Source organism: Nocardia sp. NPDC102475 (assembly GCF_055584605.1).
In genome coordinates this window covers 167,224-223,758 of sequence record NZ_JBVJLS010000009.1, presented here as the reverse complement: position 1 = coordinate 223,758, position 56,535 = coordinate 167,224, and the positions used below count along the sequence as shown (strand labels likewise).

At 65.2% G+C, this 56,535-nt stretch carries 57 protein-coding genes and 1 pseudogene (2 of these 58 cut by a window edge); 21 read left to right on the top strand and 37 right to left on the bottom strand.

Translation table 11 applies throughout. From position 1 onward, the window contains the following. The 5 genes from ACZ60G_RS18875 to mftA all read right to left on the bottom strand — a co-directional run. Positions 1 to 1,349: the 5' portion of a GAF domain-containing protein gene (locus ACZ60G_RS18875; protein WP_465811340.1), read on the bottom strand. 7 nt of this gene lie to the left of the window's left edge; only the first 1,349 of its 1,356 coding nucleotides appear in the window; its start codon is at positions 1,347 to 1,349; its stop codon lies off the left edge, out of view. An 87-nt stretch (positions 1,350 to 1,436) separates the two neighbouring features. After that, positions 1,437 to 2,906: a mycofactocin dehydrogenase MftG gene (gene mftG / locus ACZ60G_RS18870; protein WP_465811339.1), complete on the bottom strand. Its 1,470-nt coding sequence runs from the start codon at positions 2,904 to 2,906 to the stop codon at positions 1,437 to 1,439. Between the two features lie 41 nt (positions 2,907 to 2,947). After that, positions 2,948 to 4,348 carry a mycofactocin biosynthesis glycosyltransferase MftF gene (gene mftF / locus ACZ60G_RS18865; RefSeq protein ID WP_465811338.1) on the bottom strand — a complete coding sequence of 467 codons (1,401 nt, stop codon included), beginning with the start codon at positions 4,346 to 4,348 and terminating at the stop codon, positions 2,948 to 2,950. A gap of 231 nt (positions 4,349 to 4,579) precedes the next feature. Beyond that, a complete protein-coding gene (mftC, locus tag ACZ60G_RS18860) occupies positions 4,580 to 6,127 on the bottom strand; it encodes a mycofactocin radical SAM maturase (protein ID WP_465811337.1) in 1,548 nt (515 codons plus the stop codon). Positions 6,128 to 6,141: 14 nt separating this feature from the next. Next, positions 6,142 to 6,216: a mycofactocin precursor MftA gene (gene mftA / locus ACZ60G_RS18855; protein ID WP_245720762.1), complete on the bottom strand. Its 75-nt coding sequence runs from the start codon at positions 6,214 to 6,216 to the stop codon at positions 6,142 to 6,144. A gap of 374 nt (positions 6,217 to 6,590) precedes the next feature. Here mftA and mftR2 point away from each other — a divergent pair, with 374 nt between their 5' ends. Both mftR2 and ACZ60G_RS18845 read left to right on the top strand, forming a co-directional pair. Further along, a complete protein-coding gene (gene mftR2 / locus ACZ60G_RS18850) occupies positions 6,591 to 7,229 on the top strand; it encodes a mycofactocin system transcriptional regulator MftR2 (protein ID WP_465811336.1) in 639 nt (212 codons plus the stop codon). A gap of 52 nt (positions 7,230 to 7,281) precedes the next feature. Beyond that, a complete protein-coding gene (locus ACZ60G_RS18845) occupies positions 7,282 to 8,337 on the top strand; it encodes a 2Fe-2S iron-sulfur cluster-binding protein (protein WP_465811335.1) in 1,056 nt (351 codons plus the stop codon). A 14-nt stretch (positions 8,338 to 8,351) separates the two neighbouring features. On the opposite strand, the gene ACZ60G_RS18840 is transcribed toward ACZ60G_RS18845, so the two are convergent. The 3 genes from ACZ60G_RS18840 to ACZ60G_RS18830 are packed head-to-tail and all read right to left on the bottom strand — an operon-like array spanning position 8,352 to position 11,078. Next, positions 8,352 to 9,101: a DNA alkylation repair protein gene (locus ACZ60G_RS18840; RefSeq protein WP_465811334.1), complete on the bottom strand. Its 750-nt coding sequence runs from the start codon at positions 9,099 to 9,101 to the stop codon at positions 8,352 to 8,354. Then, a complete protein-coding gene (locus ACZ60G_RS18835) occupies positions 9,088 to 9,849 on the bottom strand; it encodes a glutamate racemase (RefSeq protein WP_465811333.1) in 762 nt (253 codons plus the stop codon). The genes ACZ60G_RS18840 and ACZ60G_RS18835 overlap by 14 nt, the downstream gene beginning before the upstream one ends. Positions 9,850 to 9,878: 29 nt before the next feature. Further along, positions 9,879 to 11,078 (bottom strand): NAD(P)/FAD-dependent oxidoreductase, encoded by a 1,200-nt coding sequence (locus ACZ60G_RS18830; protein WP_465811332.1) that lies wholly within the window; start codon positions 11,076 to 11,078, stop codon positions 9,879 to 9,881. 474 nt (positions 11,079 to 11,552) lie between these two features. Here ACZ60G_RS18830 and ACZ60G_RS18825 point away from each other — a divergent pair, with 474 nt between their 5' ends. The 3 genes from ACZ60G_RS18825 (at position 11,553) to ACZ60G_RS18815 (ending at position 13,842) form a co-directional block, all read left to right on the top strand. Next, positions 11,553 to 11,909: an SPW repeat domain-containing protein gene (locus tag ACZ60G_RS18825; RefSeq protein WP_465811331.1), complete on the top strand. Its 357-nt coding sequence runs from the start codon at positions 11,553 to 11,555 to the stop codon at positions 11,907 to 11,909. A 5-nt stretch (positions 11,910 to 11,914) separates the two neighbouring features. Next, the gene (locus ACZ60G_RS18820) at positions 11,915 to 12,538 is read left to right on the top strand and encodes a TetR/AcrR family transcriptional regulator (RefSeq protein WP_465811330.1); all 624 of its coding nucleotides are present in this window, start codon (positions 11,915 to 11,917) and stop codon (positions 12,536 to 12,538) included. Between the two features lie 71 nt (positions 12,539 to 12,609). Further along, positions 12,610 to 13,842, top strand: a complete 1,233-nt coding sequence (locus tag ACZ60G_RS18815) for a lipase family protein (RefSeq protein WP_465811388.1) — start codon at positions 12,610 to 12,612, stop codon at positions 13,840 to 13,842. Here ACZ60G_RS18815 and ACZ60G_RS18810 read toward each other — a convergent pair. From ACZ60G_RS18810 to hppD, 8 genes are all read right to left on the bottom strand, one after another. After that, positions 13,839 to 14,648, bottom strand: coding sequence for an alpha/beta fold hydrolase (locus ACZ60G_RS18810; protein ID WP_465811329.1), 810 nt, complete (start codon positions 14,646 to 14,648; stop codon positions 13,839 to 13,841). The genes ACZ60G_RS18815 and ACZ60G_RS18810 overlap by 4 nt on opposite strands. A 214-nt stretch (positions 14,649 to 14,862) precedes the next feature. After that, positions 14,863 to 16,053 (bottom strand): elongation factor Tu, encoded by a 1,191-nt coding sequence (gene tuf / locus ACZ60G_RS18805; protein ID WP_433524677.1) that lies wholly within the window; start codon positions 16,051 to 16,053, stop codon positions 14,863 to 14,865. A gap of 117 nt (positions 16,054 to 16,170) precedes the next feature. Continuing rightward, on the bottom strand, positions 16,171 to 18,273 hold the full coding sequence (fusA, locus tag ACZ60G_RS18800; protein ID WP_465811328.1) for an elongation factor G: 2,103 nt from the start codon (positions 18,271 to 18,273) through the stop codon (positions 16,171 to 16,173). A 140-nt stretch (positions 18,274 to 18,413) separates the two neighbouring features. Continuing rightward, positions 18,414 to 18,884, bottom strand: a complete 471-nt coding sequence (gene rpsG, locus ACZ60G_RS18795; RefSeq protein WP_040739280.1) for a 30S ribosomal protein S7 — start codon at positions 18,882 to 18,884, stop codon at positions 18,414 to 18,416. Position 18,885: 1 nt separating this feature from the next. Continuing rightward, a complete protein-coding gene (gene rpsL, locus ACZ60G_RS18790) occupies positions 18,886 to 19,260 on the bottom strand; it encodes a 30S ribosomal protein S12 (RefSeq protein WP_019049359.1) in 375 nt (124 codons plus the stop codon). 295 nt (positions 19,261 to 19,555) lie between these two features. After that, positions 19,556 to 20,113: a DUF3558 domain-containing protein gene (locus ACZ60G_RS18785; protein WP_465811327.1), complete on the bottom strand. Its 558-nt coding sequence runs from the start codon at positions 20,111 to 20,113 to the stop codon at positions 19,556 to 19,558. Positions 20,114 to 20,124: 11 nt separating this feature from the next. After that, positions 20,125 to 20,652: a DUF3558 domain-containing protein gene (locus ACZ60G_RS18780; RefSeq protein ID WP_040695838.1), complete on the bottom strand. Its 528-nt coding sequence runs from the start codon at positions 20,650 to 20,652 to the stop codon at positions 20,125 to 20,127. Between the two features lie 302 nt (positions 20,653 to 20,954). Then, positions 20,955 to 22,163: a 4-hydroxyphenylpyruvate dioxygenase gene (hppD, locus tag ACZ60G_RS18775; protein WP_465811326.1), complete on the bottom strand. Its 1,209-nt coding sequence runs from the start codon at positions 22,161 to 22,163 to the stop codon at positions 20,955 to 20,957. A gap of 159 nt (positions 22,164 to 22,322) precedes the next feature. On the opposite strand from hppD, the gene ACZ60G_RS18770 reads away from it, so the two are divergent. Then, positions 22,323 to 22,847, top strand: coding sequence for an Lrp/AsnC family transcriptional regulator (locus ACZ60G_RS18770; RefSeq protein ID WP_063047414.1), 525 nt, complete (start codon positions 22,323 to 22,325; stop codon positions 22,845 to 22,847). A 46-nt stretch (positions 22,848 to 22,893) separates the two neighbouring features. Next, positions 22,894 to 24,057: a low temperature requirement protein A gene (locus ACZ60G_RS18765; protein WP_465811325.1), complete on the top strand. Its 1,164-nt coding sequence runs from the start codon at positions 22,894 to 22,896 to the stop codon at positions 24,055 to 24,057. A gap of 10 nt (positions 24,058 to 24,067) precedes the next feature. Here the strand turns inward: ACZ60G_RS18765 and ACZ60G_RS18760 are convergent, their stop codons facing one another. Together ACZ60G_RS18760 and ACZ60G_RS18755 are read right to left on the bottom strand one after the other, a co-directional pair. After that, on the bottom strand, positions 24,068 to 25,225 hold the full coding sequence (locus ACZ60G_RS18760; RefSeq protein WP_465811324.1) for a winged helix DNA-binding domain-containing protein: 1,158 nt from the start codon (positions 25,223 to 25,225) through the stop codon (positions 24,068 to 24,070). A 36-nt stretch (positions 25,226 to 25,261) separates the two neighbouring features. Beyond that, positions 25,262 to 26,236, bottom strand: a complete 975-nt coding sequence (locus ACZ60G_RS18755; protein WP_465811323.1) for an NADPH:quinone oxidoreductase family protein — start codon at positions 26,234 to 26,236, stop codon at positions 25,262 to 25,264. Positions 26,237 to 26,383: 147 nt separating this feature from the next. Between ACZ60G_RS18755 and ACZ60G_RS18750 the strand changes: the two genes are divergently transcribed. Together ACZ60G_RS18750 and ACZ60G_RS18745 are read left to right on the top strand one after the other, a co-directional pair. Then, positions 26,384 to 26,707, top strand: a complete 324-nt coding sequence (locus ACZ60G_RS18750; RefSeq protein WP_465811322.1) for a type VII secretion target — start codon at positions 26,384 to 26,386, stop codon at positions 26,705 to 26,707. Continuing rightward, positions 26,704 to 27,804, top strand: a complete 1,101-nt coding sequence (locus tag ACZ60G_RS18745) for a transglycosylase SLT domain-containing protein (RefSeq protein ID WP_465811321.1) — start codon at positions 26,704 to 26,706, stop codon at positions 27,802 to 27,804. Before ACZ60G_RS18750 ends, ACZ60G_RS18745 begins: the two co-directional genes overlap by 4 nt. On the opposite strand, the gene ACZ60G_RS18740 is transcribed toward ACZ60G_RS18745, so the two are convergent. After that, on the bottom strand, positions 27,798 to 28,082 hold the full coding sequence (locus tag ACZ60G_RS18740; RefSeq protein ID WP_465811320.1) for a DUF7373 family lipoprotein: 285 nt from the start codon (positions 28,080 to 28,082) through the stop codon (positions 27,798 to 27,800). The genes ACZ60G_RS18745 and ACZ60G_RS18740 overlap by 7 nt on opposite strands. Before the next feature lie 262 nt (positions 28,083 to 28,344). Then, a complete protein-coding gene (locus tag ACZ60G_RS18735) occupies positions 28,345 to 28,536 on the bottom strand; it encodes a helix-hairpin-helix domain-containing protein (protein ID WP_465811319.1) in 192 nt (63 codons plus the stop codon). A 137-nt stretch (positions 28,537 to 28,673) separates the two neighbouring features. Here ACZ60G_RS18735 and ACZ60G_RS18730 point away from each other — a divergent pair, with 137 nt between their 5' ends. Next, entirely contained in the window at positions 28,674 to 29,441 is a 768-nt protein-coding gene (locus ACZ60G_RS18730) for an acyl-[acyl-carrier-protein] thioesterase (protein ID WP_465811318.1), read from the top strand. Between the two features lie 43 nt (positions 29,442 to 29,484). On the opposite strand, the gene ACZ60G_RS18725 is transcribed toward ACZ60G_RS18730, so the two are convergent. Further along, a complete protein-coding gene (locus ACZ60G_RS18725) occupies positions 29,485 to 31,155 on the bottom strand; it encodes an FAD-dependent oxidoreductase (RefSeq protein WP_465811317.1) in 1,671 nt (556 codons plus the stop codon). Positions 31,156 to 31,338: 183 nt separating this feature from the next. On the opposite strand from ACZ60G_RS18725, the gene ACZ60G_RS18720 reads away from it, so the two are divergent. Further along, entirely contained in the window at positions 31,339 to 31,830 is a 492-nt protein-coding gene (locus ACZ60G_RS18720) for a SixA phosphatase family protein (protein ID WP_063047403.1), read from the top strand. Between the two features lie 12 nt (positions 31,831 to 31,842). Here ACZ60G_RS18720 and ACZ60G_RS18715 read toward each other — a convergent pair whose 3' ends face one another. After that, positions 31,843 to 32,046 carry a hypothetical protein gene (locus tag ACZ60G_RS18715; protein WP_062983850.1) on the bottom strand — a complete coding sequence of 68 codons (204 nt, stop codon included), beginning with the start codon at positions 32,044 to 32,046 and terminating at the stop codon, positions 31,843 to 31,845. Between the two features lie 59 nt (positions 32,047 to 32,105). Here ACZ60G_RS18715 and ACZ60G_RS18710 point away from each other — a divergent pair, with 59 nt between their 5' ends. Beyond that, positions 32,106 to 32,474: a glyoxalase superfamily protein gene (locus ACZ60G_RS18710; RefSeq protein WP_063047402.1), complete on the top strand. Its 369-nt coding sequence runs from the start codon at positions 32,106 to 32,108 to the stop codon at positions 32,472 to 32,474. 63 nt (positions 32,475 to 32,537) lie between these two features. On the opposite strand, the gene ACZ60G_RS18705 is transcribed toward ACZ60G_RS18710, so the two are convergent. Beyond that, complete coding sequence (locus tag ACZ60G_RS18705; protein WP_465811316.1) at positions 32,538 to 33,113, bottom strand: Uma2 family endonuclease; 576 nt, start codon at positions 33,111 to 33,113, stop codon at positions 32,538 to 32,540. A gap of 157 nt (positions 33,114 to 33,270) precedes the next feature. Here ACZ60G_RS18705 and ACZ60G_RS18700 point away from each other — a divergent pair, with 157 nt between their 5' ends. From ACZ60G_RS18700 to ACZ60G_RS18670, 7 genes and pseudogenes are all read left to right on the top strand, one after another. Continuing rightward, positions 33,271 to 33,741 (top strand): MerR family transcriptional regulator, encoded by a 471-nt coding sequence (locus ACZ60G_RS18700; protein ID WP_465811315.1) that lies wholly within the window; start codon positions 33,271 to 33,273, stop codon positions 33,739 to 33,741. After that, complete coding sequence (locus ACZ60G_RS18695; protein WP_465811314.1) at positions 33,738 to 34,748, top strand: aldo/keto reductase; 1,011 nt, start codon at positions 33,738 to 33,740, stop codon at positions 34,746 to 34,748. Before ACZ60G_RS18700 ends, ACZ60G_RS18695 begins: the two co-directional genes overlap by 4 nt. A 29-nt stretch (positions 34,749 to 34,777) precedes the next feature. After that, positions 34,778 to 35,071: a putative quinol monooxygenase gene (locus ACZ60G_RS18690; protein WP_465811313.1), complete on the top strand. Its 294-nt coding sequence runs from the start codon at positions 34,778 to 34,780 to the stop codon at positions 35,069 to 35,071. 64 nt (positions 35,072 to 35,135) lie between these two features. Further along, positions 35,136 to 35,594: pseudogene (locus ACZ60G_RS18685) on the top strand (carboxymuconolactone decarboxylase family protein); the annotation flags it as partial. Positions 35,595 to 35,612: 18 nt separating this feature from the next. Then, positions 35,613 to 35,924, top strand: coding sequence for a GNAT family N-acetyltransferase (locus tag ACZ60G_RS18680; RefSeq protein WP_465811387.1), 312 nt, complete (start codon positions 35,613 to 35,615; stop codon positions 35,922 to 35,924). Next, positions 35,921 to 36,910 (top strand): pirin family protein, encoded by a 990-nt coding sequence (locus tag ACZ60G_RS18675; RefSeq protein WP_465811312.1) that lies wholly within the window; start codon positions 35,921 to 35,923, stop codon positions 36,908 to 36,910. The genes ACZ60G_RS18680 and ACZ60G_RS18675 overlap by 4 nt, the downstream gene beginning before the upstream one ends. A gap of 143 nt (positions 36,911 to 37,053) precedes the next feature. Further along, entirely contained in the window at positions 37,054 to 37,698 is a 645-nt protein-coding gene (locus tag ACZ60G_RS18670) for a DUF8020 domain-containing protein (protein ID WP_465811311.1), read from the top strand. Here ACZ60G_RS18670 and ACZ60G_RS18665 read toward each other — a convergent pair. After that, on the bottom strand, positions 37,688 to 38,554 hold the full coding sequence (locus ACZ60G_RS18665) for a helix-turn-helix transcriptional regulator (RefSeq protein ID WP_465811310.1): 867 nt from the start codon (positions 38,552 to 38,554) through the stop codon (positions 37,688 to 37,690). The genes ACZ60G_RS18670 and ACZ60G_RS18665 overlap by 11 nt on opposite strands. A gap of 100 nt (positions 38,555 to 38,654) precedes the next feature. Between ACZ60G_RS18665 and ACZ60G_RS18660 the strand changes: the two genes are divergently transcribed. Then, positions 38,655 to 39,662, top strand: a complete 1,008-nt coding sequence (locus tag ACZ60G_RS18660; protein ID WP_465811309.1) for an aldo/keto reductase — start codon at positions 38,655 to 38,657, stop codon at positions 39,660 to 39,662. A 55-nt stretch (positions 39,663 to 39,717) separates the two neighbouring features. On the opposite strand, the gene ACZ60G_RS18655 is transcribed toward ACZ60G_RS18660, so the two are convergent. Together ACZ60G_RS18655 and ACZ60G_RS18650 are read right to left on the bottom strand one after the other, a co-directional pair. Next, positions 39,718 to 40,188 (bottom strand): PaaI family thioesterase, encoded by a 471-nt coding sequence (locus ACZ60G_RS18655; RefSeq protein ID WP_465811308.1) that lies wholly within the window; start codon positions 40,186 to 40,188, stop codon positions 39,718 to 39,720. Between the two features lie 70 nt (positions 40,189 to 40,258). Continuing rightward, complete coding sequence (locus tag ACZ60G_RS18650; RefSeq protein ID WP_465811307.1) at positions 40,259 to 40,576, bottom strand: CD225/dispanin family protein; 318 nt, start codon at positions 40,574 to 40,576, stop codon at positions 40,259 to 40,261. 224 nt (positions 40,577 to 40,800) lie between these two features. On the opposite strand from ACZ60G_RS18650, the gene ACZ60G_RS18645 reads away from it, so the two are divergent. Beyond that, positions 40,801 to 41,478 carry a hypothetical protein gene (locus ACZ60G_RS18645; RefSeq protein ID WP_465811306.1) on the top strand — a complete coding sequence of 226 codons (678 nt, stop codon included), beginning with the start codon at positions 40,801 to 40,803 and terminating at the stop codon, positions 41,476 to 41,478. Here ACZ60G_RS18645 and ACZ60G_RS18640 read toward each other — a convergent pair. The 11 genes from ACZ60G_RS18640 to ACZ60G_RS18590 all read right to left on the bottom strand — a co-directional run. Beyond that, on the bottom strand, positions 41,469 to 41,993 hold the full coding sequence (locus ACZ60G_RS18640) for a glycerophosphodiester phosphodiesterase (protein WP_465811305.1): 525 nt from the start codon (positions 41,991 to 41,993) through the stop codon (positions 41,469 to 41,471). The two genes, ACZ60G_RS18645 and ACZ60G_RS18640, sit on opposite strands and share 10 nt — an antisense overlap. Further along, complete coding sequence (locus ACZ60G_RS18635; RefSeq protein WP_465811304.1) at positions 41,983 to 42,177, bottom strand: hypothetical protein; 195 nt, start codon at positions 42,175 to 42,177, stop codon at positions 41,983 to 41,985. Before ACZ60G_RS18635 ends, ACZ60G_RS18640 begins: the two co-directional genes overlap by 11 nt. A 76-nt stretch (positions 42,178 to 42,253) precedes the next feature. Continuing rightward, entirely contained in the window at positions 42,254 to 42,523 is a 270-nt protein-coding gene (locus tag ACZ60G_RS18630) for a hypothetical protein (protein ID WP_465811303.1), read from the bottom strand. Between the two features lie 116 nt (positions 42,524 to 42,639). Next, positions 42,640 to 46,593, bottom strand: a complete 3,954-nt coding sequence (locus tag ACZ60G_RS18625) for a DNA-directed RNA polymerase subunit beta' (RefSeq protein ID WP_465811302.1) — start codon at positions 46,591 to 46,593, stop codon at positions 42,640 to 42,642. A gap of 105 nt (positions 46,594 to 46,698) precedes the next feature. Further along, positions 46,699 to 50,208 carry a DNA-directed RNA polymerase subunit beta gene (gene rpoB, locus ACZ60G_RS18620; RefSeq protein ID WP_465811301.1) on the bottom strand — a complete coding sequence of 1,170 codons (3,510 nt, stop codon included), beginning with the start codon at positions 50,206 to 50,208 and terminating at the stop codon, positions 46,699 to 46,701. Between the two features lie 421 nt (positions 50,209 to 50,629). Next, a complete protein-coding gene (locus ACZ60G_RS18615; protein WP_465811300.1) occupies positions 50,630 to 51,337 on the bottom strand; it encodes a hypothetical protein in 708 nt (235 codons plus the stop codon). An 11-nt stretch (positions 51,338 to 51,348) separates the two neighbouring features. Continuing rightward, on the bottom strand, positions 51,349 to 52,044 hold the full coding sequence (locus ACZ60G_RS18610) for a hypothetical protein (RefSeq protein ID WP_465811299.1): 696 nt from the start codon (positions 52,042 to 52,044) through the stop codon (positions 51,349 to 51,351). Between the two features lie 50 nt (positions 52,045 to 52,094). Next, entirely contained in the window at positions 52,095 to 53,336 is a 1,242-nt protein-coding gene (locus ACZ60G_RS18605; protein WP_465811298.1) for an MCE family protein, read from the bottom strand. Continuing rightward, positions 53,333 to 54,568, bottom strand: a complete 1,236-nt coding sequence (locus ACZ60G_RS18600) for an MCE family protein (protein ID WP_465811297.1) — start codon at positions 54,566 to 54,568, stop codon at positions 53,333 to 53,335. Before ACZ60G_RS18600 ends, ACZ60G_RS18605 begins: the two co-directional genes overlap by 4 nt. Next, complete coding sequence (locus ACZ60G_RS18595) at positions 54,565 to 55,839, bottom strand: MCE family protein (RefSeq protein WP_465811296.1); 1,275 nt, start codon at positions 55,837 to 55,839, stop codon at positions 54,565 to 54,567. The genes ACZ60G_RS18600 and ACZ60G_RS18595 overlap by 4 nt, the downstream gene beginning before the upstream one ends. A 1-nt stretch (position 55,840) precedes the next feature. Then, a protein-coding gene (locus tag ACZ60G_RS18590) for an MCE family protein (protein WP_433524645.1) crosses the window boundary here: on the bottom strand, positions 55,841 to 56,535 show its 3' portion. 316 nt of this gene lie beyond the right edge of the window; the window shows 695 of its 1,011 coding nt (coding positions 317-1,011); its start codon lies off the right edge, out of view; its stop codon occupies positions 55,841 to 55,843.

Here is a 56,535-nt window from a genome sequence, read left to right as displayed (position 1 = left end):
CGGGAACGTTGCATCCGCGTTGCATCGGCGCCGAGCCGCCTATCGAGTACCCGAATTTTGGCCTCGATCTGCGCGTACATCGGTGAATCGCGATCTATGGTCGCTCGGTATGCGACCCAGGCCGCGGCGTCGTCGCGCCCTTCCGCACATGCGGTCCACCGGCGCAGCACCGCGGCGTCACCGGAACCGAGCACCGCGGCGCGCAGCCGGACCCGAAGTTCATCGCGGATATCGATAATTCCCGGCGCGGTCGAGCGCGGCAGGACCGGACCCGCGTACAGGCGTAATGCGGTATCGACATCACCAGAATCGAGCGCCGCTCGCAGCGCCTCGATATCGGTTGCGATATGCACCCGCAACCGATAAGGGCGCGAACCGAATACGGTCGGGCCGACCACCGCGCGCAACCGCGACATGGCGGCGCGGATGGTGCCGTTATCCAGATCCGTGTCGTCGAGCAGCAGTGCGAGATGATCCGCGCCCAGCCCTTCCGGATGTTCGGCGAGCAGCAGCAGAATCTCGGCGTGCCGCTGCGACAACGGAACTCGATCACCCGCGACGGTCAGCAGCGGCTGGCCGAGCCCGAGCACATCCAGACCCAATCGCGCCGCCGCGATTTCACCGGTCGAACTCACCGCGCCGCGCTGACCAGCACGCATCACGGTCAGCAGCAGATCCATTTCGGCCGCGGTCGAGGTCGCCTTCACCAAGGCCAGAATCTCCGGCTTCGCCACCCGCACGCCCCCGGCGATCATCAGCACCCCGACCAGCCTGCCGTCGGGATCGTGCACCGGCGCCGCGGCGCCGGTGATCTGATGCATCCGGTGCAGAAAGTGTTCGGGCCCATGGATCCACGCGGCCCGTCCGGTGCGTACCACCAGCCCGACGGCATTCGTGCCGATGCGGCGTTCGCTCAGATCATCACCCGCGCGCAGACCGATTTCGGCGGCGGCATCGACCTGATCGGGATTGCCGTGCACCCACAGCACGCGGCCGAACTGATCGGCGACCGCGACGATCAAACCCGTTCTGGCCGTGTCCTGTACGAGCAATTTGTCGATCAGCGGCATCAATGCGGCAATCGGATGCGCGTCGCGGTAGCGCTGTAGATCCGCGCCGCGCAGACCGCGCCCGTCGAGCGTATCCATCGGGTCGACACCGCCGCGAACACTGCGCAACCAGGATTCGAGCACGACGGGACGCAGCAGACCGGCAAGCTGCGACAGCTGCTCGCCACCCGCGCTAAGATATCCGTGTGCTTGTGCGGCATAGGCTTCCAGTGCGCCGAGCTGAGTGCCGGGTTCGACGCCGTGCCGTGGGGGCCGCCCACCTGCAAGATTGCTGACCATTTGCCTTTCTTTCCGCCCCAAACTGTACCGGCGCGCATAACTCGGACAAGGGCGGTTGCCTTCGTTTGTCCGCCAGGTCACACACATTCAGACCTCGCGCAAATGTGACCTACCCATCTTCCAGACCCCCTGGGTGAGGTATTCGGCGACGCGTTCGGCGATCAGTACCGTCGTCGCCTGCGGACCGCGACTCAGCGGCACCGGAACAACGGAAAGATCCACCACGGATAAACCGGTCGTGCCGTGCACCCGGCACTGCTCATCGACCACCGCGCGCTCATCGTCCGCACCGCCCATTCGGCAGGTGCCCGACAGATGTTGCGAAGTAGCCAGATTCGCGTGCAGCCACGCGTCGTCCGGTATCGATTCCGGCGGGCGCACCATCGGTATCGCGTGCAATATCTCGCGCGCCACGGTGACCACCTCCCGTAATCGAATCCGATCCGCCGACTCCGATAAGTAGCGGTAATCGATGTGCGGCGGCACGGTCGGATCGGTGGAGCGGAGCCGGAGCACGCCTTCGGAATGCGGACGCATGAGCGCCACACCCAAACGTTGGGTATACGGGGTAAACGTTACGGCGTACGGACGGATTTCGACATCGTCGAGTTCCAGCACATATTCCAGCGGGACGCCTTCGGCAGTCGAGTGCGACGGATCGAAGCGGTAGTCGATGCCGACCTCGGGGTGATCGCTGAACCCGGCGCCGACGGGCGCGGGATGCACCACCGGAATATCCAGCGCCCGAAGCCGGTCCGGATCGCCGATACCCGAGCGCAACAGCAGCGCCGCGGATTCGATTGCGCCCGCGCACAACACGATGCGATCCGCGTCGAGTGCGCCCGGCTTGCCCTCGTGCACATAGTCCACCCCGATGGCGCGCGTGCCGTGGAAACGGATGCGGGTCACCAGTACGGCGCCGGTCACCGTGAGATTCGGTCGCGCGAGCGCGGGCGCGAGATATGCCGATCCGGTGTCGACGCGCCTACCATCCTCGATATTCCACGGCACCGGCCCGAAACCATCGGCCGGACCCGTGCCGGGCAGTGCGTTCAGGTCAGGTGTGAACGGAAGACCGAGTGCCGTACATGCCGAGGCGAATTCGCAGCTCAGGGGCGCGGGAACAGCGGTGCGACGCACCGGTATCGGGCCTGTCGTACCGTGTCCCGGCTGGTCGCCGAAGTCGTGGTCGCGCTCGAGTCGGCGATAGGTGGGCAGGACCGCGTCGAAGGACCAGCCGTCGAGTTCCTTACTCCACGTGGCGAAATCCGCGGCCGTCGCCCGCACGAAGTAGCCGCCGTTGACCGCGCCCGATCCGCCGATCACCTTACCGCGCACGATATTCCCGGTGACCGCACCTGCCAACGTGACGGGATACCGCCACACCCACGGTGATTCGTGCCCGATCGGCATCCGAGTCGCATCGAGCAGTGCCGCTGGATCGGCCGACACCGGCCCCGCCTCCAGCAGCCGCACCCGATGTTCCGGGTCCGCACTCAGCCGGGCCGCCAGTACACACCCGGCCGAGCCACCACCGATGATCAGTGTGTCGATCATCTACATCAGCTCATCGGGTGGTACAGCCATTACACGTCGATTCAGCCCCGGGGCGTACTCGGTTTGAGCGATTCCAGGCTGCGCGCGCGGAATGCGCCGAGCCACAAGCCCGTTCCGTAGGCGATATCGTCCATCCGCTTGTAGGCCACGTAGCGGAACGGGTCGAGCCCGCCCGCGTCGCGATGGGTGAACCAGTCGGCCAGACCGTCCGCCACCGCCATGGTGACCGCGATGCGCCGGACCCGCCGGGAAAGAATCATCGCCAACATGGTGACCGGCCAATAGTGCCGGCACATCGCCGAGGCCAGTCGCCAGATACCCGCGAAATAGCCACGCGCCAGATAGATCGCCGCGATCCGGGTCGGGTTGTCCAGTCCGGTGAAGACCCGGCGTAGTCGGGCCAGCGCGGTCACCAGGGTGATGAGTCCGCCGAGCAGGCCCCACTTCGTCAGCGTGGCGAACAGCATGGTCGCGACCACCGTCCAGAACGGCACCGACAGCGGCGTCACCATGCCCGCATGCCGCTCGCCCAGCGGCGCGGCCCCGGTGCCGTAGAACAGCTTGCGACCGAACCACGCGCGGAACGAGATTCGATGATCGTGCGCGACGTGCGCGGCCGGCTCATAGCGCAGCCGCCAGCCCGCCTGCTCCAGCCGCCAGCACAGATCGACGTCCTCGGCCACCTGCATCGTCTCGTCGAACCCGTCCTGCGCGAGCAGCGCCCGGCGGCGCACCAGCATGGCCGCGCTCGGCACATACGAGACCAGTCCGCGCGACTGCACGGCCGATTCGCGCCGACCGAGATCGAGCGAGGAGCGGGTGTGCTCATAGCGCGCGAGCGCGTTCGACTCCGGATCCAGCGCGACGATCCGCGGCGCGACCAGCGCGACCTCCGGATCGCTGAAGTGTCCGAGCATCACCTCGAGCCAGCCGCTGCGCGGGACCACATCGGAGTCCAGGAAGGCGACGAAGTCGGTTGTCGCGGCCCGCAACCCGGCATTGCGTGCGGCGGCCGGGCCCTGTCTGCGGTCGTGGCGCAGCACGGTCACCCGGCAGCGAGTGCCGCGGTTGCGCGGGATCTCGACAGGCTGATCCGAACCGTCGTCGACGACGATCACATTGTGTCCGCGCAATGCCGCGAGCAATCGGGCGAGGCCGTCGGCATTGTTGTGCAGTGGCACGATCACGGTCACATCGTCGAGGGACGGCAGCAAACGGGGGCGCGGATTACCGACGCCGGAGTCGAGCAGCCGTCTGGCAACAACGGCGGACTTCGGGCCGGTGACCTCGAGGTACCCGTCGCCGATCATCTCGGCGGCCTCCGGGGCAAGTCGCAGCAACCGGGCGGGTGAACCCCCGATCAGGATGCGTCCCCCGGAGTATGCGCGTACCCGTGGATCGATCCGCACCCCGAATCCGTCGGGCAGGCGATCGTGGCGCATTCCTGGCATGTTAGGCGGTGATTCGCGCATTGGCACCATCAGTCCGGAAAAAAGGATGGAATTCCGCACGAATCCGCCCGTGTGGCGCAATAACTCCCGCCGAATCGCGTCTTCGGCGGGTCGCAAGCGACTCGCCGAAGACAGCTGGCAACGCGAGGGCAATCATCGATTTGCTACTCGATAGCCATCGTCGATCAACGGGACAGCACATAACTGGCTACCGGGCCGACATCAGTTCAGCGGACTTTCGTCGCAGGCTCGCGCGGGGCGCCGCTCCGGCGAAAGGCGTTCGGGCGCGGGCCGAGATACCGACAGTGTCAGCGGAATCGGTCCCGACTTACGCGAGCCGGGTCGGCTCGGCGCAATGCGCCGGGAGTGGTCCACCGACGAACGCGGAATCATCCGCCCGGCATCGGCCAGCGCCGCCTCGCCGTAGCCCTGGACGCATTCCGGATCCGGTCCGTCGGCGGGCAGGCCGGTGAAGAACTTCGCCGCCATGCAGCCACCGCGGCAGGAGTCGTAGTGCGCGCAGCCGGAGCACGCACCGCCGCCGCTGGGCTCGCGCAGTTCCGCGAAAAGCTCCGATTCCTGCCACACGGTGCGGAAACCGCCGTCCGCCACCACATTTCCGGCGAGGAACTTGTCGTGGATGGCGAAGGGGCAGGCATACACGTCGCCGAGCGGATCCACCAGGCAGACCACCCGCCCCGCACCGCACATATTCAATCCGGGCAGCGCTGAACCGAAGGCGGAGAGATGGAAGAACGAGTCGCCGGTGAGCACCCCCTCGCCGTTGCGCACCAGCCAGTCGTAAAGCACCCGTTGCTGTTCCGGCAGCGGATGCAGTTCGTCCCACACATCGGCGCCGCGTCCCGAGGGCCGCAGGCGGGTCAAACGCAGTGTGGCGCCGTACTTGTCGGCGATCGCCTTGAACTCGTCGAGCTGGGCGATATTGTGCCGGGTCGCGACCACGGAGAGTTTCGCGTCCGCGAATCCCGCGGCCGCCAGATTCTCCAGCGCCCTGATCGCCATGGCATAGGAACCCGGTCCGCGCACGGCATCGTTGACCTCGGCGTCCGCGCCGTCCAACGAAATCTGTACGTCCACATAGTCACTGGCGGCCAAGCGCGCGGCGACCTCGGGCGTGATCCGAACTCCGTTGGTGGAGAACTTCACTCCGACATGATGCGCCGTCGCGTAGTCGACGAGCTCCCAGAAGTCCGGGCGCACAGTGGGTTCCCCGCCGCCGATATTCACGTAGAAGATCTGCATGCGCTCGAACTCGTCGATGAGCGCCTTGCACTGCTCGGTGCTCAGCTCGCGCGGATCGCGGCGGCCCGAGGACGACAGGCAGTGCACACAGGACAGATTGCAGGCGTAGGTCAACTCCCACGTCAGGCAGATCGGTGCGGCCAAACCGTTTTCGAACTTATCGATCAGTCGCCCACCGGTGACGGCCGACGGCTGCCCGGCGAGCGGCAGCGGCGCGACCGCGGGGGTCGGAGCACTGCCCGGCGCGGCCCGCCTGATCATGTCGGAGTCGGCCAGCTGATCCAATGCCCGGACATACTGTCCGGCTTGGTCATCCGTGACGCCCGCCGCATGCAGGGCCGCGCGTGCCGAGACATGCGCGGGCAGCGACCGCACGATCTCGAGTATCCGGGGACTCTTCAGAAACGAGAGCTTGCGGGTGCCGAAGTGGTAGAGCAGCGCGCCGAAGGACTCCGGCCGCAGCGCCACCCGCGGATGCAGCTCCCATCGGGTATCGAGATCGAGCATGGTCGCAGCCCCCGTCAGTAGACGCCGCACATACCGTCGATGGAGACCTCTTCGATGAGGGTCTCCTCGACCAGCGGCGCTTCCTCGATCGAACGGGACTCGGCCGCCCCGATCCTTCCGGTGTTGTCGGTATCGGTGTGTCCGATGGATCCGTACTCCGGCATGCCTACCTCCGAGATGTGACCGGGTTCCGCGGCCACTGGTGTAGCCGTCATCACACAATAACGTCATGAGCTGACAAAATGGAACAGGGGATGCGCAGCTCCCGCTCAACGCGCGCGCGGACGCACGCCGACCTACTCACAGCCGCGCGCTCTAGACTGCGGATGGCAAGCAGCTGAACAGGACGTGACGGGCGATTCGACCCGCAGTGGTAGAGGTGGCATGGGAGTCGGACGAATGCAGACGAGCGGGGGCGGCGGCAATACCCCGCAGTGTGAGCTCAAGGCCCGGAGGCGGAAGCTTGCGTAACCACGTAGGGCCTGGGAGCACCGCAAATAGGACACTGTCGGAGTCCGAGATCGTCGAGGCCGCGTTGCGGGTGGTACGTGAGGACGGTGTGGAGAAGCTGTCGATGCGACGGCTCTCCCGTGAGCTCGGCGTTTCCCCGATGGCGCCGTACTACTACGTCGCGGATAAACGCGAGCTGCTCGATCTCGTCGCCACCGCGGCGCTGACCGGAGTTCGCAAACCGCCGGCCGATTCCGGACCGTGGCAGCAGCGGCTGCGCGATCTGATCGACCAGATCGATGAGAAGCTGCGCAAGCATCCCGGACTCGGCGATGTGCTGATCGAACAGATGCTGGGCAAACAGCTCGACCTGATCGCCGCGATCATGGAGATCCTGCTCGAGGCCGGTTTCAACGACCGCAATGTGCTCGCCGGGTACGCGACGATCCACACGTATCTGTTCGGCCGCCGCCGGGTGAACCCGAGGGAGCCGCAGCCGCTGGCGGATGTCGCACTGCCCGAGTCGGTGGCACGTGCCACCAGATACATGCCCGACCTGCGCGGAAAGTATGCCTACGACTTCGGCATGGAGGTACTGATCGCGGGTCTGGAGGCCCAGCTTGTCCGGCAGCCCGATCCCGACGTACGATGAAACTGAAACACGTTCTAGTTTTGGTTCGGTTCGAGAGGACGAGAGCTCAGTCATGACCACCGTCGAGGTTCCACACGGTTCGCGTTCGGTCGTGCTGCGGGTAGCCGCGGTCATCACCGAGACGCCGGACACCCGTTCGCTGGTCTTCGACGTCCCCGACGACCAGCGTGAACGTTTCAGCTATCAGCCAGGGCAGTTCCTCACCCTGCGCATCCCGAGCGATCTGACCGGCTCGGTGGCCAGGTGCTATTCGCTGGCCAGCTCGCCGTACACCGACGACAAGCCCAAGGTGACCGTCAAGCGCACCGTGGGCGGCTACGGGTCGAACTGGGTGTGCGACAACGTCAAAGCGGGCGACGCGATCGAAGTGCTGCCGCCCTCCGGGGTATTCACGCCGAAGGATCTCGATGACGATCTGCTGCTGTTCGGCGCGGGCAGCGGCATCACGCCGGTGATGTCCATCTTGAAGTCGGCGCTGGCGCGCGGCGGCGGCCGAATCGTATTGATCTACGCCAATCGCGATCACGAGTCGGTGATCTTCGCGGGCGAGCTGCGCGAATTGGCCGAGAAGCATCCCCAGCGGCTCACCGTGATCCACTGGCTCGAGCACCTGCAGGGACTGCCGACCGCCGACGGTTTGGCCGCCCTGGTCGAGCCGTACACGAGCTACCACGCCTTCATGTGCGGGCCCAAGCCGTTCATGGACCGGGTGCACGACGCACTCGCTCAGCTCGAGGTGCCGCGCTCACGCACCCACGCCGAAGTGTTCAATTCCCTTGCCGGAGACCCATTCGCGGATCAGGCGCCGGTCGAGGTGACCGACGAGGAGGCGGCGGATGCGGCCACCGTCGAGGTCGAACTCGACGGCGAGGTGCACGAGCTGACGTGGCCGCGCAAGCAGACCCTGGTCGACATCATGCTGTCGAAGGGTCTGGATGTGCCGTACTCCTGCCAGGAGGGCGAATGCGGTTCCTGTGCTTGCACGGTACTCGAGGGCAAGGTCGAAATGGACAATGCCGAAATCCTCGATCCGGAGGATATCGAGAACGGCTATATCCTCGGCTGCCAGGCGCATCCGGTCACCGATCACCTGCGCATCCAATTCTGAGCCCCGGTGGGGGTTTACAGTTCGCGATAGTGGACGCGTAACGCGGGATCGAGGCGTTCGGTCGCGTAACTCAGTGCGGTGCGGCCCATTTGCGTCGCGTGCTTGTCGAGGAAGCCGGTGAGCAGTTGCTCGTCGACGCGCTTGCCGACCTCGCGCAGCATCCAGCCGAGCGCCTTCTGGATCAGGTCGCGGCGGTCGTCGAGTAGCCGTTCGCCGAGTTCGAAGGTGGTCGTGGCTTCGCCCGCCTTGATGAACGCGAAGGTTGTCAGCAGCGCTACCCGGCGCTCCCAGAGCGAGTCCGCGCCTGCGAGTTCGAAGAGCAGGTCACGGGGTCGATCGAGTAGCCAAGGGCCGATGATGTTTTCGGCGGACACGTCGACCAGATCCCAGTTGTTCACCCGGCCTCGGCGCACCGCGGCGAGGTAGAACTCGACCATCGCCGCCTGTGCATCGATATCGAGCGTGCGCGGTTTGGCCGCCTCGGCGAATCTGGCGTTGAGGATGATCAGCGCGGCCAGGCGGTGCTCGTGCACGGCACTGTTCAGCAGTGTGTCGATCTCGTCGAGCGGAAGTGCCGCAAAGCGTTTCGCGATCGATCGCGTCACGGGCACGCGCACACCGAGGAAGACATCCCCCTCGCCGTACTCACCGGGCCCGGTCTTGAAGAACCGCTGCAGATGGATGGCATCGGCCGGGTCAGCGGCCTCGGCCAGCGCCGCATGCACATCGGCGGCGGTCGGCAGCGCCGCGCTACCCCTGGGCACCCAGCATCCGCCCCGACTCGAAAGCCGCCGCGCTGGTCGGCAATTCACCCGGCCGACCGCTGTTCAGCACCCGCACCTCACCATTGCCGGTGGTCGGGCGGTCGAGTGCCTCCATGCGCCGAATCGTCTGCGCCGCAACGGCTTGCGCACTGTCGAACAGTCGCACGCCGTCCGGCAGTGCGGCCACTATGGCATCGATGACCAGCGGATAGTGAGTGCAGCCGAGCACCACACCTTCCACATCGTCGGGCGTCTGTTCGGCCGCGCGCGCAATCGAATCACGAGCCGCGACCAGATCACCGCGATCGATCGAATCCGCCAGACCATGGCAGGCGATGCCGACGACCTTCGCATCGCCACCGAAGCGGGCGATCAGATCGGCCTGATAGCGGCTGGCCGTGGTCGCCGCCGTCGCCCACACCGCGACCGATTTGCATACCGCCGCGGCCGGTTTGATCGCGGGGACCGTGCCGACCACCGGAATACCCGGCCCGACCTCGGCGCGCACCTCGTCCAGAGCGGTGACGCTGGCCGTGTTGCACGGCAGCACGAGCACTTCCGCGCCGAGCCGCACCGAACTCCGCGCGGCGTCGACCACCCGGTCGGTCACCCACTGTTCCGGCTTGGGACCCCATGGCGCGCCATCCGGGTCCAACTGGAGTAATAGGTCGACATCGGGCCGCAGCTTGCGCAGCCAGGCGGCCGTGGGCAGCAACCCCAGCCCGGAATCGATGAGCGCGACGATCACCCGACCACCGTATTACAACGGCATGATCGCTACGGCTGGGCGGCCTCGAGCAGGTCCGCGACCGGCGCACCGGCGGCGATCTTCGCGCGGACCTTCATCACCTGAGCGGTCTTTCCGGCGCCGATCACACCGGTCAGATTGCCGTGCTGCGAGTAGTAGGCGAGGAATTTGCGGCCGTCGTCGGAGACGATGTGGATCTCGTCATCAGCGCTCGGGGTGCCGAGCGCCTGGATCTTCACGTCGTACTGATCGCTCCAGAAGTACGGCACCCGCGCCGCGGTCGGCAGTTCCGCGCCCAGCAGCGCACACGCCAGCAGCCGCGCCTGCTCACCGGCATTGGTCCAGTGCTCGACGCGCTTGCGCTGCCCGGTCTCGTGCAGCCAGGCCGACACATCACCGACCGCCCACACACCCTCGACCGAGGTGCGTCCCACCTCGTCCGCGAGTACGCCGCCACCAGCCGACGGCTCGGCGAGTGCGATACCGGAATCGGCGAGCCATTCGGTGACCGGTCGGGAACCAACACCGATGACCACCAGATCGGCGGCCACCTCGCTGCCATCGGAGAGCCGCGCGCCGCGCACTCGATCGTCGACAGAGAGGAAGGTGTCCAGGCTGGTTTCGCAGCGCAGATCGACGCCCTCGTCACGATGCATGCGCGCGACCAGCGCACCGATCTCGGTGCCGAGTACCGAGGCCAGCGGCGTCGGCTGCGGTTCGACCAGTACGACCTCGACGCCGCCGGCCCGGAAGCTCGCCGCGAGTTCACAACCGATGAATCCGGCCCCGACCACCAGGGCGGTACCCGCACCGGACAATTCGTCGCGCAGTGCGGCGGCGTCGGTATAGCCGCGCAGGACATGCACGCCCTTCAGATCCGGCAGCCCGGGCAGGCGACGCGGCCGCAGACCGGTCGCGATGATCAGCTGGTCGTAGTCGAGCGTGCCGCCGTCGGCCAGGCGAACCTGGCGCGCGGCGGTGTCGACGCCGACCGCCTCGGTATTCAGCCGCAGGTCGATCTGCTTCTCGTCGAAGAATTCGGCGGGGCGCAGGGTGGTGTCGTCGGTTTCGCCGCGCACGAACTGCTTGGACAGCGGCGGGCGATCGTAGGGCAGCCGCGACTCCTCGCCGACGAGCAGCAACTCACCCTCGTACCCGGCCCTGCGCAATTCCTCCGCCGTGCGCAAACCTGCCAAACCAGCCCCGATGATCACAATCGGCCCGTTCATGCCTCCACCTCGCTGCGCTCGGCTCCGGCATGACCAGGCCACCCGGCTGTATCTTTGGTTCGCTCGCTGCGCTCACTCACGCGCCCCCACCTCGCTGCGCTCGGCTCCGGCATGACCGGACCACCCGGCTGTATCTTTGGTTCGCTCGCTGCGCTCACTCACGCGCCCCCACCTCGCTGCGCTCGGCTCCGGCATGACCGGACCACCCGGCTCTGTTTATGGTTCGCTCGCTGCGCTCCCTCACGCGGCCTTCCCTTCGTAGTGCCTGGCAGGCGCCGGGTCGAGTTGGCATCCGTCACCGAGGGTGACGCAGCTAACCCTAACCTTTGCTTGGGCGCGAATCGCCGTGAGGGCCGTCACTCCGCACTACCCGACCTATCGGTACGCAATCGTGTCCATACCTACATTGATCGGGCGGTCAATCAGAGTTAGATCTGAGTGAGGAGAACAATTCAGAGCCTGAGGAGGCACCCCATGTTCACCGAAAGTCGCGCGCAGGACTTCCTGGCCGTTGTGCTGGGCGTCTTCACCGCGCTGTCACCCCTGTGGGTGACCCACAACGACAACGCCATGTGGACGCTGATCGTGCTCGGCGTGCTCATCGCTCTCACCGGCCTCGCGCAGATGTACCGGGCGACCCTGACAGCCGCCGACTACGCGATGGGCCTGTTCGGCGCGTTGCTGTTCATCTCCCCATGGGCAATGGACTACACCGACTACCGCGGCGCATCCTGGACCGCATGGGTAGTGGGCGTGGTGACGCTAGTGGTCGCGGTGGCGGCACTGCCGACGGTGTCGGGCCGGTTGCACGACATGGCGCCGCATCACTGATGCAGATGCCGAAAGCCCGGCGAGGCGGGCGTCGTCGTAGCGCGAAAGTCGACGGCGACGCCCGTCAGCTCATTCTCGATGCCGCGGAAAGACTCTTCGCGGCACAGGGATTCGACGCGACCGCGACAGCGGCCATTGCCGAGGGCGCCGGTGTCCCCAAGGGTCTGGTCTTCTATTACTTCCCCACCAAGGATTCGATCCTGTCCGCGCTGATGGCCGAGCGTGTGCCCGCCCAGCCGATCGCCGATATCGGCACCGTGGTCACACCGGGCGATCCCGCGGCCAGTCTGATCAATCTCGACGCCGCGCTCAATCTGCGCGACCATCATTCGTCGGTGCTGCGCGTGATCATGTGGCGCGAGGCCGATACCCATCCCGACGTGCGCCGGCAATTGCGCCACCTGCGCGATCAACTGCTCGACGTCACCGCCCGGGTGCTGCAGGCCAGCGCGCCCGGCCCGGTCCAGCCCGGCACGTTGCGCGCGTGTGCCGCGGCCTGGGTTTCGGCGATGTTCGCCATTGCCAGCAGCGATCGGCTGCATGCGCTCGACGGACTGCCGCTGCCGACAGCGGATGAAATCTGCAATGTCGCGCAGGTTGTCGCGGCGGGTATGACCCAGCTCGGCTGAGCACCGAAATCTGAAAGACTCGCGTTCTCAATACGAGTCCACGGTGCGTGATACAAGTTCCAATTGTGGAGATCAATCGAATCCTTCGAGATCTCACCGGTCTCGCGACGCGCGCAGTGCTTGTCGGCCTGCTGGTCGGCGCTTCGACGACAGTCCTGGGTGGAACCGAGGCCCAGGCCGCACCGATTTATCCGGATCCGGATCCGGACCCTTTCTATGCGGCGCCACCCGATCTGGCGAATAAGAAACCGGGGGACGTGCTCGCGACGCAGCAGTTGCCGCCTATATTGATCTTTCCCGATACCACCGTAACGCTGATCAAATTCCGTTCGACGAATTCCACCGGCCGACCGATCGCGGCGACGACCACGGTGCTGACACCCCGCTCACATCAACCCGATGGGCCGGTGCTGTCCTATCAGCACATCATCAACGGCCTCGGGGCGAAGTGCGCGGTTTCCCGTGTGCTGTACACCTCCGATCCGAATTTGCAGGTCCGCGAGGCGATATTGCTCAACGCCCTGCTGCTGAGCGGGTGGAGCGTCGCGCTGCCCGATCACCTGGGACCGACCTTCGCATACGGTGCGGCCCGGCTCGGCGGCCAGATCACCCTGGACGGCATTCGCGCCGTGCGCCGGGTCCCCGAACTCGCCGCCGCGCGCAGCCGGATCACGATGGCCGGATATTCCGGCGGCGGTATGGCCACCGCATTCGCCGCCGCGATGGCGCCGAAGTACGCACCGGAACTCGAGATCGCGGGCGCCGCGACGGGTGGCGTCCCGATGAATTTGGTGAAAATGCTGGAGGCGGTCAACTTCAATCCGCATCCGGCATTCGGACTGCTTATGGCGGCCGCTATCGGACTGGAACGGGAATATCCGGACCGCTTTCCGATCAGCAATTATCTGAACACACGCGGCGTGGCGGCACGCAAGGCCATCGCCAACGGCTGCACCAATGAAATCCTCACCACCGGCGCGGGACACAGCGTCCGGGATTACGCGAGCAGTATGACGATGATCGGTGATCGCAACGCCAGGGCCGTGGTCGAGGAGAACAGTCTGGAACTGTTCGACGGAATCCCGAAAATACCGATATTCGAATGGCATTCGCCCAGTGATCCGCTCATCCCGACCGATTCGATCCTGAATGTCGACCGCCGCTACTGCGCGGCCGGAGTGCCGCTACAGGCCGAACTCACCTACTCCCCCGAACACCTGAGCGCCGCCATCCTCGGCATCCCCTCGGTGCTGTCCTGGCTCGCCGCGCGCTTCCGCGGCGAACCGGCGCCGAGCAACTGCTAGTCGGCGAGAAAGGCGACGACGTCGGGAACGAACCGCTTCACGACCCCGATATGCGTGGTTTCCGGGTAGATGATCAAGTGCGAGTCCGGGATTCCGTCGGCGGTGCGACGGAAGGTCTCGGTGCTGTAGGCGCCGTCGCGGTCGCCGCCGAGGACCAGGGTCGGCGCGGTGATATCGCCGAGCCGACCGGCGAGGTCGAAAGCATCCTCGGCACGGATGAAAGCCAGCGTGTCCGCCGGATTCTTCGGGCGCGCAAGGGGATCGGCCAACCACATACCCGCCGCGGCAATGCGCTGCGCGATCGGCGAGGTGGAGCCGACGGCGGCCATATGGTGCAGTGCGCGCCTACCCGCGTAGGCCGCCTCGCCGTAGGCCAGTTGCGCCGCGCGGGTGGCATTTTCCAGGGTGTAGCCAGATGAGGCGATGATCAGCCTGCGCACCGCGGCAGGTCGATCCGCCGCGAGTTGCAGCGCAAGCGATCCACCCGAGGAGACACCGAGAACATCGACAGGCGCACCGAATTCGGCCAGCAACGCGTCCGCGTGCTCGGCGGCGATATCGGCCATCGTCGTCCCCTCGGCCATGCCGGGCGCACGGTTCACCGCATACACCCGAAAATGCGCCGCGAGCGGTGCCAACGTCTTGATTTCGGACTGCCGCATCCACCCGGTCGGATTGGCATGATCCGGGGTGAACCACCGCAGGAATACCAGCGGCCGCCCGGCTCCGAGCGCGAGATACGGCATACCGTGCACCAACGTCCCCTCGGTGACGTCGAGCGTGGTGGCCAGCGCCGAACTCCTCATCGAATCCTCCGATCAACCGGTCTTTACCCCTTTTGCCCGGCGTTAACCAAAGTGGCGGTTGCAAGCGATGACCACCGACGTCATGGACAGGAATACCGTTCCCCGGCAGGACGCACCGAAAACCCGAGCGGCGCCGCACCTTTCGATGCGGCCCCGAAATGCCGAACGGCGCCGCCCCTTTCGGAGCGACGCCGTTCGAAAGCGATTCAGCGAATCACTTGATGATCTTCGTGACGCGACCGGCGCCGACGGTGCGGCCACCCTCGCGGATCGCGAAGCGCAGACCCTCGTCCATGGCGACCGGCTGGATCAGCTTGACGGACATCTCGGTGTTGTCACCGGGCATGACCATCTCGGTGCCCTCGGGCAGGGTCACAACGCCCGTCACGTCCGTGGTACGGAAGTAGAACTGCGGACGGTAGTTGTTGAAGAACGGGGTGTGGCGGCCACCCTCGTCCTTGGACAGGATGTAGGCCTGACCCTCGAACTCGGTGTGCGGGGTGGTGGTGCCCGGCTTCACGACGACCTGGCCACGCTCGACATCTTCGCGCTTGATACCACGAACCAGCAGACCGACGTTGTCACCGGCCTGGCCCTGGTCGAGCAGCTTGCGGAACATCTCGATACCCGTGATGGTGGTCTTGGTGACCTTCTCGCGGATGCCGACAATCTCGACTTCCTCGTTCACGTTGATGATGCCGCGCTCGACACGGCCGGTGACGACGGTGCCACGACCGGTGATCGTGAAGACATCCTCGACCGGCATCAGGAACGGCTTGTCGGTCTCGCGAACCGGGGTCGGGATCGAATCGTCGACCGCGTTCATCAGCTCGACAATGGACTCGGTCCACTTCGGGTCGCCCTCGAGCGCCTTCAGACCGGAGACACGCACGACCGGCGCTTCCTCATCGAACTCCTGGGCGGCCAGCAGCTCGCGGACCTCCATCTCGACGAGCTCGAGGATTTCCTCGTCGTCGACCATGTCCGACTTGTTCAGCGCGACCAGGATGTAGGGCACGCCGACCTGACGGGCGAGCAGCACGTGCTCACGGGTCTGCGGCATCGGGCCGTCGGTCGCGGCGACCACCAGAATGGCACCGTCCATCTGCGCCGCACCGGTGATCATGTTCTTGATGTAGTCGGCGTGACCCGGGGCGTCGACGTGTGCGTAGTGGCGCTTGTCCGTCTGGTACTCGACGTGGGAGATGTTGATCGTGATACCACGAGCCTTCTCCTCCGGCGCCTTGTCGATCTGATCGAACGCGAACGCCGCGTTCAGATCCGGGTACTTGTCAGCCAGCACCTTGGTGATCGCTGCGGTCAGCGTGGTCTTGCCGTGGTCGACGTGACCGATGGTGCCGATGTTGACGTGCGGCTTCGTCCGCTCGAACTTCGCCTTCGCCACTTGGTGTCCTCCTGGACTTGTTGGTGCGTGCAGTTGCAGCAGTGCGGTTTACATATTGGGGGTCGTGCATTGACTCCCGGCTGATAGGGGCAAGTCTTGCACCTGCCCCCATCGGACTTATTCGCCGGTCGCCTTGGCGATGATCTCCTTCGACACGTTGGCCGGAACCTCCGCGTACGAATCGAACACCATGGAGTAGTTCGCCCGGCCCTGGGTCTTCGACCGCAGGTCACCGATGTAACCGAACATCTCCGAGAGCGGAACCAGCGCCTTGACGACACGGGCACCACTGCGTTCCTCCATGGCCTGGATCTGGCCACGGCGGGAATTCAGGTCGCCGATCACATCGCCCATGTAATCCTCGGGCGTGATGACCTCGACCGCCATCAGCGGCTCGAGGATCACCGGACCGGCCTTACGGGCCGCTTCTTTCAGGGCCTGCGAGCCGGCGATCTTGAAGGCCATTTCCGACGAGTCGACGTCGTGGTAAGCGCCGTCGAGCAGCGTGACCTTCAGGTTCACCAGCGGGTAGCCGGCGAGCACACCGTACTGCATGGCATCCTGCGCGCCCGCGTCCACCGAAGGGATGTATTCGCGGGGCACGCGGCCACCGGAGACCTTGTTCTCGAACTCGTAGGTCGCGCCGTCCTCACCGACGAACGGCTCGAGGGCGATGATGACCTTCGCGAACTGGCCGGAGCCACCCGTCTGCTTCTTGTGGGTGAACTCGAGCTTCTCGACCGGCTTGGTGATCGTCTCGCGGTAGGCCACCTGCGGCTTGCCGACGTTCGCCTCGACCTTGAACTCGCGCCGCATGCGGTCCACGAGGATGTCGAGGTGCAGCTCGCCCATGCCGCCGATGACGGTCTGGCCGGTCTCCTGGTCGAGCTTGACCGAGAAGGTCGGGTCCTCTTCGGAGAGACGCTGGATCGCGGTGCCCAGCTTCTCCTGGTCGGACTTGGTCTTGGGCTCGATCGAGACCTCGATGACCGGGTCCGGGAAGGTCATGGACTCGAGCACGATCTGGTTCTGCGGATCGCACAGGGTGTCACCGGTGGTGGTGTCCTTCAGGCCGATGACCGCGTAGATGTGGCCCGCGACGGCCTCGGTGACCGGGTTCTCCTTGTTGGAGTGCATCTGGAACAGCTTGCCCAGACGCTCCTTCTTACCCTTGGTCGAGTTGATGACCTGGGCGCCGGAGTCGACCTTGCCCGAGTACACGCGCACGTAGGTCAGCTTGCCGAAGAAGGGGTGCACGGCGATCTTGAACGCCAGGCCCGCGAAGGGCTCGCTGGTGCTCGCGTCGCGGTGGATGATCTCCTCTTCCTTGCCCGGAACGTGGCCGTCGGTGCCACCATCGTCCAGCGGGGTCGGCAGGTAGTCGATCACGGCGTCGAGCATGGGCTGCACGCCCTTGTTCTTGAACGCCGAACCACACAGCACCGGGTAGAGCTCGGAGTTGACCGTCATCTTGCGGATGGCGCCCTTGATCTCCTCGATCGAGAGCTCCTCGCCGCCGAAGAACTTCTCCAGCAGCGCCTCATCGGATTCGGCGACCGTCTCCATCAGTTCCTGGCGGTACTGCTCGGCCTTCTCCTTGAGGTCGGCCGGGATCTCTTCGATCTCGTACTTCTCGCCGAGCTTGGTCTCGCCCTTCCAGACCTTGGCATTCATCTCGACCAGGTCGACGATGCCCTCGAAGGTGTCCTCGGCGCCGATCGGAAGCTGGATGACCAACGGCTTGGCGCCGAGGCGGTCCTTGATGGTCTGCACGGTGAAGTAGAAGTCCGCACCGAGCTTGTCCATCTTGTTGACGAAGCAGATCCGAGGCACGTCGTACTTATCGGCCTGACGCCACACCTGCTCGGACTGCGGCTCGACGCCTTCCTTGCCGTCGAACACCGCAACGGCGCCGTCGAGCACGCGCAGCGAGCGCTCCACCTCGACGGTGAAGTCGACGTGCCCGGGGGTGTCGATGATATTGATCTGGTTGTCGTTCCAGAAGCATGTGGTGGCCGCGGAGGTGATGGTGATACCACGCTCCTGCTCCTGCTCCATCCAGTCCATGGTGGCGGCGCCATCGTGGACTTCACCGATCTTGTAGGTGATGCCGGTGTAGAAGAGGATGCGTTCAGTTGTGGTCGTCTTGCCCGCATCAATGTGGGCCATGATGCCGATGTTGCGGACCTTGTTCAGGTCGGTGAGCACGTCCTGTGCCACGGAAATCTTCCCCGCTCGTAGCTAGTTGGGATTTTCGGGGACGACCCTGTGGTCGTCTCTATGTCAACGCCGGAAGCGGCAGGTAAGTGCCGCATTCCGACTGTGCCTCCCGACCCAGAAAACGACGGGCCGGGTAGACGTCACCAGCGGTAGTGCGCGAAGGCCCGGTTGGACTCGGCCATCTTGTGGGTGTCCTCGCGACGCTTCACCGAAGCGCCGAGGCCGTTGCTGGCATCGAGCAGCTCGTTGGCAAGACGCTCGACCATGGTCTTCTCACGGCGAGCCCGCGAGTAGTTGACCAGCCAGCGCAGCGCCAGGGTGTTGGAGCGGCCGGGACGAACCTCGACCGGCACCTGGTAGGTGGCGCCACCGACACGACGGGGCTTCACCTCGAGCGCGGGCTTGACGTTGTCCAGCGCGCGCTTGAGGGTGACGACCGGATCGGTGCCGGTCTTCTCGCGCGCCTGCTCCAGCGCGCCGTAGACGATGCGCTCGGCGGTGGACTTCTTGCCGTCCAGCAGGATCTTGTTGACCAGCTGAGTGACCAGCGGCGACCCGTAGACCGGGTCGTTGATCAGCGGACGCTTGGGTGCGGGGCCCTTGCGTGGCATATCAGCTCTTCTCCTTCTTGGCGCCGTAACGGCTGCGGGCCTGCTTGCGGTTCTTCACACCCTGGGTGTCGAGCGAGCCACGGATGATCTTGTAGCGGACACCGGGGAGGTCCTTCACACGACCACCGCGAACGAGCACCATCGAGTGCTCCTGCAGGTTGTGACCCTCACCCGGGATGTAGGCCGTGACCTCGACCGCGCTGGTCAGGCGAACGCGCGCGACCTTACGCAGCGCGGAGTTCGGCTTCTTCGGGGTCGTGGTGTACACGCGGGTGCACACGCCACGGCGCTGCGGGCTCCCCTTGAGGGCCGCGGTCTTGGTCTTGGAGACCTTGTCGCGACGACCCTTGCGGACCAGCTGGTTGATGGTTGGCATAGACCGGCTTTCCTTAATTAGTTAACGCGGTGTCTGGAACTTCATGTCTTTGTCATCGAGCTTTCACCCGCACGTCCGGCCGCGTTTCTCGCGTCCCGAGGTCGGGCGTGTCGCACGCAAGACATATCCCGAATTCCGGGCACGCCGGAAAGGTCAGCCGCTCTCGCTGGCCTAAGTTTGCGCACGAACTTGCCCGCATGCTTCCGGGCACAGCGATCCACGATACTCGTGACCGCGACACAGGGTCAAAGTGGGGTCGGTCATCACGCCCTACGGGCCAATACCACCTGCCAGGCTACCGCGCCAGATTCAGCGTCAACTCGACCAATTTCTGCGCGCCCGTGCACGGATCGGGATGGCCGCCGGGGTGGTAGTTGATCCACCAGCCGATGATGCCGGTGTCGGCGGCGCCCGCACTGACCCCGCACGAGTCGGGATCGTTCGGACGCGTCGTCTTCAGACCGCGCCGCCCCTGCACGGTGATGTTCTCGGTGTTGTAGCCGAGCTTGTCGTTATTGGACTTCTCGTTGTTCAGCGAGCCTTCCTCGTACCAGTTCAGCGTCACCATGGCCGAGCCGCCGGGCGCGTCCTCGACATCCCACATGCACACCGCGCCGTTGAAGGACGGGGATACGACTGTCGCATTGCCGACCGCAGCACCGATCTGGTCGAGCCCGACCACCTCGCATTCGCGCAGCAGCTTGTCGAAATTTGTATTGATCGTGGTGGTGCCGCTGCCGCCCGCCGGATGCGCCGAACCCTTGACGGTTTTACCGCAGCCGCCCGCGGACACCGCGACCGCGAGCACCGCTGCGGCGACGGCCGCTACCCGCAGACCAGGACGTGAACTCATCCGCATTCCCCTCACTGCAGCCGCTGCACGGTCAACTCGGCCAGTTTGCGAGTCCGGTCACACGGATTGCCCTGCTCGGAGAACAGTCCGTAAGACATCGACCATTCGAAGAAATCGTCATCGAGTTGCACCGCGAGATCGCAGACCGAACCGCTGGGATCCAGTGCCTGGAAGCCCTTGCGGCCACCGACATCGATGGTCTCCGGATCGCGCCCGACATTGGAGACCCAGGCCTTCTCGCGATCGATCGGGCTACCCCGATAGGACGCGAAAGTGACACTCGGCGAAGCGAGTCCGGCGGATTGGAAGTTGCAGCCGACCGAATTCCGGTTGACCCGCGCGAGTTGGCTCAACCCGGCGATATCGCGCACCTCTTGATCGGTGACATGGCCGCACTCACCGACGAACGGGCCGAGCGTCGCGACCTTCGGCGGCGGGCGCAGCGGGGCATTCGAGGAATCGGAGTCACCGTCCGAGCCGCAGGCCGACAGCGTCAATGCCAAGGCCAGACCGGTGATGATCGCCGACGGGATCCGCATGCGATGAACTCTACTGAAATCTTGGCGGCGCGGGCGCCGCGTGGTCGCGGGCTTTGTCTGATTTGCGGCGCCTGCGGCGCCGCGTGTTCGCGGCCCCCTGGTGTCTCACGTCCGACCCTTTCGAGCGACCTGCAAGCAGTCGCTAGCGGCGCCGTCGAGACATACGACTGCGTCGTATGCGCTTCGACGCCTCGGCTGTGTTCGATGGCCGCGCCTTCGGCGCGGACGCGAGACGGGCCGCGAACTCCTCGCTCGTAAGACTCGCTCCGTTGTGGCTGGTAGTGCGATGATCCGACCTGCGGCTAAAGGTTTCCCCTGGCTTCTTGTTCACGCTCTATCGCTTGGAAGAGTGCCTTGAAGTTGCCCTTGCCGAAGCCGAGTGAGCCGTGGCGCTCGATGAGTTCGAAGAAGACGGTCGGGCGGTCGGTGAGTGGTTTGGTGAAAATCTGCAGCAGGTAGCCGTCTTCGTCGCGGTCGACCAGGATGCCGCGGCGCTGCAGCTCGCGCACCGGGACGCGGACGTGGCCTATGCGAGCGCGCAGTTCGGGATCGGAATAGTAGGTGTCCGGCGTTTCGAGGAATTCGACGCCCTCGCGGCGCAATACATCGACACATTCGAGGATGTCACTGGTGGCCAGCGCGATGTGCTGCACGCCCGGACCGCCGTAGAACTCCAGGTATTCGTCGATCTGGGACCGCTTCTTACCCATCGCGGGTTCGTTGAGCGGGAACTTCACCCGGTGATTGCCATTGGCCACCACCTTGCTCATCAGCGCCGAGTATTCGGTGGCGATATCGTCGCCGACGAATTCGGCCATATTCGTGAATCCCATGACGCGGCGGTAGAACTCGACCCACTCGTCCATCATGCCGAGCTCGACATTGCCGACGACATGGTCGATGGCCTGGAACAGCCTGGTCGGAGTGCCGACGCGGGGCTGATATCCGGAGCGGCGGGCGACATATCCGGGCAGATACGGCCCGTAGTACTCGGAGCGGTCGATCAGCGTATGCCTGGTCTCGCCGTAGGTGGCCAGGGCGGCCGAGCGGACGGTGCCGAATTCGTCTGTGTCGTCATGTGGTTCGACCAGGACCGTCGCTCCGTGCGTCCGTGCCCATTCGATGCAGCGGTCCACATCCGGAACCTCGAGCGCGATATCGACAATGCCGTCGCCGTGCCGATCGTGGTGTGCGACCAGCGGGCTGTCCGGGGCGACCGCACCGGTGACGACGAATCTGGCCGCACCGCTGCGCAGCACATAGGCCTTGTGATCGCGGTTGCCGGTCTCCGGCCCGGAGTAGGCCTCCAGCCGCATACCGAAGGCGGACTCCAGGAAGTGCGCGGTCTGGGTCGCGTTGCCGACCACCCACACCAGTGCGTCCCAGCCGATGACCGGGAACGGATCGATGCTGTCGTCGTGATCGACCAGCCCGACCAAGCGGCGCAACTCACCGTCGGTGGGCAGCGGGCCGCTCGGTCGCTGGGCATTCCGCAGATGCTCGATGGTCATGATCCAAGGAAATCGCCGCCCCACCGGATAGGCAACATCACTGATTTCGGTTAGACACTATGGCGAAATCGGCTAGCAAGTCACCCCTGATGCTGGACAATTTGAATAGCACCGCAAGTGACCCGCACCACGCCGGTCGCGCCCCGAATGGAGGCCGTCATGTCGCGCACGCCCGCGAAACTGGATGAACTCGATCTCGCCATCCTCACCGCGATGCACGAGTATCAGAAGGCGGGCATTCTCGAGCTGTCCCGGCGCACCCGGGTCGCCAGGGCCACCGTCCAGTCGCGCATCGCGCGGATGGAAGAGTCGGGCGTCATCTCCTCCTATGATCCGCAGATCGATGTCACCGCAGCGGGTTTCGATGTGCAGGCCTTCGTCACATTGGAGATCGCACAGGGTGCGCTGGATGCGGTGGCGGCCGAACTCGACGCGATTCCCGGTGTGCTGGAGGCATACGCGACCACCGGCTCCGGCGATGTGCTGTGCCGGATCGGCGCGGATTCACATGCCGGGCTGCAGGCGGTGTTGTTGAGCATCGACCGGACGAGTTCGGTGGTGCGCTCGCACAGTGTGATCGTGCTGTCGACGGTGGTCGCGCACCGGACGCTGCCGCTGCTGCGCACGCTCACACCGACCGGAACGACGAAAGCGCCCGCGTACCGGGACAACCCGGAGCGCTGATTCCATCTAGGCTCGTACTTCCTGTGTCGCCGAGTACGAGATTTCGATGAGCGAGCCTGCCGAATCCACCACCGCAACACCCCATGCCCGCGCCACCTGGGCGGAACTATTCTTCGACCTGGTCCTCGTCTTCGCGGTCACCCAGACCGCGCATGTGCTCGGCCACCACACCTCGATCGGCACGCTCGGCCATGCGCTGGTGCTGTTGGCGCCGCTGTGGTGGGGGTGGGTCGGGGTCACCATCCTGGTGAATACCGTGGAGGAGAACAACGCTCAGCGCCTGGTGCTGTTCGGGTCCGGGCTGTGCATCTTCCTGATGGCGGTGGCCGCGCCCGCCGCGCTGGACCAACCACGCGGGGCCGCAATGGTTTTCGCGGGTGCGCAGCTATTGCTGCGGATCGTCTTGTTCGTCGCCGTCACCCGGACGAACGGGTTCGCGACCACGATCAACCCCTTCAGCATCGGATTGGTCACCGGCATAGCGATTTTCGCGAGCGCGCCACTGCTGGAACATGCACGCATCTGGGTCTGGACCGGGGCGCTCGTGGTGCAGCTGGGTGCGCCGCTGCTGTACAGCAGGGCCGTGCGCAACCGGACGATCGGGGTTTCCCATCTCGCCGAGCGGTTCGGCCTGTTCATCATCATCGCGCTGGGCGAATCCGTGGTGGATGCGGGTGCGCAGGCGTCTTCGACCGGCCTCGATCCGGCGGTGGTGACCACGCTGGTACTCGCCTTCATGGTCGGCCTCGGACTGTGGTGGATCTACTTCCATCGATCCGCGCGGCTGATCGAACATGCACTGTCCACCATGCCCTCACCCGGGCTGATCGTGCGAGATGTATTGAGCTACGGGCATTTCGCGCTGGTCACCGGGCTGGTGGCGGTCGCCGTCGGGCTCGGACATTCGGTCGCCGACCCCGGCCATACCGCGCACGGCGTGGCCGCCGCGCTGGCGCCGGGTGGCGCCGCGCTGTTCATGGTGGCACTGGTGGTGAATCGGTGGCGGATGCTCGGCAATGTGGCGACCACACGCGTTGTACCGGCCGTCGCATTGATCGCCATCGCGCTGACCTCGTCGCTGCTGCCCGCCATCGTCGTAGTCGCGCTGACCGCGGCCGTGCTGGTAACCGCCAATATCGTCGAGCAACTGGTGGCCGCACCCGGTCGGCCGCTGCCCGCAGTGCCCATCGGACGCCGCCGTTCGCGATAACGCTGCCGGTTCAGGGACGCAGATCCCCGTTCACGTCGAGGATTTCGACGCTCGGCCGCTTGTCGGCCTCCAGGAATGCGACCAGCGCGTTGGCTTCGGCGTCCACCGCCGCGTATTCCGTCCCCGACCACTTCCGGGTCGGGGTGATGTGCAGGCGGGCGACATCCCTTTCCAGAAAGATCTTGTAGAAGCCCGCGAGAAAGCCGTCGACCAGGACCGGGGATACCGCGGTGGCGAATGCGCGCAGGGGTGGGGCCGTGCCGTCGGGGACGATCCTGGTTCGGTCCTGGTGCGAGAGGATCGCATTGTCGTACCAGCCGAGCAGGCGGACCGGCGCGGGCAGGTCAGGATCTGCGAGTTCGCCCTCCGCGATGTCGTAAAGGGTGCGGCCGCGTTCGTCGGTGTAGGTGCGCAGGCGGTCACCGAGCTGTTCGACGGCGGCCTTCATGCCGGTCAGCTTCGACCAGGTCTGCATATCCATTGTGCTGGCCGGACCGAAGGCACGCAGGTAACGAAAGACCAACTCCGCTAACGGATAACCATGTTCGAGCGGTGCCCCGAGCCAGGGTTCGACGCGGGACCAGACCGGCCTGCTGTTGTCCTTCCACCTGCCGCGCGGCGGAGTCTGCAATACGGGCAGTTGGTACAGCCAGGTCTGCAGCACCGCACCGGCATCGCGATCCGGGTAGATCGCCGCGGCCTTGGCGCGCAGGTCCGCCGCTGACATCGGCTCGTCACCGAGCGCGGCCTCGCCGTGCTCGCGCACCTGGTCCGGATCCAACCCGACCATCGCGCCGTAGTTGAAACCCTTTCGGAAGGGGACCTTTTCGAGCTCGGGTTGGATATGCGGTGCGATGCGCAACGCATCCGGTGGCGTGACCATATGAATCGTGCCGCGCATCAAGGTGATTCGCACCAGCGAGCGATCCTCCAGCCCCGCCGAAACCGTCGCGGGATCGAAATCCGCTATGCGGCTCCACAATCCGACGAACGGCGGCGGCGAATCCTGGGCCTGCAACCCCACCAGATGGTCACACATCTCCGGCACGCTCAACGCCGAACGCGCCAGCAGATGCTGGCGTGCCAGCAATGTCCGATTCAGTACCCGATTGGACAGCTCCATGATCAGATCACCGTACCGGCGCGCACGGTTTGCCGCGCCGGACATCGAGCAGTCGGAGAATTCGCACGCGGCGGCTCGCGGTCAGCGCAGGGTGACGACGACCTTGCCTGCGGCGGTGCGATTGTCGAGGGATGCCACCGCCTCGGCGGCGCGGTCCAGCGGGTAGAGCACCGGTTCGGGCGGCGCGATCCTGCCCGCGGCGAGCAGGGGCTCGACCTCTTCCCACTGCTCGGTCAGGTAGCCCGGATGGGTCATCACCCATTCGCCCCAGGCCGCGCCGATAACCTCGACGTTCTTGAGCAGCAGTCGATTCACCTTGACCGTCGGGATCTCACCGGCGGTGAAGCCGACCACCAGCAGACGGCCCGCCGGAGCGAGGCTACGGATGCTGTCGGTGAACCGGTCCCCGCCGACCGGATCGAGCACGATATCCACACCGCGGCCACCGGTCAGCTCCTTGACGGCCGTGAGCCAGCCGTCGGTCAGCACCACATCGGTGGCGCCGTTGGCGCGTGCGACCGCCGCCTTCTCCTCGGTGCTCACCACCGCGATGACCCGGCTCGCACCCAGCGCGACCGCCATCCGCAGCGTCGAGGTGCCGACGCCGCCCGCGGCGCCGTGCACCAGCACGGTCTCCCCCGCGGCCAGCCTGCCGCGGTTGCGCAGGCAGAAGTGCACGGTGAGATCGTTGAACAGGATTCCGGCCCCGGCCTGCAGAGATACGTTGTCCGGCAACCGGAAAACCATCTGCGACGGCACCACGGCAACCTCGGCAAGGGCATTGCCGAGCAACGTCAGCGCGACCACCCGATCCCCCGCCGCGACATGTGCGCCCTCCGGTGCCTCCCGCACGATCCCGGCCACCTCGCCACCGACGACGAACGGCAGCTCCGGCTTCATCTGGTACAGACCCCGCGTCATCAGCACATCGGGAAACGCCACCCCGGCCGCATGCACGTCGATGACCACACCCCCGGGATACGCCGCGGGCTCCGGAATCTCGACGACCTCGATCGCCTCCGGCCCCTCCAGCTTGCTGACCTGGGCTGCACGCATATGCCGACCTCTCTGTCCACTCGGCGACACTCACATCATCACCGACGCACTGACTTACCTAACCACGGACCGTCACCCCCCTGTCCACACCACCCGTTTTTGCTATGCTGACCGCGACCTGAGGTGGGGACGAAGGGGGAGCTTTTCGTGGTGGAGAAGATGGACGCGGGGACCCTGCGGGTCGACGCGGGCGCACTGCAGAAATTCGCGGACAACCTGCGCACCGAGGCGGGCGATATCGGCAAACTCAATGCCGGTGAAGGCTTCGCGGTGGCGGCTGCGGCATTGCCCGGTACCGACTTCGGATCCGTCATACCGGAAGTCACCGACGCGGTGAATCGCTGCATGCAGCGCATCGGCGACCGGCTGACCACGATTGCCGACAATACGAAGAACGCGGCGGGTAAGTACGAGTTGGCCGAGGACGAGTTCGCGAACAAGCTGAAGACGATCGGGCTGCAGCTGCCATGACACTCACCATCGACGATGTCAGCAACTGGCATCCGGAAAAGCTCGGTGACGCGGGCGAGCAAGCCAGGAAGGTAGCGGACGGCCTCGATGGCGTCGTCGGCAAGGGTGTTACCGATACCAAGGGGCTCGAGGACACCAAGGCTTGGTCCGGGGCCGCCGGCCAGGCGGCGAACACTCGAATGGAGACCGAGAAGTCCCGAGCCGGCAAGGTGAGCACCGAATTGCACGCGCTCCGAACGGCGTTCAACGAACAGGTACCGCTGCTGCAGAGCGCAAAAGACAGTGTGCTGCGCCTGCGCAACGACGCCATCAACCAGAATCCGCCCTTCGAGGTGTCCGCCGATGGCACCGTCAGCGCCGCACCGCGTATCACCGAAATCCGCCGGGCCGCAGGCGAAGGCTCAAATACCGAGGTGGACGAACAACACGAAGCTGCACGTCGACAGTGGGAAATCGTTCACGCATTGCAAGCCGCGGAGACAGCCGCGAACACCGCCCGCGACAGAATCCGTGATGCTGTCGGTAAGTTGCAGGCGGCCTTCAACGATCTCGGCGACCCGAATCTCGGTGTGACGCAGTCACAGAACACCGGCACGACGCCAGCCGCCACCACCTCTACCACGAGCAAGCCCAGCTATGTGACGAGCAGCCACCACGGCAGCGGTTCCGGGACGTCCTCCGGCAGTTCGTATTCCGGAGCCACCGGTGGTACGCACAATGCCACCGGGCCGATGCCGACGGGCGATGTTGCGGAATGGATCAAGAAGGCCAAGGCCAAGTTGATCGAAATGGGATACAGCCCGGATCAAATCGATGAGCGGGCCCTGGCCATGATCATCGAGCACGAGTCCGGTGGTAACCCCTTGATCGTCAACGATTGGGACAGCAATGCCGCCGCGGGCCACCCGTCGAAGGGATTGATGCAGACGATCGACAGCACCTTCAACTCATATAAGGCGCCCGGCCACGAGAATATCTACGACCCGGTCGACAACATCATCGCCGGAACTCGCTACGCCATCGACCGGTATGGCTCCCTGTCCAATGTCCCGGGCGTAGCGGCCGTCAACAGCGGTGGGGCCTACCAGGGTTACTGACCGTCACCCGGGTGCGCCCTTCCTGATCCAGCAGATAATTCTGATAGCCGCGCGCGGTGTAGACGACCTCGCCCTGACCGTCCGGCGGTCCGATCTCGCCACTGTCGTGCAGGACCCGAAGCAGAATCCGGTCCGATCTGCCGAGAGTCGGCGAGCACGTTGATCACGAAATCACCGTGTGGGGTGACACTGCCCAAGGTCGGAACCGATGGCCGCCAATGCGCGAACGAGCGACGCCGATACGTGGCTGGGCGCGAAGCGCGATACGGCGGGCGCACGATCGGGCTTCAGTCGTTGTATCCAGGACCGGTTTGCCGACGACCGACGTGCCCGACTCCTTGGCCTGCCCACCGAGTACTGTTCCGACGCTGACCGTCATATCGGGCTTCTTGCCATCAGCAGTCACAAACTGCGTATGACAGACCGAGGAATTCGTGAGCGTGGGTGCGAGCGACTGACCGAGCGGCACTCGTACCCTCCCCCTTCAGTACTTGCTGGGGATAGTACCGGCGCGGGTGCGGTGCGTGCCGGGTGCAGGGATCAGGCGAAGTGCTGGTTGCGTTCGGCTAAGGCGGCGCGGAGTTCGGCGAGGGCGGTGGGACCGACGCCGTGCAGTGCGGCGAGATCACGTTCGGTCCATGCGGTCAGGTCGGCCAGGCGGTGGATTCCGGCGGCGGCCAGGGCGCGTTCGGCCGGTTTGCCGAGTTTTACGGGGAGGTCGGAGTCGGACATGGCCCCATACTGCCCCGCGGGACCGACAACTGTGAGTAGAGGCGGCTCGACGCGAGTGTGTGACGTACGCCCCGTAAAGTCGTCTCAGAACAGCAGCGTAAGAGAACGCGGCACACCGTGCAGCGCGAGGAGCACCAGTGTCACTCGATCAGCCACTCGCCCCGCTTCCCCAGGAGGGCATGGGGTTTGCTTCGGCGTGGCCCATCCGGGCTGGCGATGTAGATCCGTACAACCGCTTGCGGTTCGACGGCGTCGCACGTTATCTGCAGGACATTGCCTGGGAACAACTGCAACAGACGAATCTGCATACGACCGATCCGAGCTGGATCGTGCGTCGTACGGTCATCGATGTCATCCGGCCGATCCTGTGGCCCGACCAGGTGCGGCTGCTGCGGTGGTGTTCGAGCATGTCCACCCGGTGGACGAATATGCGGGTGCGTATCACCAGCGCGAACGGTGGATTGATCGAGACCGAGGGCTTCTGGATCAATATCAGCGAGTCCAACAATATGCCCGCCAGGATCAGCGACGAGGGCCTGTCCTACCTGGCGCAGACCACCAATGAGCACCGCCTGCGCTGGCGGCCCTATCTCACCGAAGCCACCCCGCCGGAATCGGATACCGATATGCCGTTCCCGGTGCGGGCTACCGATATCGATCAGTACAACCACGTCAACAATGCCTGTTACTGGCAGGCGGTGGAACAGTTCCTGGTCGAATACCCCAAGCTGGTCGCGGGGCCGCATCGCGCGGTGATCGAGTATGTCGCGCCGGTGCTGGCTCGTCAGCATGTCGCCGTGCGCAGCCGCTACGAACCGGGCGACCGCTCAGGACGGCCGGTGCTGCGGTTGTGGTTCGTGGTCGGCGGAATCACCACGACCGTCGTGCGCATCATGCCGCTGTAAAGAAAAACCGGCTCCGTTCACTGGGAACGGAGCCGGTCGCTGTTCAGCCGCGCGCGGCCTTGAGCAGATCCTCACGGGTAGTGAGCTTGACCCGCGGACGGCCCGACGCCTTACCCGCGGACTTCTCCGCCGTATCGATCGCCTTCCAGCCCTCACGGTCGACCAGGTCGGCCTGCCGCTGTCCGATCAGCGCCTTCAGCGCGGCCCGATCAGCCTGTGGCACACCGAGTTTGCCCGCGGTGAAGTCGGCGAGCAGAAGCTCGACGGTCTCCTCGGAGTCCATGCGGTTGGAGCCGATGACACCGCGCGGACCGCGCTTGATCCAGCCGCTCACGTACACACCGGGCACCGGAACACCGTCCTCGCCGATGACGCGGCCGTGCTCGTTGGGAACGACAGCGCGGCGCTCGTCGAACGGCAGATCCTTGATCGCCGCGCCCTTGTAGCCGATGGAACGCAAAACCAGTCCGGTGTCCAGGGTTTCGCTACGATCGGTCGTGCGCGCCACCAATTGGCCGTTCTCGCTGACCAATTCGTTGTGCGCGAACTCCACCGACTCGACGTGATCGGCACCGTGCAATGCCGTCGGCGAGACCAGATAGCGGAAGACGATCCGCTTATTGGCCGGATCGCGCCGCCCCGCCGCGTATTCCTTGGCGAGGGTGTACTTCAGCTCCAGCGACGGCTCGACCTCGGGATCGTCCAGCAGCGCCTGACTGCCCGGGTCGAGCGTCAGGTCGGCCTCCTCGACGATGACATCGACGCCCTTCAGATGCGTCAGCGCCAGGAACTCCGGCGAGGTGTAGGCCGCCTGCAGCGGACCGCGCCGACCGAGCACGACGACCTCGCGGATATTGCTGCCGCGCAGCGCATCCAGGGCGTGATCGGCGATATCGGTCTTGGCGAGTTCGTCCGGGTCCACCGTCAGCACACGGGCGACATCCAGCGCGACATTGCCGTTGCCGACGATCACCGCGCGCTCACCGGACAGGTCGAACTTGCGATCCGCGTAGTCCGGATGGCCGTTGTACCAGGCGACGAATTCGGTCGCGGAATGGCTGCCCGGCAGATCCTCGCCCGGCACATCCAAACGGCGGTCGGAGGACGCGCCGACGGCGTAGATGACCGCGTGGTGGTGGGCCAGGAGTTCCTCGTGGCTGATGTGCGAGCCGACCTCCACATTGAGGTAGTACTGCAGCGTCTCGCGCCGGAAGGCCGACTCGAACAGTCCGGAGACCGTCTTGGTGCCCGGGTGGTCGGGGGCGACGCCCGCGCGCACCAGACCCCACGGCGTCGGCAGCCGATCGAACATCTCGACCTCGACATCGCAGCGCCGCAGCAGCTCGTCGGCCGCGTAACAGGCCGCGGGTCCCGCACCCACGATCGCGACGCGCAGCGTGCCGAGTTCCTTGGGCGGACGCGCGGGCGTGACGATCGGATCGAAGTTCGATTCGAGTGGATGCCGCTGGAAGTAGGCGGCGTTGATGTCACGGAACCTGGCCAGCGACGCGGTCAGATCATCCTCGGAGAAGATGGCCTCCACCGGGCACGCGTCGACGCAGGCACCGCAGTCGATACAGGTGTCGGGGTCGATGTAGAGCATCTCGGTCGTCGCGAATTCCGGCTGGTCCGGGGTAGGACGGATGCAATCGACCGGGCACTCAGTGACGCAGCTGGCGTCGTTGCAACAACGCTGCGTGATTACGTAGGCCATATTGTGCAGATCCTCGAAAATGTACCTGGGCTATAGCCACCCAAGGGGGTCGGGAGTGGTCGGGAGCGTCATCGTCACGGTGCTGGCGGAGGGTGCCCCACGAGGCGCCGTGATTGTGATGCCGCTTTCAGTTTGCCTCGAGTGTGTTCGAGGCCTCTCCTTCGGAGGGCTTACGGTATCTCCATGGTGCGGACTCTGATCCTCATGCGGCACGGTAAGTCGTCCTATCCCGACGGTATCTCCGATCACGAACGCCCGCTCGCTCCGCGTGGTCAGCGCGAGGCCGGACTTGCCGGTCAGTGGTTACGCGAGACCCAGCCGCCGATCGATGCGGTACGCTGCTCGACCGCCACCCGCACGCGGGAAACGCTGGCCGCGACCGGAGTTACCGCGCCGGTGGTCTACGAGGCGGGCATCTACGAGGCCTCCCCGCGCACGCTCATCGAATTGGTCCAGCTCAGCGATGACGATGTCACGACGCTGCTGGTCATCGGGCATGCGCCCGGAATGCCGTGGACAGCATGGGAGTTGGCGAGCAATCGCGACTCCGATCCGGCGATCGAGCTCAGCCGGAAATTTCCCACGTCGGCGCTGGCGGTGCTCGAATTCGACCGGCCGTGGGCGCAGGTGGACGAGGGCACCGGCGATCTGGTGCGCTTCCACATTCCGCGCTGATCGCGGACGGCGTCAGTGTAATAGTTTGCCGCCGACGACCACGACGACGCCGAGGACGACGAGCAGCACGAACGCGGCGAATCCGCCGAGCAGCCACCACACGACGCCGAGCGCCAGCACGAACGGCGCCACCGCGATGGCGGTGATCACGGGGCTTTCCTTGACCGTGGCCCAAGCCGAGCGGGCCCTGATCCGGTCGATGTCCTTACCTGGCATGTCACCAGGGTAGGTGCGAAACCCCGTTCTCGCCGTCGAGCGGGTGGGATGCTCAGCGGATGGATTGGAAAATCGAACTGGTCGCAATTCCGGTGACCGACGTGGACCGCGCCAAGGACTTCTACACCAAGATCGGCTTCAACGCCGACCACGACCACCGCGTCGACGAGACCCTGCGCTTCGTCCAACTGACCCCACCCGGCTCCGGCTGTTCCATCTGCATCGGTGAGGGCATCACCGACGCCGCACCGGGCAGCGTCGAAGGCATGCAGGTGGTCGTCGCGAGCGCCGAGGACGCCTACCAGCAGCTGGTCGCGGCGGGTGTGGACGCGTCGCCGGTGGTGGATATGGGCTGGGGCCTGTTCACCTTCTTCACCGACCCCGACGGCAACAAATGGGCGGTGCAGGAGTTGCCCAAGCGCGACTGAGTCCGCAGCGGCACGTTGGTCGTCGTCGCGCATTGGATGCGCGGCGATGACAGTGTCCGGTCACTACCCCAGCTGATCGAGCCGAATCGTCAGCGGGCACGGCGAGTTGGTCGTGAACTCGCCCGTCACCTCACCGTTGTCGACATATCCGAGTTCATCGGTGAGCACGAAGGCGACCAGACTCAATGGCGTGGTCAGATCGATGATCCAGTAGTGCGAGATTCCGGCCTCTGCGTACTCGCTGCGCTTGGTGACATAGTCCGTGCGCCGAGAACCAGGAGAGACGATCTCGACCACAACGTGAACAGCTGACGCGCGCAACACTCCCCCCTCGGCCTCGACCCGCTGATACTCGGAACTGTCGATAACGACCAGATCAGGCCGACGGACTGTGGCCGGTCCCTCCGCAGTGACCAATTGCAAATCAACATCGACGTCCGGGACGGCGACGAGCTCGTCCGGCAACTGTTCGTCCACCTGACTGAAAAGTCGGGCCCCTAGCCTCATGTGGCGTGGCCTCGGCGACGGCGACATCATCAGAATCCCCTCCTGTAGTTCCCAACGCGTCTGATCGTCCTCGCCGAGTGCCTCGTACTCGGCGATAGTCAACAGCCGCCATGGCTCAGGAAGTGCCGTCACCCTCGCTCCTCAGCTCGCCCCACCCTGGTCGGCTCCAGTGTCCCACGCAAGGTAGAGGCACGGCGGCAAGCAATTCCGTGATTCGGCAGAATGGGCTTGCTTGGAGTGCGCTCCAGGTGGCTAACGTCGGTTGTGTTCATCGAGAAGGGCGAGTGCAGTGGGTGGAGCCGTAGGTCAGGTTGTCGGTGATCAGCAAGTCGTCGATGTGGATCGGGAGAAGCCGCAGTATTCGATCGGCGAGGCCGCCGATCGGTCGGGACTGAGTCGCGACACGCTGCGCTGGTACGAGCGGATCGGGCTGATGAATTACATCGGGCGCGATCACGCCGGGAAGCGGCGGTTCAGCAATCGCGATCTGGAGTGGTTGGCGTTGATCGGCAGGTTGCGCACCACCGGAATGTCGGTGGCGGACATGGTCCGCTACGCCGAATTGGTGCGGGAGGGGGAATCCACTGTGCCCGAGCGGCTGCAGATGTTCCGCAATACCCGCGCGGAGGTGCTCGCCAAGATCGACGAACTCCGTCAGACCCTGGCCGTACTCGATTACAAGATCGACCTGTACGAGGGCAAGACCGCCGCCGTCAAACCGGCCGCACTCACGCAACCATGCGAAGGGATCAAAATATGAGCTCACTTCCGACTGCAGCGTTGGGCGCCGGCGGCATCCAGGTGGGTGCACAAGGCCTGGGCTGCATGGGAATCAGCGATGCCTACGGTCCATCGGATCTCACCGAATCGCGGGCAACCCTCGATCGCGCACTGGAACTCGGCGTCACCCTGTTCGACACGGCCGATATGTACGGCTCGGGTCACAACGAGGAATTCCTCAGCGATTTCGTGCGCACCAACCGCGACGGGGTGGTCCTTGCCACCAAGTTCGGCATCGTCCGCAAAGCCGACGATCCCACCTACCGCGGCATCGACAACTCGCCCGAATACATTCGCAACGCGGTCGATGCCAGCCTGCGCCGCCTCGGCATCGACACCATCGACCTGTACTACATGCACCGCCGCGATCCCGCGGTCCCGATCGAAGAATCGGTCGGCGCGATGGCGGAACTCGTCGAACAGGGCAAGGTGCGGGCGCTCGGCCTGTCCGAGGTGACCGGAATGGAACTGCGCGCGGCCCATGCGGTGCATCCGATCGCGGCCGTGCAGTCCGAATGGTCGCTGTTCTCCAGGGATGTCGAGCGAAGCGCAGTCCCCACCGCCGCCGAACTCGGCGTGACATTCGTGCCGTACTCGCCACTCGGTCGCGGATTCCTCACCGGCTCCTTCGCCGCGGCAGGCGAATTGGCCGATGGTGCGGACGTCCGGCACCGGCAGCCGCGCTTCTCGGGCGACAACGCCGCGCACAACGCCGAACTGCTCGTCCCACTGCGCGACATTGCGGACGAGCGCGGAATCTCGCTCGCGCAAGTGGCATTGGCGTGGGTGCATGCCCAGGCGGGTGTGCACGGACTGACGGTGGTCCCGATTCCGGGCACCCGCAGCCGCACCCGGCTCGCCGATAACGTTGCCGCCGCGACCATTTCGCTCAACGCCGACGAATTGGCCACGCTGGACCCGATCGCCGACAAGGTGACCGGCGACCGGTACCCGGATATGTCTTTCACCTCCGTCGGCCGGGAATGACCGACCACGCAGCAGATCAGGAGGCATCGGTGTCCACACTGACGCTCAATGTCCGATTCACCGCCAAGCCCGGTCACGAGACCGAACTGCGCGAGACGCTCGAGGATTTGGTCGCGCCGACGCATGCCGAGGCGGGCTGTATCGCCTACGAGCTGTATCTGCACCCGAGCGATCCGAGCCGAGTCGTGCTGCTCGAGGAGTGGGTCGACGAAGCGGCGCTCGCGACGCATTTCGAAACTCCGCATCTGCAGGAGGCCGCGGTCGTATTGAACGAGATCCTGATCGAGCCGTTCCAACTCCGGCGGTTCCACGAGGTCGCCTGACCCTCAACGCAGCACGGTGAACCGGACCGCAGTCCGGGCACCGTGCTGCTCTACTATCCGGACCATGGAGTCCTCCGGCAGACGCGTGTTCATCGATAAGCAGACACCTGAGGCGTTTCGAGCGCTGAACACCGTGGCAAGCGCGGTCCGCGCGGCCGGTGCCGCGGCCGGACTCGACCGCAGGCTCATCGAATTGATCAACGTGCGCGTCTCGCAGATCAACGGCTGCGCATACTGCCTGGACGTGCACCATCGGGCCGCCGTCGCGGCCGGTGCCACCGAGCGCGAACTCGCCGTGCTGTCCGCATGGCAGCGGACCGAGCTGTACACGCCGCTGGAGCGGGCCGCGCTGGCACTTGCCGAACTCACCACCACGCTGCCGGACGAGGCCACGATGGACCGTGAGTACGCTCTGGCACGCGAGCATTTATCGGATGAGCAGGTCTCGGCGATCCTCTGGGTCGCCACCACGATCGGCGCGTTCAACCGCGTGTCGATCCTGAGCAAACACCCGGTACGACCGACGAAGGAGAAGTCGACCATGACCGAATCCACGCCCGAGAGCAAGGTCGCCCGCAACGACGAGAAGAAGCGCTACGAGGTGTTCTACGGCGGCGAACTGGCCGGATTCGCCGACTACGAGGAGCGCGACGACGAGACGGTGTTCATCCACACCGAGATCGATGGCGCGTTCTCCGGTAAGGGCCTCGGCACCGTCTTGGCCAAGAATGCGATCGAGGATGCGATCGCCCGCGGCCGGGTGATCCGGCCGCTGTGCCCGTTCATCAAGGCCTACCTGGAGAAGCATCCGCAATACGACGAGCATGTGGTCGGCAAGGGCGTCACCCGATGAGTGATCTCGATCCGCATCCGGAGGAAGCGGTCTGCGAGGCGACACCGGGTTCCGGCCCGGTCGCGGAACTCTATCCGGCGCGCGAGGTCCCGCTCGGCGGGGTGCGCGGCGTTTATGTGGAACGCGTACTGCCGCAACGTGATCTGCCGACCGTCGGCGCCTGGTGCTTCCTCGATCACTTCGGCTCGCCCACGGTCACCAAGACGGGGGCGTCACCGGATATCGATCCGCATCCGCATATCGGATTGCAGACGGTGACCTGGCCGTTCGACGGGCGCATCCGCCACCGCGATTCGATCGGCTCCGATGTGGAGATCGAGCCGGGACAGCTGAATCTGATGACCTCCGGCCGCGGCATCGCGCATTCCGAATACGGCGTCGCGGGGGCGCACGCCGGGCACGGCCTGCAACTGTGGATCGCGTTGCCCGGCAACAGCCTCGGGATCGATCCGCATTTCGAACAGCATCGTGAGCTGCCGGTCTACGAGGCACCCGGGGTGCGAGCGATCGTGCTGATCGGCACGTTCGCCGGACTCACCTCGCCTGCCAAGGCCTACACACCGATCGTCGGCGCGGATGTGCGAATCGAACCGGGCACCGACACCGCCATCGCCCTGGATCCTGATTTCGAGCACGCGCTCATGGTGATCGAGGGCAGTGTCACAGCCGATGGCACCGAAATCGCTGCCGGCCCACTGCTCTACCTGGGCACCGGACGCGACCAGTTGCGGCTCAGCAGCGCCGAGGGCGCGCATTTCGCACTAATCGGCGGCGAGCCGTTCGGTGAGGAATTGGTGATGTGGTGGAACTTCGTCGGCCGCAGCCACGAGGACATCACCGAGGCCCGAAACGATTGGGAGAAACACGTTGTCGAGCGTTTCGCCGATATCGCGGGCCACACACCGGAACAGCGCATTCCGGCCCCGCCCCTGCCCGGTCTGCACCTGAAGCCCCGTAAACGTCGCATGGGCTCGGCCAGGACCTGAATCCGTAGCACCACAAAACAATCGGGACTTTCTCTGATGCGCGGGAATTCGGGGAGGAAACACTTCAACATCCGATCACGAAACGGTATCTTCGTTCGGAACAAACCGGACATTCCGCGCCGGTGGTCGGATGAAAGAGCAGGATGAGGATCTCCAGAATCACCGCGACGGCACTGCTTGCACTCGCGGCCACCACGATCGGCACCGGCGTCGTACTCGCGGAACCCGCACCGCCCGCACCGAATTCGACCGCCGACGTACCACTCGACCTGCAGGGCTTCTTCCAGCACATCGGCTATCACGTCGCGGCGACCGAGAACCGCCACGCCGTGGTGACGACAATTTCCGAGGGCCGCTGGGACCTGGTCCGCGACAACAAGGTCATCTCGCTGACCGATGCCAACGGACAGGTGGTCGCCGCGCTGCCGACCGCAGTGAAGATCGCCGGACATCGGATCGATCTGGTGCCTGCCATCGATGAGGCGGGCACCCGGCTCTCACTCACCCCGATCAGCACGACCGATGATCCGGTGCGGGAGGTGAGCACCGAGCAGCGCTTCTTCGATCAGGTCGAGAAGTCCATGCCGCAGGTGCTGACCGGTGCCGCTATCGGTGCGGCCATCGGATTCGTCCTCGGTTTCCCGCTCGGTCTTTTCGTCTTCGACTTCGTCACCGTCCCGGTCACGACCGTGGTCGGCGGGGCCATCGGTGCGTTCGCCGGCCTGTCCGCCGGTGGTGGTGAACCGGCCGTTCAGGCGGCGATGGATTACTTCGATCTCAATCCCTGAGCGAGCCGATATCGTCGTGCGGTAGCAGGCGCTGGGTCCCGATGACGCGCAATAGATCCAGCTTCTCCGCGGCATCGGTGCCCGGACGCGGCATATAGACCAATAGCCGCTGTGCCGCGTTCGGGGTCAGCAGGGTTTCGCAGACCGTATCGATCGCGCCGACCTCGGGATGCAGGATCCGCTTGATATCCGAAGTCCGCACCGCCACTTCGTGTTCGTGCCACAGCTGCTCGAATTCCGTACTCGCGGTACGCAATCGGCTCACGAATTCGGTGACGTCGGCATCGCCGGATCGGCGCGCCGCGGTGGCGCGCAGATCCGCGACATGGTTGCGGCCCAACCGATCCCAGTCGTCCTCGGGGAATATCGAGCGCGACTGCGGATCGGTGAACCAGCGCCAGGCATAGAACCGGTCCCAGCCGCGCCGATTCGCATGGTCGCCGACCAGCAGGGTATGCATGCGGTTCTGCACCAAAACCTCGCCGAGGTCGGTGATGACGGTGGCCGCGGTGTCGTCGAGCTTGGCAAGCACGTGCATGATCCCCGGAGCGACATGCCTATCGGCCACCTCGCGCCCGGGCGGCGCGTGATCGCACAGGTGATAGAGATGGTCGCGCTCGTCATTGCTGAAACGCAGCGCCCGCGCCAGCGCGGCCAGCACCTGGGTGGAGGGCCGCGGGCCCCGGGACTGTTCGAGGCGGGTGTAGTAGTCGGTGGACATCCCCGCCAGCATTGCCACCTCGTCCCGGCGCAGGCCGGGCGTGCGGCGGCGCACCCCCGGTGGCAGCCCGACATCCGCGGGCGTCAGCTGTTCGCGACGCCTGCGCAGGAAATCAGCCAGTTCGGATCGGTCCATGTCACCACTGTCCCGCAATACCCGCCACCGAGCCAGGGATCGCCGGTCCCCCGATAAGCGATCTCTCCCGCAACCCTTCAGCAGGGGTCAGGCTTATCCCATGACGACATCGAAGAACACCACCAAGCTCGGCGACACCCGCCCGACGGTCGGCCGCATCGGACTCGGCGCCATGGGCATGTCCGGCATGTACGGCACCGCCGACGACGCCGAATCAATCGCGACCATCCACGCCGCACTGGACTCCGGCGCCAACCTCATCGATACGGGCGATTTCTACGGCGCCGGTCACAACGAGATGCTGATCGGCAGGGCCATTGCCGAGCGTCCCCGCGAGGACGTGGTGCTCAGCGTGAAGTTCGGTGCACTGCGCGGGCCGGGCGGCACCTGGGGCGGCAGCGACAATCGACCCGTCGCGCTGCGCAACTTCCTCACCTACAGCCTGCAGCGCCTCGGCGTGGATTACATCGATATCTACCGTCCCGCGCGCTTGGACCCGAATGTCCCGATCGAGGAGACGATCGGCGCCATGGCCGAACTCGTCGAGGCGGGCTATATCCGGCACATCGGACTGTCCGAGGTCGGCGTCGACACCATTCGCCGGGCCGCCGCCGTGCACCCGATCGCCGATCTGCAGATCGAATATTCGCTGATCTCCCGTGGGATCGAGACCGAAATCCTGCCCGCGGTAAGGGAACTCGGCATCGGCATCACGGCCTATGGTGTGCTGTCGCGTGGTCTGCTCAGCGATTCGGTGCGCCCGGGTGTGACCTTCGCACCGACCGACTTCCGCGCCCACAGCCCGCGCTTCCAGGGTGAAAATCTCGACCAGAACCTGAAATTGGTCGACGCTCTCGCGAATATCGCCGCGGAGAAGGATGTTTCGGTCGCACAACTGGCCATTGCCTGGGTACTGACCCGGGGCACGGATATCGTGCCGATCCTCGGTGCGCGCACTCGTCAGCGCTGGTCGGAATCCCTTGGGGCCGTGGATATCCAGCTCAGCATCGATGAACTGGCGACCATCGAGGCCGCGGTGCCCGCGGATCAGATCGCGGGCGAACGTTATGCGGAAGCACAGATGGCGCTGCTCGACAGCGAGCGCTGACGTGGTTTACGGGAGGGCGCGCGCTCAGGCCGCCCTCCCGACCCGGGTCAATCGATCACTTCCGCCGTGGCCGAATGACCGCCGTGAATGCCGATGCGGCAACGGACTTTCCGGTGCTATCGGTGATATCCACCGGCACCTCCAGCTCGACATCGACCCGCGCCGCGATATCGGCGCGCACCCGTTCCAGGGTTTCGGCAGTCAACGCGGAGGTCGCGAGAAACGGACCCGCCTCGCCCTTGGCCCGCGCCAGATATTCGATCCGGCCGTCGCGGGCGACGATGAATGTCTCGCCCATCAGATCGACAATGCCCGAGATCGACGCGCCCATCGCCGCGGTCTCAGCCAGGCCGAACAGCACCGCGGCATGCAGATCGCCGTTGTGGTTGAGATGTTCGGGCTTCGGCGCGATCGTCACGACATTGCGGCCCGCGCTGAACTCCACTCCTTCGATACCGGCGAACTGGATAAATCCCAGCTTCTGAAATCCGGCCATCACCAGATCGCCCACGGCCGCGTCGTCCATCGCATCTCCCACCGAACTGAAACGTGTTCTAATTTCATACCCCGGCGGGATAGCGGTTGTCCACCGTGGGTCAGGCAGAAGAGTGGGTGAGCGTGACGACCAGGTAGCCGAGTCCGAGTACCACGCACAGCACATTCGCCGCCATGGCTCCGATTGCCCAGCCTCGCGCCTTCTTGGACGCGTCGATCGCGCCCGCGACGTCGCCCGCGATCCACTTCGAATGCACCTGGGTACCGAAGACGATCGCGACCAGCCCCACCGCCGTTCCCACCAGGCAGGTCAGCGTGCCGATAATCGTGGCGACGACCGCGAAGCCCAGATGTGCCGGTGGTTCGAACTGCGGCTGGGCAGGCGGGTAGCCATAGCCGGGCTGTTGTCCATATGTCATGGGTGGGGATCCCGTCTCGAAGTCGGCGGCCGGGCCCGGCATTTCGGGCTGTACCAGCCTACGAACACAACCTTGCACCGCGGCTGATGATCGCGCGATCGGCTCGGCTTGGGCACAATTGACAACGGTGGCATGTCTATCGCGATTGGATAATGCATGACGGCGTTGGCGCGAAAAGCGGCGGAAAAGCCGATGTGTCTGTGGCCGATCGGACGGTAGGGCCGATGTACGACCCGACCTCCGATATCGATCGGATCATCGCACAGCAGGTGGGTTGGTCCGCGGCCGACGACCATCTGCTGTACACCTGCGGTGTCATCGACTTCCTGCTACACGACCGGCTTGCCGAACTGCCGACCCGAGCCACCATGGTCCGGACCGAATCCGACGAAATATGCCTGGCCGAGGGCCCTGCCGTCTGGTTTCAGTGGCGGGCGGTCGGGGACGGAACCTGGAATCGCAACGGCGTGACGGCTGTCGGCACGCTGTCCTTCGTGGCGGCGGCTCATCTCGGCAATGCCATGGCGAACCGCTCGCGACGCCGCCAGGCGGAGGCCGGACTGCGCCCGCGCTGGGTGGCCGAACGCCCCGGCTCGGTAATGGTTTCGGACCGGCGGATGTACTGCTACAACGCCGATCATTCGTTCTCGGTGCATTGGGCGGGCCTGGAAATGGTGGATATGCCCGGGCCCGACCGACTGATCTGCCGATATCCGGACCGAAACGGCAATCCACATCTCCTCCAAGTCCAAAGCCCATGGGCCGTACTGATTTTCGCACTGGCGGCACACACTCAGTTCCCGAGCCATCCGCTGTTGCAATCGGGTAACTGGCTACCGGCGGGATTCGAGGAAAAGTGCCACATCGCTGGCAAAACCTGCCCGCGAGTACGTCATCGGTGATATGCCCTCGGCAACTGGTAGCCGCGTTCGGCAAGGATGGTGCGCAGTAGGTCCGGGCGGTTGGTGATCAGGCCGTCCACGCCGAGATCGATCAGCGCGGTCATGGTGGGGCGATCGTCGACCGTCCATGGCACCACCGTCATGCCGTGCTCGTGGGCGGCACGGACCAGTTCGGCGGTCGTGAACGCCGCGTAGCCCGGATCCTCGACCGTGCGGTCCTGCGGACTGCCATGTACCGGTGACAGCACGTTCGCGCCGAAAGACGCTGCGGCCGCGACGTATTTCTCCGGCAGTGTGCCAGGGAAGTCATCGATATCGATCCCGCCCAACCAAGGCGACGCACCCGGCTGACCTTCCTGCAGAAATTGCTGCCCACTGGTCAGCGCGACGATCGGCAACTCCGGCGCCACCTGCCGCATCCGCATCAGCGCGCCCCAATCGAAACTCTGTATGGTCACCCGGTTTTCGAAATGCGCCCGATGCACCTGCGCCGCGACCGCTTGGTCAGAGGGCATCGACCAGAACGACCTGCACAATGATCTGGATCAGTAGCGGCCCGGTTTCGATCAGGTTGTAGAAGATTGTCACGCCACCGATGTCCCATTCGTAAGCGTCCGGGATCTCGTCTCCGCCAGCTCGAAAGGGAATGGCACCCTTAGCAAGAGGCAGCGGGTCGTCCAGCAGATCGAGCAGCGCCAATCGGACCCGAACGCGAAGTACGTCGGGCAGTTCGTGAACTTGTTGCTCGGCTCGGGGGCTGACCTCAATCAGAACTCTACGGCCGGTCAAAGATGTCGTCCCGTTGCAAGTCCTCACGAGTCAGGGTTCGAAATGTGCCGGGATCGGCGGCGAACTGGGCCATTCCGTCGCGGATCTGTGCGGCAACCTCGGTTCTGCGCTGCTCCGCACGTAAGCGGCGCAGTTCCTCGCGTTCAGCTTTGAGCTGCTGGTACTCGCTGAGGCTCACGATCACCTCGACGACCCCGTCGGGACCCGTGATGACACGATGCGGGTCACCGGCTGGTAATGGGCTAGCGGGCGGCATCTGCCCATAGTAGGCGAATCTGCGTCCGCGGCCCTGATCCCGACCACAGCGGACGGCAGCTGGACGACGCAAACGGCCCCCGCTCCGGAGAGCGGGGGCCGAATGCTGTTACCGGGTCAGCGGTAGTCGCTGAAACCGTAATCGTCGAGCGGGACCGCGGCACCGGTGGTGGCGCCGAAGCTGTCGGGGCTGTAGTAGGTGTCGTCGTAGGACGGCACCGCGTACGCCGCGGCACGAGCCTCTTCGGTCGGCTGGACCTGGATATTGCGGTAGCGGTTGATACCGGTACCGGCCGGGATCAGCTTGCCGATGATCACGTTTTCCTTGAGGCCGATGAGCTTGTCCGAGCGGCAGTTGATGGCCGCGTCGGTCAGGACTCGGGTGGTCTCCTGGAAGGATGCCGCCGACAGCCACGAATCGGTCGCCAGCGACGCCTTCGTGATACCCATCAGCACCGGGCGACCCGCCGCGGGCTCATTGCCCTCGGCGACGACGCGACGGTTGGAGGCCTCGAACTCGGAACGCTCGGTGAGCGAACCGGGCAGGAACTCCGTGGCACCCGAATCGATGATCGTCACGCGACGCAGCATCTGGCGCACGATGACCTCGATGTGCTTGTCGTGGATCGACACACCCTGCGAGCGGTAGACCTCCTGGACCTCGTGGACCAGGTGGATCTGCACCTGACGGGGGCCCATCACGCGCAGCACCTCATGCGGATCCGCCGCGCCTTCCAGCAGCTGCTGGCCGACCTCGACGTGGTCACCGTCGGAGAGCAGACGCTCGGTGCCGTCGTCGTGCTTGAACACACGCAGACGCTGACGCTTCGAGAGCTTGTCGTAGACAACCTCTTCACCACCGTCATCCGGGATGATGGTGATCTTGTAGAAGCGATCGTCGTCCTCGAGCCGCACCCGACCCGAGACCTCCGCGATCGGCGCCTTGCCCTTGGGCACACGAGCCTCGAAGAGCTCCTGCACACGGGGCAGACCGCCGGTGATGTCGTCACCCGCGACACCACCCTGGTGGAAGGTACGCATGGTCAGCTGGGTACCGGGCTCACCGATGGACTGCGCGGCGACGATACCGACGGCCTCACCGATGTCGACCAGCTTGCCGGTCGCCATGGAGCGGCCGTAGCAGGTCGCGCACACGCCGGTGCCGGTGGTGCAGGTCAGCACGGAGCGAACCTTCACCTCGGTGATACCCGCGTCCAGCAGCGCCTCGATGGCCGGATCGCCGAGGTCGGCGCCCTTGGTCACGACGACGTTGCCCTTGGCGTCGACCGCGTCGGACGCGAGCGTCCGTGCGTAGGCACTGGTCTCGACGTGCGCGTCCCGGATGAGCGAGCCGTCCGGCTGCTTCTCCGCGATCGGCACGACGATGCCACGCTCGGTGGCGCAGTCGTGCTCGCGCACGATGACGTCCTGCGAGACGTCCACCAGACGACGGGTCAGGTAACCCGAGTCGGCGGTGCGAAGCGCGGTGTCGGCCAGACCCTTACGAGCACCGTGGGTGTTGATGAAGTACTCCAGCACCGTCAGGCCCTCACGGAAGGAGGACTTGATCGGCCGCGGGATGAACTCACCCTTCGGGTTGGTAACCAGGCCCTTCATACCGGCGAGGGTACGAGTCTGGGTGAAGTTACCGGTCGCGCCCGAGTCGACGATCGTGATGATCGGGTTGTCGGCCGGGTAGTGCGAACGCAGCGCCTTACCGACCTCTTCGGTCGCTTCCTGCCAGATCTTGACCAGGGCGTTGTTGCGCTCCTGGTGATCGAGCGCACCACGCTGGTACTTCTTCTCGATCTGATCGGACTGCGCCTCGTAGCGCTCCATGATCTCGGTCTTCTCCGGCGGAACGAGCACGTCCGACATCGAGACCGTCACGCCGGAACGGGTGGCCCAGTAGAAGCCCGCGTCCTTCAGCTTGTCGACGGTCTGCGCGACCACGATCATCGGGTAGCGCTCGGCCAGATCGTTGATGATCGTGGCCTGACGCTTCTTCGGCATCTGCTCGTTGATGAACGCGTAGTCCGCCGGGAGCAGCTCGTTGAACAGCACGCGACCGAGGGTGGTCTCGGCGATCCACGCGTCGCCGCGGTTCCAGCCGTCCGGGAACAGCTCCGCCTCGATTGCCTTCGGCGGACGCTGGTCGGTGAGACGCACCTTGATCAGCGAACGCACGGTGAGCTCACCACGGTCCACCGCCATCTGCGCCTCGGCGGGCGAGGAGTACACGCCCTGCTCCGGTGCGTCCTTGGTGGCCGCCTGGTACTCGCCCTTCGCGCCCTCTTCCAGGCGGGTCAGGTAGTACAGACCGGTCACCATGTCCAGACGCGGCATAGCCAGCGGACGACCCGAGGCAGGCGACAGGATGTTGTTCGAGGACAGCATCAGGATGCGGGCCTCGGCCTGCGCCTCCGCGGACAGCGGCAGGTGCACGGCCATCTGGTCACCGTCGAAGTCGGCGTTGAACGCCTCACAGACCAGCGGGTGCAGCTGGATGGCCTTACCTTCCACCAGCTGCGGTTCGAAGGCCTGGATGCCGAGGCGGTGCAGGGTGGGCGCACGGTTCAGCAGCACCGGGTGTTCGGCGATGACCTCTTCGAGGACATCCCACACCTGGGGACGCTGCCGCTCGACCATCCGCTTGGCGGACTTGATGTTCTGCGCGTGGTTCAGATCGACCAGACGCTTCATCACGAACGGCTTGAACAGCTCCAGCGCCATCAGCTTGGGCAGACCGCACTGGTGCAGCTTCAGCTGCGGACCGACGACGATGACCGAACGGCCCGAGTAGTCGACGCGCTTACCGAGCAGGTTCTGGCGGAAACGACCCTGCTTACCCTTGAGCAGATCGCTCAGCGACTTCAGCGGGCGGTTACCCGGTCCGGTGACCGGGCGGCCGCGGCGGCCGTTGTCGAAGAGTGCGTCCACGGACTCCTGCAGCATCCGCTTCTCGTTGTTGACGATGATCTCGGGCGCGCCCAGATCGATCAGTCGCTTGAGGCGGTTGTTGCGGTTGATCACGCGGCGGTACAGGTCGTTCAGGTCGGAGGTGGCGAAGCGGCCACCGTCGAGCTGAACCATCGGACGCAGCTCCGGCGGGATCACCGGAACGGCGTCGAGCACCATGCCCATGGGCGAGTTGCCGTTGGTCTGGAAGGCCGCGACGACCTTGAGCCGCTTGAGCGCGCGCAGCTTCTTCTGGCCTTTACCGCTGCGGATGGTCTCCCGCAGGTTCTCGGCCTCGGCGGCGATATCGAAGTTCTCCATCAGCTTCTGGATGGACTCCGCACCCATGGCGCCGGTGAAGTACTCGCCGTAGCGGTCGATCAGCTCGCGGTAGAGCACCTCATCGACGATGAGCTGCTTGACCGACAGCTTGGTGAAGGTGCTCCAGATCTCGTCGAGCCGGTCCAGCTCACGCTGGGCGCGGTCGCGCAGCTGACGCATTTCACGCTCGCCGCCGTCCTTGACCTTGCGGCGCACATCGGACTTGGCACCCTCGGCCTCGAGCTCGGCCAGATCGGCCTCGAGCTTCTGGGCGCGGGCCTCGAGGTCGGCGTCGCGCTGATCGGCGACCGCCTTCTTCTCGACCTCCATCTCGGCCTCGAGTGTGGAGAGCTCGTTGTGACGCAACTCCTCGTCGACGCCGACGATGACGTATGCGGCGAAGTAGATGATCTTTTCCAGATCCTTCGGCGCCAGGTCGAGCAGGTACCCGAGGCGCGAAGGCACGCCCTTGAAGTACCAGATGTGGGTGACCGGAGCGGCCAGCTCGATATGGCCCATCCGCTCACGGCGCACCTTGGCGCGAGTCACCTCGACGCCACAGCGCTCACAGATGATGCCCTTGAAGCGGACGCGCTTGTACTTACCGCAATAGCACTCCCAGTCCCGGGTGGGACCGAAAATCTTCTCGCAGAACAGGCCGTCCTTCTCCGGCTTGAGCGTGCGGTAGTTGATGGTCTCCGGCTTTTTGACCTCGCCGAAGGACCACTGCCGAATGTCCTCGGCGGTGGCAAGGCCGATCCGGAGTTCATCGAAGAAGTTGACGTCTAGCACGTAACTTCCTTTCCCCTATTCGGGTCGAATTCGAGCAAAAGTTCACTAGTTGGTCGAGCGCGGAGGCCGGATGTCGTCGGCGTGCACGCCATCCGGCCCTACCGCCTAGTTCGCCAGATCGTCGACGGTCGCGGCTTCGTTCCTGGACAGGTTGATGCCCAGGTTCGCGGCCGCGCGCTCCAGATCCTCATCATCGCCGTCGCGCATCTCGATCGCCGCGCCGTCCGAAGACAGCACCTCGACGTTGAGGCACAGCGACTGGAGCTCCTTCAGGAGCACCTTGAACGACTCCGGAATGCCCGGCTCCGGAATGTTCTCGCCCTTGACGATCGCCTCGTACACCTTCACGCGACCGACCACGTCGTCGGACTTGATGGTGAGCAGTTCCTGCAGCGTGTAGGCAGCGCCGTAGGCCTGCATGGCCCAGCACTCCATCTCACCGAAGCGCTGACCACCGAACTGCGCCTTACCACCGAGCGGCTGCTGGGTGATCATCGAGTACGGACCGGTCGAACGGGCGTGGATCTTGTCGTCGACCAGGTGGTGCAGCTTCAGGATGTACATGTAGCCGACGGCCACCGGGTACGGGAACGGTTCACCGGAACGTCCGTCGAACAGTGTCGCCTTGCCGTTGTCGTCGACCATGCGCTCACCGTCACGGTTCGGCAGGGTCGAGGACAGCAGACCGGTCAGCTCCTCTTCGCGGGCGCCGTCGAACACCGGGGTGGCGATGTTGGAATCGGACGGAGCCGCCAGCATCTCCTCCGGCAGGGCCCTGGCCCAGTCCGGACGGGAATTACCGTCCGCACCGGCGCCGACATCCCAGCCCGCCTTGCCGATCCACCCGAGGTGGGTCTCCAAGATCTGGCCGATGTTCATACGACGCGGCACACCGTGGGTGTTCAGGATGATGTCCACCGGGGTGCCATCGGGCATGAACGGCATGTCCTCGGTGGCGAGGATCTTGCCGATGACACCCTTGTTGCCGTGGCGGCCGGCCAGCTTGTCGCCGTCCTGGATCTTGCGCTTCTGCGCCACGTACACCCGGACCAGCTCGTTGACGCCCGGAGGCAGATCGTCGTCGTCCTCGCGCGAGAACACGCGGATGCCGATGACCTTGCCGGACTCACCGTGCGGCACCTTCAGCGAGGTGTCGCGCACTTCGCGCGCCTTCTCACCGAAGATCGCGCGCAGGAGCCGCTCTTCCGGGGTCAGCTCGGTCTCACCCTTCGGGGTGACCTTGCCGACCAGGATGTCGCCGTCACGAACCTCGGCGCCGATGCGCACGATGCCGCGCTCGTCCAGGTCCGCGAGGACCTCGTCGGAGACGTTCGGGATGTCCCGGGTGATCTCCTCGGCACCGAGCTTGGTGTCGCGGGCGTCGATTTCGTGCTCTTCGATGTGGATCGAGGTGAGCACGTCCTCTTCGACGAGGCGCTGCGACAGGATGATCGCGTCCTCGTAGTTGTGGCCCTCCCACGGCATGATCGCCACGAGCAGGTTCTTGCCGAGCGCCATCTCACCGTTCTCGGTGCAGGGACCATCGGCGAGCACCTGGCCGGACTCGACGCGCTGACCTTCGTCCACGATCGGCCGCTGGTTCGCGCAGGTGCCCTGGTTCGAGCGGGCGAACTTGCGCATCCGGTAGCTCTTGCGAGTGCCGTCGTCGGCCATCACAGTGACGTAATCGGCCGAAACCTCTTCCACCACACCGGACTTCTCGTTCACCACGACATCACCGGCGTCGACCGCGGCGCGCAGCTCCATACCGGTACCCACGATCGGGGATTCGGAACGGATCAGCGGCACGGCCTGGCGCTGCATGTTCGCACCCATGAGGGCACGGTTGGCGTCGTCGTGCTCGAGGAACGGAATCATCGCGGTCGCGACCGAAACCATCTGGCGCGGCGAAACATCCATGTAGTCGACCTCGGAGGCGGGGACGAGTTCGTTCTCGTCGTTGCCCCGGCGGCAGAGCACGCGCTCCTCGAGGAAGCGGCCGTCGGCGTCGACCGGCGAGTTGGCCTGCGCACGGACGTGGCGGTCCTCTTCGTCGGCGGTGAGGTACTTGACCTCATCGGTGACCTTGCCGTCGACCACCTTGCGGTACGGCGTCTCGATGAAGCCGAACGGATTGACCCGCGCGTACACCGACAGCGAACCGATCAGGCCGATGTTCGGGCCTTCCGGGGTCTCGATCGGGCACATGCGGCCGTAGTGCGAGGTGTGCACGTCGCGGACTTCCAGACCGGCACGCTCACGGGACAGACCACCCGGGCCCAGCGCCGAGAGGCGACGCTTGTGGGTCAGACCCGACAGCGGGTTGTTCTGGTCCATGAACTGCGACAGCTGCGAGGTTCCGAAGAACTCCTTGATCGCGGCCACGACGGGACGGATGTTGATCAGGGTCTGCGGCGTGATGGCCTCGACGTCCTGGGTGGTCATCCGCTCGCGGACCACGCGCTCCATGCGGGAAAGGCCGACCCGGATCTGGTTCTGGATCAGCTCGCCGACGGTGCGCAGGCGACGGTTACCGAAGTGGTCGATGTCGTCGACCTCGACTGGCACCTCTTCACCACCCGGCGCGGTCATACCCCGATCACCGGCGTGCAGACGCACGAGGTATTCGATCGTGGTGACGATGTCTTCCTTGGTGAGCACCGATGCGGTGATCGGCTCGCCGAGGTGGATGCCGAGCTTCTTGTTGATCTTGTAGCGACCGACGCGCGCCAAGTCGTAGCGCTTCTCCTTGAAGAACAGGTTCTCCAGCAGGGTCTGCGCGGACTCCTTGGTCGGCGGCTCGCCCGGACGCAGCTTGCGGTAGATGTCCAGCAGCGCCTCGTCCTGACCGGCGGTGTTGTCCTTCTCCAGGGTCGACATCATGATCTCGGAGAAGCCGAAGCGCTCGACGATCTCCTCGTTCGTCCAACCCAGCGCCTTCAGCAGCACAGTGACCGGCTGACGGCGCTTGCGGTCGATGCGCACACCAACGGTGTCGCGCTTGTCGATATCGAACTCCAGCCACGCGCCACGCGACGGGATGACGCGCACGCTGTGCAGGTCCTTCTCCGTGGCCTTGTCGACGCTGTGATCGAAATACACACCCGGCGAACGCACCAGCTGCGAGACGACGACGCGCTCGGTGCCGTTGATGATGAACGTGCCCTTGTCGGTCATCATCGGGAAATCACCCATGAAGACCGTCTGGCTCTTGATCTCACCGGTGTTGTTGTTGATGAACTCGGCGGTCACGAACAACGGCGCCGCGTAGGTCATGTCCTTGTCTTTGCACTCGTCGATGGAGGCCTTGACCTCTTCGAAACGAGGATCCGAGAAAGAAAGGGACATCGAGCCGGAGAAGTCCTCGATCGGCGAGAGCTCCTCGAGCACCTCCTCCAGACCGCCCGTTAGTCCGCCGTCGCCGCGAGCCGCGGCTTTCTCACGCCACGAGGGCGAGCCGATCAACCATGCAAATGAGTCGGTCTGTAGATCGAGAAGTCCGGGCACCTCCAAGGGTTCACGGATCTTCGCGAAAGACACCCGCAACGGGGCTCCGGGGATTCCGGCAACTGCCTTGGTCTGGGTGGAGACTGCCAAGATGCGTCCTTCCAGCACCTCACGCGCGTCGCGTGGTGGTCCGCGACCGTCGCTTGTCTGCTACGAATTCCGCTGGATACAACCCGAACGAAACCCGAACAGGCAACAACGGAAGTAACACCGGAAGGTGGAACTTACGTGTGCAAATCGAGGTATGGACAGGAGGCAGCCAGCGCAACGTCCAACCGTACACCAATACGCAAGGTGGTGTCAAAGTACCACCCGAACAAGCCTCCGTGTGGCGGCGCGCCGTGACCGTTATGGCCGCATTCCGTGCCCGAATCGCTGGCTGCGTCGGGAGCCCACGGGGCGCGAGAAGCCACTGTCACAGCTGCCGCTGTTGTGAATAGCGTGACGTGTCCGGCGAAACTCGTCAAGTGGCGGGCCCGACCCGATGATCAGCCAGATCCCCTGCCCCGCTGGGCTTATGCCGCCGAAATCACTGGTCGACGATGGCCGCGGCCAGCCACTTGCCGTCCACCTTCTGCATTTTCAGCACGATCGGGCCGGAGGCACTCTGCTGGGCGACGCCGTTCTTGTTCGCGCTGACCACGAAGTTCACCAGCAGCTCGGCCCTGTCCCGGGTGAGCAAGGTGACCCCGATCGGGTCGGCGAGGGCATCGGCGCTGGTCTGCGCCTGTTTGAGGGCGGCGAGATTGGTATCGGCGTACTTGTCGAAATCGGCGAGCATCTGCCCGGTGACGACACCGTGCACCGCATCCTTGTAGCCGTCGAGCTTGTTCACGTCATAGGCGTAGATGGTCTTCAACGCGTGCGAGGCGGCCGCGGTCACCTCTTCGGTGGCCTTGGTGTCCACGTAGGCCTCGTTGGAATCGTCGATGCCGGGACGCAACGCCGCGACCGCGGCGAAGGCCCCCAGCAGCACAGCGACGAGGACAAGGGCCGCGACCACGCCCCACCCCGCGCCCGGACGCAGCCGCTGCGACCACGGCCGCGACGGCTCCGCGGGCTGCGGAGCCGGACGGACCGGCTCCGCGCTACCGGCGACCTTCGTCCGGCGCTTCGTGGTTGCTTCGTCGGCCGTGCGGTTGCTGCGGCGTGCGGTGACAGCACCGGTGTTCGCCGCGCGGCCGACGGTGGGACGGTTGCGGGGAGTGACCCGATTGACTGGTCGACGAGATGCCATGACGGGTTCTCCTACGATCCGGGCTTGGGCGCGGGCGTCGCACCGGGCTGTGCGGCAGTCGGCTGATTCAGCGGGATCGGCTGACTCAACGGACTCGCCTTCTCGGCCTTCCAGACCTCACCCTGCTTGACCAGATCAAGGGCCCAGGTCTGACGGTAGGAGTACGGCGCGACATCCGGGACGGTCCTGGTGGTCTGCAGCACGATGAGCGCGGAGGCGTGGTCGCGCTCGGAGTTCAGCGCGGTCAGCGAGGAGCCGACGACCTTGGACTCCAGCCTGGTCTTGGCCTGCGTCGCCTGCTCGCGGAACTGCTGCTGGGTCTTGGTGGCATCGTCGAGCAGCGATCCGGTCATCGACGACTGGATCAGCTTGATCGAACCGTCGACATCATTGGGATCCAGCGACATCAGGTTGATCGCGGCCTGCCTGGCATCGGCGAGCGCGGTATCGCGCGCCTCGACGCGCGGACCGTCGGTGAAGAAGGCCGCGCGCACCCAGCCGGTGCCGAACCAGACCGCGGCGACCAACGCGACAACCAGCGCGGCGACCGCGACCGTGGTGACCGCGAGCCGGCCGCGGGGCGCGTCCGCGGACGCGACCGCCGGGCGCACGGGATCCGATGCCGTCGCGTCATGCGCTGCGGCATCAGCTTCCGTGGAATCGGAGCCGGTTACCGCCGACGTTTCCTTGGACATGTCGATGCTCACAGCGAGACACCCTAACTATTGTTACTGCGGCGTAGCCGCGTAGGTCCTGTTCACCGCTTGGGCGTGACCCCCAACAGGGTGGCCATCTGTACGGCGATCGGGTTCAGATTCAGCTTCTCGGGATCGGTCTTGGGGTTGGCATCCCAGGGCTGCACAATGCTCGGGTCCGCCAGATCGGCGCGCATTCCGCCGCGTACCGCGGTCGGATTACCGAACGGCACAGTGCATTTCGCGTCCTTGTTGAACGGGAACTCGTCGCGGGTGTCGTCGAAGTCCGGATTCTCCCGCTTCATCTGGTCGAGGATCGCCTTGGTGCCCTCGTAGCCCTGGGTGCACGCGGGCGGGTTGTTCGCCTCTAGCACCAGGCCGAAGTGGCTGGTGCCGTCGCCGGGCGCGGTGGACGACGCGCCGATGGACAGCCCCGGCAACATCTGCAGCAACGGACGCAGCGCGTAGAACTTCGGCGAGATGGTCAGCAGCAGCTGACGCAGGTTGGTCAGATCCTCGGTGAGCGCGCCGCCGCTCTCATTCAGCAGCGCGGTGATCTGCTGGCCGGCATCGGTGCCGGTGCCGATGAGCCGCCGGATATCCGGATCGCTCGAGCGCAGTTGAGCAGTGAGTTCGTCGAGGCCCTGGCTGAACTGCCGGATGTAGCCCGACTGCTCGGCCTGGGTGCCCAGTGCGATCCGGCCGTCGCGGATCAATTGGATCGTCTGCGGCAGGCTGTCGTTGAACGTGGCGGTGAACTTGTTCAGCGAATCGACGAAGACCTTGAGGTCGTCGCCCTTGCCGTCGAAAGCCTTGCCGAGTTCGGTGACGGTGGTGTTCAGCGCGGTGAGATCGACCGAACGAGTGAAGGTGTCCACGCTCTGGACCAGCTGCTCGACGGAAATCGGGATCGTCGCCGAGGTGATGACCGAACCATCGCGCAGATACGGGCCCTTATCGGAATCGGGCTGCAGATCGACGTACTGCTCACCGATGGCCGAACGGTTGGCGATCACCGCCTTGGCCGACTCCGGAATCTTCGGCGCACTCGAATCGAGCACCAGGCCGATAGCCACACCCTTGTCGGTGAGTTCGAGATTGCCGACCCGGCCGACCGGGACGCCGCGATAGGTCACCTCGGCGCCTTTGTAGATGCCGCCGGTCTGCTTGGCGTCGACCTTCACGTTGTACTCGCCGATGCCGAGCATGTGATCGAGCCGAACGTATTTGGCGCCGACGAAGACCACGCCGAGCACCGCGATCACGGCGAACGCGACCAACTGGTAGCGCACCAGACGGGTCATCGCTGACCACCTCCGATCTGGTCGAGAATCGCCCCGAGCGGATTGGCGGGCAGCTGTGGCAGGCCGGCGGGGTAGCGCGGAATATTGGGCGGCAGCGGCAGCAGCGATACCGTCGGCCAACCCGGGCGCGGACCATTGCCGCCGTAGTACGGGTTGGTCGGGTTCACCGGCACCTCGGGGCCGTAGGGCGGCGGGATGTACACCGGATCCCCCTTGCCGACACCGAGGTTGCTGAGCGTGACGCCGATCTGCTGATCCACCGAGAGCCAGGTATTCACCTGACCACCGAAGGTGCCCTCCAGCGTCGAATCCGGGAACGGATAGGTCGGTATCAGCGGCAGCGCGGTAACCAGATCCGGTGCGGCCTTGCCGAGTTCCTGCAGCGTCGGACGCAGCGAGGTCAGATCCTTGATCAGATCGTCCTTCGAGTGGTTCAACACGTCGAAACCGGCCTGACCCACCCGATCCAGCTGCTGCAACAGCGAAATCAGTTGTGGCCGTTGCTCGTTCAAAATCTTGATGCCCCGCGGCAGCTCATCGATGATCTTGCTGATCTGATCGGTCTGGGTGCTCACCCGACCGCTCAGCGTGGCGAGTCCGTCGATGGCCCTTGTGATGTCGTCGACCTGCTCGTTCAGCCCGCCGATCAGGGTGTTGGCCTGATCCAGCAGCGAGCGCACCCGCTCCTCGCGGCCGCCGAGCGTCTTGTTCAGCTCCGTGACGATGGGCTGCAGTTGCGCGACGCCGCCACCGTTGAGCAGCAACGACAGCGCACCGAGCACTTGCTCGATCTCGGTCGCGTGCCGGGTGTGGTCGGCCGGGATGACCGAACCATTGGCGAGCTTCTTGCTGTCGGGTTCCTCGGCCGGCTTGGACAGTTCGATGAACTTCTCGCCGAGCAGATTCGACTGCCGCACCTCGGCCCGCGCATTGGTGGGCAGGTCGACCGAGGAGTTCACCAGCGCGCGCACGCTGGCCGTCCAGCCGTCCGGAGCCAGGGCGATTTTCTCGACGCGACCGACCGGCACGCCCTCGACCTTGACCGCGGACTGCGGCACCAGATCGAGCACATCGTCGAACCGGATATCGATGGTCATCGGATGGTCGCCGACATCGGCGCCGCCGGGCAGCGGCACCGCGTAGATCCCCTCGGACGAGCACGAAGTCACCAGGACCGTGCTCATGCCCACCACCAGCACCGCGCCGGCCACGGAACGGATTCGCTTGTTCATCGCTGGCCACCTCCCTGCGAGGGCGGAAGTTGATCGGACGGTGTGCCGGGAACCGTGCCCGGCACCGGGTCGCGCTGCTGGTTGTCATTGCTGAGGATGCCGAACGGCAAGATCAGCGTGGGCGTCTTCACACCGGCGGTGATCTGATCGGTGATCTCCTTGCAGTGATCCAGAATCGGGCGCATCTGCTTGCCGATCGCCTCGAACTTCGGATCACCCGGCATCAACTTGCTCAGATCCAGCATCTTGCACACCGCACCGAACGGATCCTGCAGATCGGTGAAGTTGGCGCGCATGTCGAGGGTGCCGGATTCGGCATTGTGGATATTGATCAGATTGCTCAGCGCCAGCGGCAGCACCGGCAGTGCCGCGGCCAGATCGTCGCGCTGCTTGGCCAGCGTCGCGGTGAGCGTGATCAGGCCCTGGGCATTCTGCTGGATCAGATCGCGGTTCTCGTCGATGAAGCGGGCGACATCGCCGAGCGCGACCGACAGCAGGTTCAGCGCCGCGCCGAGATCCTGACGTTCCCCCGCGAGGAAGGTCGACAGATCCGCGAGCTGAGCATTGAATTGCCGCACCTGCTGGTCGTTCTGGGCCAGCATGGTGACAAAGGTCTGCAGATTCTTGACGGTGTCGAAGATATCGCCGCGGGCATCGCCGAGGTACCGCGCCGCACGCGAGAGCTGAGTGATGCTGTTGGCCAACGCCTCTCCGTTGCCCGCCAGATTCGCGGCCGAAGTGCGTACCAGTTGGTTCACCGCGCCCTGGGCGTTGGCGCCGTTGGGGCCCAACGCATCCGAGAGTTCGGTGATGCTCTTGTACAGCTGATCGACCTCGACCGGGGTGACCGTGCGATCGCGCGGAATGGTCGCGTTGCGCGCCATTTTCGGTCCGCTGGTGTAGGCCGGGGTCAGCTGGATGTAGCGGTCGGACACGATCGACGGCGTGATCTGCGCGGCCTTGGCATCGGCGGGCACGTCGATGCTGCGGTCGACGCTCATCACCACCTTGACCTGCTCGCCTTGCGGCTCGACGGAATCCACCTTGCCCACCGGCACACCGAGGATGCGCACATCCGAACCCTCGTAGATGCCGACGGAGCGGTCGAAGTACGCGGTGATCTTGGTCGTAGTCATCCGGTCGAAGACCCACCAGAGGGCACCGGCCAAGACCAGCGCCGCGATCACGCCGATCGCGATCGTCGCCTTGGTGCCGCGACGCGAGGTCCGCAGCGCGGTGAGCGGCTCCTTACGAGGCCAGTTCACCCCCATGTCAGTTACCTCCCATGGTGCGCACCGGCGGCCGATCGCCCGGAATCTCCGGCAGACCGGGCGGGAGCAGGTTCACGATCACCGCGTCGAACCAGCGACCGGTACCGAGCACATTGGCGTAGAGGCCGTAGAACGGCGCCGCGAGTTCCAGCGTCTTGGAAATGTTCTGCTGATTCTTGTTCAGCAGGTCGATGGAGGCCGCGAGGTTGGTCAATGCCGGACCCATCTGCTTCTCGTTGTCGGCGACCAGCGCACTGAGTTCGGCCGACACTGTCTTGGCGCCGGTGAGCAATTGCGCGATGGACTGCTGGCGAATGTTCAACTCGGCCAGCAACTGCCCGCCGTTGGCCAGCAGGCGCTCGAACTGCTGATTGCGGTCGGCGAGCACACCGGTGGTCTGCCTGGTCGCCGCGAACAGCTTCTTGAGCTCCTCATCGCGCTTGCCGAGGGTTTCCGAGAGCCGGGCGACGCCGTCGATGGAGTTGCGGATCTCCGGCGGGGTGGTCTCGAACGCCTCCGAGAGCACCCGCATGCTGGTGGCCAGCTGCGCGGTGTCGATCTGGTCGATGTTCTTGGCCGCATCGCTGAACGCGTCCACCACGTCGTACGGAGATACCGTGCGCGACAACGGAATCACCTTGCTCGGATCAGCGGGCTCGGAGCCCTTCGGATCCAGCGCCAGGTACTTCTGGCCGA

Bases quoted from the DNA above. Each gene is read 5' to 3' on its own strand.
- mftG (WP_465811339.1), bottom strand. From the start codon at position 2,906: ATGATCGACACACTGATCATCGGTGGTGGCTCGGCCGGGTGTGTACTG.
- mftF (WP_465811338.1), bottom strand. From the start codon at position 4,348: ATGCGCCACGATCGCCTGCCCGACGGATTCGGGGTGCGGATCGATCCA.
- mftC (WP_465811337.1), bottom strand. From the start codon at position 6,127: ATGCTCGATCTCGATACCCGATGGGAGCTGCATCCGCGGGTGGCGCTG.
- ACZ60G_RS18845 (WP_465811335.1), top strand. From the start codon at position 7,282: ATGACCACCGTCGAGGTTCCACACGGTTCGCGTTCGGTCGTGCTGCGG.
- ACZ60G_RS18830 (WP_465811332.1), bottom strand. From the start codon at position 11,078: ATGAACGGGCCGATTGTGATCATCGGGGCTGGTTTGGCAGGTTTGCGC.
- ACZ60G_RS18825 (WP_465811331.1), top strand. From the start codon at position 11,553: ATGTTCACCGAAAGTCGCGCGCAGGACTTCCTGGCCGTTGTGCTGGGC.
- ACZ60G_RS18820 (WP_465811330.1), top strand. From the start codon at position 11,915: ATGCCGAAAGCCCGGCGAGGCGGGCGTCGTCGTAGCGCGAAAGTCGAC.
- ACZ60G_RS18810 (WP_465811329.1), bottom strand. From the start codon at position 14,648: ATGAGGAGTTCGGCGCTGGCCACCACGCTCGACGTCACCGAGGGGACG.
- rpsG (WP_040739280.1), bottom strand. From the start codon at position 18,884: ATGCCACGCAAGGGCCCCGCACCCAAGCGTCCGCTGATCAACGACCCG.
- rpsL (WP_019049359.1), bottom strand. From the start codon at position 19,260: ATGCCAACCATCAACCAGCTGGTCCGCAAGGGTCGTCGCGACAAGGTC.
- ACZ60G_RS18785 (WP_465811327.1), bottom strand. From the start codon at position 20,113: ATGAGTTCACGTCCTGGTCTGCGGGTAGCGGCCGTCGCCGCAGCGGTG.
- ACZ60G_RS18780 (WP_040695838.1), bottom strand. From the start codon at position 20,652: ATGCGGATCCCGTCGGCGATCATCACCGGTCTGGCCTTGGCATTGACG.
- hppD (WP_465811326.1), bottom strand. From the start codon at position 22,163: ATGACCATCGAGCATCTGCGGAATGCCCAGCGACCGAGCGGCCCGCTG.
- ACZ60G_RS18770 (WP_063047414.1), top strand. From the start codon at position 22,323: ATGTCGCGCACGCCCGCGAAACTGGATGAACTCGATCTCGCCATCCTC.
- ACZ60G_RS18765 (WP_465811325.1), top strand. From the start codon at position 22,894: ATGAGCGAGCCTGCCGAATCCACCACCGCAACACCCCATGCCCGCGCC.
- ACZ60G_RS18760 (WP_465811324.1), bottom strand. From the start codon at position 25,225: ATGTCCGGCGCGGCAAACCGTGCGCGCCGGTACGGTGATCTGATCATG.
- ACZ60G_RS18755 (WP_465811323.1), bottom strand. From the start codon at position 26,236: ATGCGTGCAGCCCAGGTCAGCAAGCTGGAGGGGCCGGAGGCGATCGAG.
- ACZ60G_RS18745 (WP_465811321.1), top strand. From the start codon at position 26,704: ATGACACTCACCATCGACGATGTCAGCAACTGGCATCCGGAAAAGCTC.
- ACZ60G_RS18735 (WP_465811319.1), bottom strand. From the start codon at position 28,536: ATGTCCGACTCCGACCTCCCCGTAAAACTCGGCAAACCGGCCGAACGC.
- ACZ60G_RS18725 (WP_465811317.1), bottom strand. From the start codon at position 31,155: ATGGCCTACGTAATCACGCAGCGTTGTTGCAACGACGCCAGCTGCGTC.
- ACZ60G_RS18720 (WP_063047403.1), top strand. From the start codon at position 31,339: ATGGTGCGGACTCTGATCCTCATGCGGCACGGTAAGTCGTCCTATCCC.
- ACZ60G_RS18715 (WP_062983850.1), bottom strand. From the start codon at position 32,046: ATGCCAGGTAAGGACATCGACCGGATCAGGGCCCGCTCGGCTTGGGCC.
- ACZ60G_RS18710 (WP_063047402.1), top strand. From the start codon at position 32,106: ATGGATTGGAAAATCGAACTGGTCGCAATTCCGGTGACCGACGTGGAC.
- ACZ60G_RS18695 (WP_465811314.1), top strand. From the start codon at position 33,738: ATGAGCTCACTTCCGACTGCAGCGTTGGGCGCCGGCGGCATCCAGGTG.
- ACZ60G_RS18680 (WP_465811387.1), top strand. From the start codon at position 35,613: ATGACCGAATCCACGCCCGAGAGCAAGGTCGCCCGCAACGACGAGAAG.
- ACZ60G_RS18675 (WP_465811312.1), top strand. From the start codon at position 35,921: ATGAGTGATCTCGATCCGCATCCGGAGGAAGCGGTCTGCGAGGCGACA.
- ACZ60G_RS18670 (WP_465811311.1), top strand. From the start codon at position 37,054: ATGAGGATCTCCAGAATCACCGCGACGGCACTGCTTGCACTCGCGGCC.
- ACZ60G_RS18665 (WP_465811310.1), bottom strand. From the start codon at position 38,554: ATGGACCGATCCGAACTGGCTGATTTCCTGCGCAGGCGTCGCGAACAG.
- ACZ60G_RS18660 (WP_465811309.1), top strand. From the start codon at position 38,655: ATGACGACATCGAAGAACACCACCAAGCTCGGCGACACCCGCCCGACG.
- ACZ60G_RS18655 (WP_465811308.1), bottom strand. From the start codon at position 40,188: ATGGACGACGCGGCCGTGGGCGATCTGGTGATGGCCGGATTTCAGAAG.
- ACZ60G_RS18650 (WP_465811307.1), bottom strand. From the start codon at position 40,576: ATGACATATGGACAACAGCCCGGCTATGGCTACCCGCCTGCCCAGCCG.
- ACZ60G_RS18645 (WP_465811306.1), top strand. From the start codon at position 40,801: ATGTACGACCCGACCTCCGATATCGATCGGATCATCGCACAGCAGGTG.
- ACZ60G_RS18640 (WP_465811305.1), bottom strand. From the start codon at position 41,993: ATGCCCTCTGACCAAGCGGTCGCGGCGCAGGTGCATCGGGCGCATTTC.
- ACZ60G_RS18630 (WP_465811303.1), bottom strand. From the start codon at position 42,523: ATGCCGCCCGCTAGCCCATTACCAGCCGGTGACCCGCATCGTGTCATC.
- ACZ60G_RS18615 (WP_465811300.1), bottom strand. From the start codon at position 51,337: ATGGCATCTCGTCGACCAGTCAATCGGGTCACTCCCCGCAACCGTCCC.
- ACZ60G_RS18605 (WP_465811298.1), bottom strand. From the start codon at position 53,336: ATGACCCGTCTGGTGCGCTACCAGTTGGTCGCGTTCGCCGTGATCGCG.
- ACZ60G_RS18600 (WP_465811297.1), bottom strand. From the start codon at position 54,568: ATGAACAAGCGAATCCGTTCCGTGGCCGGCGCGGTGCTGGTGGTGGGC.
- ACZ60G_RS18595 (WP_465811296.1), bottom strand. From the start codon at position 55,839: ATGGGGGTGAACTGGCCTCGTAAGGAGCCGCTCACCGCGCTGCGGACC.